The organism is Mesorhizobium sp. WSM3866, from assembly GCF_002294795.1.
Lineage (GTDB): Bacteria > Pseudomonadota > Alphaproteobacteria > Rhizobiales > Rhizobiaceae > Mesorhizobium.
Map to the genome: position 1 here is coordinate 1 of NZ_NSGC01000026.1, position 43,891 is coordinate 43,891.

The 43,891-nt window shown below is 60.2% G+C and carries 35 protein-coding genes and 10 pseudogenes; 15 read left to right on the forward strand and 30 right to left on the reverse strand.

The features are described from left to right. Nucleotides 1–106 precede the first annotated feature (106 nt). A pseudogene (locus CK222_RS30095) lies at nucleotides 107–595 on the reverse strand (aminotransferase class III-fold pyridoxal phosphate-dependent enzyme); the annotation flags it as partial. A gap of 268 nt (nucleotides 596–863) precedes the next feature. On the opposite strand from CK222_RS30095, the gene CK222_RS30100 reads away from it, so the two are divergent. From CK222_RS30100 to CK222_RS32620, 7 genes are all read left to right on the forward strand, one after another. Further along, nucleotides 864–1,193 (forward strand): iron-sulfur cluster assembly accessory protein, encoded by a 330-nt coding sequence (locus CK222_RS30100; protein WP_095802829.1) that lies wholly within the window; start codon nucleotides 864–866, stop codon nucleotides 1,191–1,193. Then, the gene (locus CK222_RS30105; RefSeq protein ID WP_245433375.1) at nucleotides 1,190–1,672 is read left to right on the forward strand and encodes an iron-sulfur cluster assembly scaffold protein; all 483 of its coding nucleotides are present in this window, start codon (nucleotides 1,190–1,192) and stop codon (nucleotides 1,670–1,672) included. The genes CK222_RS30100 and CK222_RS30105 overlap by 4 nt, the downstream gene beginning before the upstream one ends. A gap of 235 nt (nucleotides 1,673–1,907) precedes the next feature. Continuing rightward, entirely contained in the window at nucleotides 1,908–2,543 is a 636-nt protein-coding gene (gene queE / locus CK222_RS30115) for a 7-carboxy-7-deazaguanine synthase (protein WP_095802831.1), read from the forward strand. Beyond that, nucleotides 2,540–2,893, forward strand: a complete 354-nt coding sequence (gene queD, locus CK222_RS30120) for a 6-carboxytetrahydropterin synthase QueD (protein ID WP_095780046.1) — start codon at nucleotides 2,540–2,542, stop codon at nucleotides 2,891–2,893. The genes queE and queD overlap by 4 nt, the downstream gene beginning before the upstream one ends. Before the next feature lie 4 nt (nucleotides 2,894–2,897). Beyond that, nucleotides 2,898–3,635, forward strand: coding sequence for a 7-cyano-7-deazaguanine synthase QueC (gene queC, locus CK222_RS30125; RefSeq protein ID WP_095802832.1), 738 nt, complete (start codon nucleotides 2,898–2,900; stop codon nucleotides 3,633–3,635). 127 nt (nucleotides 3,636–3,762) lie between these two features. After that, nucleotides 3,763–4,101 carry a hypothetical protein gene (locus tag CK222_RS30130; protein WP_095802833.1) on the forward strand — a complete coding sequence of 113 codons (339 nt, stop codon included), beginning with the start codon at nucleotides 3,763–3,765 and terminating at the stop codon, nucleotides 4,099–4,101. 311 nt (nucleotides 4,102–4,412) lie between these two features. Beyond that, entirely contained in the window at nucleotides 4,413–4,574 is a 162-nt protein-coding gene (locus tag CK222_RS32620) for a hypothetical protein (RefSeq protein ID WP_176477788.1), read from the forward strand. 855 nt (nucleotides 4,575–5,429) lie between these two features. Here the strand turns inward: CK222_RS32620 and CK222_RS30145 are convergent. The 12 genes and pseudogenes from CK222_RS30145 to CK222_RS30200 form a co-directional block, all read right to left on the reverse strand. After that, nucleotides 5,430–6,443 carry a 1-aminocyclopropane-1-carboxylate deaminase gene (locus CK222_RS30145; protein ID WP_095802848.1) on the reverse strand — a complete coding sequence of 338 codons (1,014 nt, stop codon included), beginning with the start codon at nucleotides 6,441–6,443 and terminating at the stop codon, nucleotides 5,430–5,432. Nucleotides 6,444–6,826: 383 nt separating this feature from the next. Beyond that, nucleotides 6,827–7,441 (reverse strand): S8/S53 family peptidase, encoded by a 615-nt coding sequence (locus tag CK222_RS30150; RefSeq protein WP_095802849.1) that lies wholly within the window; start codon nucleotides 7,439–7,441, stop codon nucleotides 6,827–6,829. 567 nt (nucleotides 7,442–8,008) lie between these two features. After that, nucleotides 8,009–8,995: a S8/S53 family peptidase gene (locus CK222_RS30155; RefSeq protein ID WP_245433378.1), complete on the reverse strand. Its 987-nt coding sequence runs from the start codon at nucleotides 8,993–8,995 to the stop codon at nucleotides 8,009–8,011. 34 nt (nucleotides 8,996–9,029) lie between these two features. Continuing rightward, a complete protein-coding gene (locus tag CK222_RS30160; protein ID WP_245433388.1) occupies nucleotides 9,030–9,554 on the reverse strand; it encodes a hypothetical protein in 525 nt (174 codons plus the stop codon). Nucleotides 9,555–11,043: 1,489 nt separating this feature from the next. Further along, nucleotides 11,044–11,336, reverse strand: a pseudogene (locus CK222_RS32045) (ATP-binding protein); the annotation flags it as partial. Between the two features lie 63 nt (nucleotides 11,337–11,399). Continuing rightward, nucleotides 11,400–11,720, reverse strand: a complete 321-nt coding sequence (locus CK222_RS30170; RefSeq protein ID WP_095802838.1) for an exopolysaccharide production repressor protein — start codon at nucleotides 11,718–11,720, stop codon at nucleotides 11,400–11,402. 37 nt (nucleotides 11,721–11,757) lie between these two features. Beyond that, a pseudogene (gene fdxB, locus CK222_RS30175) lies at nucleotides 11,758–12,073 on the reverse strand (ferredoxin III, nif-specific). Continuing rightward, nucleotides 12,070–12,271, reverse strand: a pseudogene (locus tag CK222_RS30180) (CCE_0567 family metalloprotein). The pseudogenes fdxB and CK222_RS30180 overlap by 4 nt, the downstream one beginning before the upstream one ends. Nucleotides 12,272–13,073: 802 nt before the next feature. Beyond that, complete coding sequence (locus tag CK222_RS30185; RefSeq protein WP_126079023.1) at nucleotides 13,074–14,228, reverse strand: TlpA disulfide reductase family protein; 1,155 nt, start codon at nucleotides 14,226–14,228, stop codon at nucleotides 13,074–13,076. 22 nt (nucleotides 14,229–14,250) lie between these two features. After that, on the reverse strand, nucleotides 14,251–14,634 hold the full coding sequence (locus CK222_RS32625; RefSeq protein ID WP_126079024.1) for a hypothetical protein: 384 nt from the start codon (nucleotides 14,632–14,634) through the stop codon (nucleotides 14,251–14,253). A 331-nt stretch (nucleotides 14,635–14,965) separates the two neighbouring features. Beyond that, complete coding sequence (locus tag CK222_RS30195) at nucleotides 14,966–16,975, reverse strand: class I tRNA ligase family protein (protein WP_095802851.1); 2,010 nt, start codon at nucleotides 16,973–16,975, stop codon at nucleotides 14,966–14,968. Nucleotides 16,976–17,288: 313 nt separating this feature from the next. After that, nucleotides 17,289–18,593: a SidA/IucD/PvdA family monooxygenase gene (locus tag CK222_RS30200; protein WP_095802839.1), complete on the reverse strand. Its 1,305-nt coding sequence runs from the start codon at nucleotides 18,591–18,593 to the stop codon at nucleotides 17,289–17,291. A gap of 1,509 nt (nucleotides 18,594–20,102) precedes the next feature. Between CK222_RS30200 and pyrE the strand changes: the two genes are divergently transcribed. Beyond that, nucleotides 20,103–20,699 (forward strand): orotate phosphoribosyltransferase, encoded by a 597-nt coding sequence (gene pyrE / locus CK222_RS30210; protein WP_066993327.1) that lies wholly within the window; start codon nucleotides 20,103–20,105, stop codon nucleotides 20,697–20,699. A 551-nt stretch (nucleotides 20,700–21,250) separates the two neighbouring features. Here pyrE and CK222_RS33580 read toward each other — a convergent pair. The 11 genes and pseudogenes from CK222_RS33580 to nifH form a co-directional block, all read right to left on the reverse strand. Next, nucleotides 21,251–21,870: pseudogene (locus tag CK222_RS33580) on the reverse strand (FAD-binding oxidoreductase); the annotation flags it as partial. Between the two features lie 203 nt (nucleotides 21,871–22,073). Then, complete coding sequence (locus CK222_RS30225) at nucleotides 22,074–22,397, reverse strand: hypothetical protein (protein WP_348626615.1); 324 nt, start codon at nucleotides 22,395–22,397, stop codon at nucleotides 22,074–22,076. 260 nt (nucleotides 22,398–22,657) lie between these two features. Then, nucleotides 22,658–23,539, reverse strand: coding sequence for a universal stress protein (locus tag CK222_RS30230; RefSeq protein WP_095780036.1), 882 nt, complete (start codon nucleotides 23,537–23,539; stop codon nucleotides 22,658–22,660). A gap of 98 nt (nucleotides 23,540–23,637) precedes the next feature. Beyond that, a complete protein-coding gene (locus CK222_RS30235) occupies nucleotides 23,638–24,420 on the reverse strand; it encodes a response regulator transcription factor (RefSeq protein ID WP_095780035.1) in 783 nt (260 codons plus the stop codon). 24 nt (nucleotides 24,421–24,444) lie between these two features. Beyond that, the gene (locus CK222_RS30240; RefSeq protein WP_095780034.1) at nucleotides 24,445–24,924 is read right to left on the reverse strand and encodes a NifX-associated nitrogen fixation protein; all 480 of its coding nucleotides are present in this window, start codon (nucleotides 24,922–24,924) and stop codon (nucleotides 24,445–24,447) included. A 16-nt stretch (nucleotides 24,925–24,940) separates the two neighbouring features. After that, nucleotides 24,941–25,438 (reverse strand): nitrogen fixation protein NifX, encoded by a 498-nt coding sequence (gene nifX / locus CK222_RS30245; RefSeq protein ID WP_095802840.1) that lies wholly within the window; start codon nucleotides 25,436–25,438, stop codon nucleotides 24,941–24,943. Then, nucleotides 25,404–26,786 (reverse strand): nitrogenase iron-molybdenum cofactor biosynthesis protein NifN, encoded by a 1,383-nt coding sequence (gene nifN / locus CK222_RS30250; RefSeq protein WP_095802841.1) that lies wholly within the window; start codon nucleotides 26,784–26,786, stop codon nucleotides 25,404–25,406. The genes nifX and nifN overlap by 35 nt, the downstream gene beginning before the upstream one ends. Before the next feature lie 9 nt (nucleotides 26,787–26,795). Then, nucleotides 26,796–28,289: a nitrogenase iron-molybdenum cofactor biosynthesis protein NifE gene (gene nifE, locus CK222_RS30255; protein WP_095802842.1), complete on the reverse strand. Its 1,494-nt coding sequence runs from the start codon at nucleotides 28,287–28,289 to the stop codon at nucleotides 26,796–26,798. A gap of 59 nt (nucleotides 28,290–28,348) precedes the next feature. Further along, nucleotides 28,349–29,890, reverse strand: a complete 1,542-nt coding sequence (gene nifK / locus CK222_RS30260) for a nitrogenase molybdenum-iron protein subunit beta (protein ID WP_067322284.1) — start codon at nucleotides 29,888–29,890, stop codon at nucleotides 28,349–28,351. 127 nt (nucleotides 29,891–30,017) lie between these two features. Next, nucleotides 30,018–31,523, reverse strand: a complete 1,506-nt coding sequence (gene nifD, locus CK222_RS30265) for a nitrogenase molybdenum-iron protein alpha chain (protein WP_095780030.1) — start codon at nucleotides 31,521–31,523, stop codon at nucleotides 30,018–30,020. A 102-nt stretch (nucleotides 31,524–31,625) separates the two neighbouring features. Beyond that, a complete protein-coding gene (nifH, locus tag CK222_RS30270) occupies nucleotides 31,626–32,519 on the reverse strand; it encodes a nitrogenase iron protein (RefSeq protein ID WP_095780066.1) in 894 nt (297 codons plus the stop codon). A gap of 663 nt (nucleotides 32,520–33,182) precedes the next feature. On the opposite strand from nifH, the pseudogene CK222_RS30275 reads away from it, so the two are divergent. After that, nucleotides 33,183–33,335: pseudogene (locus tag CK222_RS30275) on the forward strand (aldehyde dehydrogenase family protein); the annotation flags it as partial. Nucleotides 33,336–33,932: 597 nt separating this feature from the next. Here CK222_RS30275 and CK222_RS30285 read toward each other — a convergent pair. The 4 genes and pseudogenes from CK222_RS30285 to CK222_RS30300 all read right to left on the reverse strand — a co-directional run. Then, a pseudogene (locus CK222_RS30285) lies at nucleotides 33,933–34,618 on the reverse strand (cytochrome); the annotation flags it as partial. A gap of 9 nt (nucleotides 34,619–34,627) precedes the next feature. Next, entirely contained in the window at nucleotides 34,628–35,653 is a 1,026-nt protein-coding gene (locus tag CK222_RS30290) for a HAMP domain-containing sensor histidine kinase (protein ID WP_095802843.1), read from the reverse strand. Nucleotides 35,654–35,656: 3 nt separating this feature from the next. After that, nucleotides 35,657–36,349, reverse strand: a complete 693-nt coding sequence (locus CK222_RS30295; RefSeq protein ID WP_095780028.1) for a response regulator transcription factor — start codon at nucleotides 36,347–36,349, stop codon at nucleotides 35,657–35,659. Nucleotides 36,350–36,416: 67 nt separating this feature from the next. Continuing rightward, the gene (locus CK222_RS30300; RefSeq protein ID WP_095780027.1) at nucleotides 36,417–36,929 is read right to left on the reverse strand and encodes a Spy/CpxP family protein refolding chaperone; all 513 of its coding nucleotides are present in this window, start codon (nucleotides 36,927–36,929) and stop codon (nucleotides 36,417–36,419) included. A 508-nt stretch (nucleotides 36,930–37,437) separates the two neighbouring features. On the opposite strand from CK222_RS30300, the pseudogene CK222_RS33240 reads away from it, so the two are divergent. The 3 genes and pseudogenes from CK222_RS33240 to CK222_RS33250 form a co-directional block, all read left to right on the forward strand. Continuing rightward, nucleotides 37,438–38,202, forward strand: a pseudogene (locus CK222_RS33240) (IS256 family transposase); the annotation flags it as partial. Nucleotides 38,203–38,733: 531 nt separating this feature from the next. Next, nucleotides 38,734–39,495: a tyrosine-type recombinase/integrase gene (locus CK222_RS33245; RefSeq protein WP_245420781.1), complete on the forward strand. Its 762-nt coding sequence runs from the start codon at nucleotides 38,734–38,736 to the stop codon at nucleotides 39,493–39,495. A gap of 385 nt (nucleotides 39,496–39,880) precedes the next feature. Then, complete coding sequence (locus CK222_RS33250; RefSeq protein WP_245433392.1) at nucleotides 39,881–40,297, forward strand: tyrosine-type recombinase/integrase; 417 nt, start codon at nucleotides 39,881–39,883, stop codon at nucleotides 40,295–40,297. On the opposite strand, the gene CK222_RS30325 is transcribed toward CK222_RS33250, so the two are convergent. Then, entirely contained in the window at nucleotides 40,284–40,583 is a 300-nt protein-coding gene (locus CK222_RS30325; RefSeq protein ID WP_176477790.1) for a hypothetical protein, read from the reverse strand. The two genes, CK222_RS33250 and CK222_RS30325, sit on opposite strands and share 14 nt — an antisense overlap. 178 nt (nucleotides 40,584–40,761) lie before the next feature. Between CK222_RS30325 and CK222_RS30330 the strand changes: the two are divergent. The 3 genes and pseudogenes from CK222_RS30330 to CK222_RS30340 form a co-directional block, all read left to right on the forward strand. Continuing rightward, nucleotides 40,762–40,970 (forward strand): annotated as a pseudogene (locus tag CK222_RS30330) (aldehyde dehydrogenase family protein); the annotation flags it as partial. Between the two features lie 37 nt (nucleotides 40,971–41,007). Next, the gene (locus tag CK222_RS30335) at nucleotides 41,008–41,712 is read left to right on the forward strand and encodes a tyrosine-type recombinase/integrase (protein WP_245433382.1); all 705 of its coding nucleotides are present in this window, start codon (nucleotides 41,008–41,010) and stop codon (nucleotides 41,710–41,712) included. A 110-nt stretch (nucleotides 41,713–41,822) separates the two neighbouring features. Next, a pseudogene (locus CK222_RS30340) lies at nucleotides 41,823–42,278 on the forward strand (transposase); the annotation flags it as partial. 542 nt (nucleotides 42,279–42,820) lie between these two features. Here the strand turns inward: CK222_RS30340 and CK222_RS30345 are convergent. Further along, the coding region (locus tag CK222_RS30345; RefSeq protein ID WP_245433385.1) for a thioesterase domain-containing protein at nucleotides 42,821–43,891 on the reverse strand (1,071 nt) is incomplete at its 5' end.

A 43,891-nucleotide genomic window follows, 5' to 3' on the forward strand; every position in this document is an offset into this window, starting at 1 on the left:
ACCGGGACAGTGAATCAGACAGGATCTATCGCGTGAAGGTCCTCAAACCGACTCTGTGTTCATCAAAGATGCTCTAGACGGCTGTAATGAACTGCCTATCGGACTACATTGTGCACATGGCCGCGGAAGTCTCGAAGGCGAGATTATTGCCTCTAAAGGTCCCGCTATGTTTCTCCCGGCTTTCATATGTCCACGTCGGGGCGAATCAGAACTATGGACAACGGATAGCCTGAAGCGTTTAGCGATTTTGAAAGACACACGATGTCGGGCTCGATTTTCGCGAACTCGAACGAGAAGAAATCGCCGGTACGTCCCGAACCTGCCTGAATGTCGTCGACGATGAAAACAACGCCGTGTTACGGCAAATGCGCTGAATTTCTGAGGGCCAAGGTGCGGATGCGGTGTTCATGCCGCCTTCTGCCTGGATGGGCTCCAGGATGATTGCGGCTGGCTTCTCTATCCCGCTGCCGGCGTCGCCCAGCACGTGATCAATGTAACTCGCGGAATCGAAAGTTTGGTTCGGGTAGTTCTCGTAAGGGACACGGATTACATCGTGGCGAGCAACGCCGCCAAGCTGTCTGGTTGACGCTGAACCCCGATGGCGCGGCTGGAGCGCGCTCGACTTTAGAGCTTCTCACCCTTACACTGGTCAACATTGATATGATCGAAACGCTAGCTCGGGTGAGCTGGCGATGTGTCGAATTCCGCTTCTTGTACTTAAGGTTTCACTTTGTCCGACATCCGACAATTGTTGGATGTCAGACAGGACGCCAAATCCGCCAAACCGTTGTTTTATGGATTTGTTCTCTCTGGCACGTTCTGTGCATCGTGGCTTGCGAACGCATCAGCGAGAAAATAGTCCCATGATCACACTCACTGAAAACGCTGTCGCCGCCATCAAGGCCGCGCTTTCCCGCGCCGACGAACCGGCAGAAGGCTTTCGCATCATGGTCGAGCCGGGCGGCTGCGGCGGCCTCAAATACCAGATGGGTCTGGAAAGCGTCTCGCGCGAGGGGGATGCCATCATGGAGGCGAACGGGGTCAAGGTGTTCATCGACTCAAGCTCCCAGCCGCATCTCGCCGGCATGACCGTTGACTTCGTGACGAACCTGGAGTCCTCGGGCTTTGTCTTTGACAATCCCAATGCTGGGGACAAATGCGCCTGCGGCAAGTCCTTCCGCAAGGCGCCATGACGACAAGGATCGGCGCCGTGCGGGATGATACCGACAACGTCCACCTCATCAGCGACAAGGTCTATTTCATCAACCCCAACAATGTCGGCGCTTTGGACATCCCCAAAGCGGCCGGCAAGGTCGGCGCCGTCGCCTACGGCGATGGGCTTAAATTGACGATGGCTTTCGACCGTATGACGCAAACGATCTCCGCCGCAACGTTCCAGACCTTCGGCCGCGGCTCGGACATAACCGCTTCCTCGCCGCTTGCCGAATTCATCGTCGGCAAGACCATCGATGAAGTCCTTCAGATCACCGATGAGGACATGGCGGATTTTCTCGGCGCCATACCGCCGCACACGACATACTCATCGCTCGACCGCCTCATTCTGGAGCGCGGCTTGCGGCTGATGAGCGAGTTCTTCCGTGCTGTGAGGCAGGCTTCCGACGAGACGCCAGGTTTCTCACGTGTGGTCCTCGTCAAGGCATCATCGCCATGAGCGACGTGATCGAACCCTTTCTCATGATGATAGGCTTCGAGGAGCCAGAGACCGCTCCCCACCGCTTCCACCCACTGAAACCTGATTGCGCGTGGAGTTCGGGCGTGTGGGTTTTCCGCATCGGGCCCCGTCGGTGGAACGAGCTGCAAAGCGTGCGGCGGGTCATCTCCCCCCTTTTGCCGCGTCTCAGAAGCCGGCAGAGATGTTCCATTGCTCACTCGAAGGCCGCCTAAGCATGTCATATGCGGTCAAGGAAATTTTCTACACTCTTCAAGGTGAAGGACGAAATGCCGGGCGGGCTGCCGTATTTTGTCGTTTCGCCGGCTGTAACCTTTGGTCGGGACGTGAAGTCGACCGGGAAAGAGCATTTTGCGGATTCTGCGACACTGATTTCGTTGGGGTAGATGGCCCCGGTGGCGGACATTTTGCCACCGCGCGGGAGCTTGCGTTGGCGGTCGAGCAAGCCTGGCGCGGGTCGGGACCTGGGCACCGTCTTGTCGTGCTCACCGGAGGAGAACCCCTCCTCCAGATCGATAAACAACTCCTGGAAGCGCTGCATTCCTTGGGGTTTGAGATTGCCGTTGAGACCAACGGAACCATTCCCACGCTCGCCGGCATCGACTGGCTGTGCGTCAGTCCGAAATGCAATGCACGCCTCATGGTCACGGTAGGGGACGAGCTAAAGCTTGTATACCCTCAGATTGGCGCGGAGCCCGAACATTTCGAAGTTCTCTCGTTTGAGCACCTTTTGCTTCAGCCAATGGATGGGCGAGGGCGCGATGCGAACACGGCCGCCGCAGTGGCCTATTGTCTTGCCAACCCACGTTGGCGCTTGAGCCTGCAAACCCACAAGCTTCTCAGGATCCCATGAAAATTACGCAAGTGTTCACCTTCGAGGCAGCGCACCGTCTTCCGCGTGTGCCAGAGACCCACCGCTGTCACCGCTTGCATGGCCATTCATACCGTGTGGAACTGCGTCTGGAAGGGCCTGTCGATCCAGACACGGGCTTTGTCATCGATTTCTTCGATGTTGAGGCTGTGTTCGGACCGCTTTTGCAACGTCTCGACCATCAGTATCTGAATGAGATTGAGGGTCTCGAAAATCCGACCGCGGAAAACATTGCAGTCTGGATCTGGAACCAAACCAAGCCGCTTATTGGCCAGATGTGCTCGGTAACGGTCTATGAGACGCCATTGTGCTGGGCTGAATACGAGGGTTGACCTGATGCAACGAGATTCGGGAACCGCACTCGTGCTTTTCTCCGGCGGGCAGGATTCGACAACCTGCCTGACCTGGGCGCTGGAGAACTTCGAGCGCGTCGAGACAATCGGTTTCGACTATGGACAGCAGCACCGGATCGAGCTCGATGTGCGGCCATACCTGCTCGGGCGCATTCGAAAAGACTTTCCGGCCTGGGGTGGACGACTAGGCGAGGACCACATGATTGACATGACCGTGCTCGGCCAAATCAGTGATACCGCGCTCACGCGCGACGTCGAGTTCGCAGTGAACGCGAACGGCCTAGCGAATACCTTCGTGCCTGGCCGCAACCTTCTGTTCCTCGGCTTTGCGGCCGCGATAGCTTACCGGATCGGCGCAAAACACCTCGTGATCGGCGTGTCCGAGATGGATCGTTTCGGCTACCCGGATTGTCGAGATGACGCAGTTAAAGCGATGCAACTTGCCCTGAACCTTGGAATGGAGACGCGTTTCGTCATTCACACACCCCTTATGCGGCTGGACAAGGCGCAGACCTGGGCGCTGGCGGATTCGCTGAGCGGCGAGCCGTTGGTGAAGCTCATCTGCGAAGAAAGTCACACCTGCTATAGCGGAGACCGCGAGCATCGACATAGCTGGGGTTTCGGTTGCGGGACCTGCTTCGAGTGTAATCTTCGCGCAGCAGGATGGGAGCAATTCCGATCCTCCAAAGAAGGACCCTTGGCCTCCCATGAATTGACGTGAGCGCCCGGATCCAGGCCGACGGTGGCAATCTGTTCCATAGATCGTTTCCTTCTCTTTGTGGTCCAGCGCCACCAGGTACGCGCCTTCGATGCCGTTTCGAAGGGGCTGTTCCATACCATCGACCTTGATGATCTTCGCCGATCGCGTGGCGCTGTTTGGCAGCACCATGGCGAGCAGACTGCGTTCGTTGTTCTTGATCCCGGTCGCATTGAGCGTGGAGCGTACTGCCGAGAAAAAGGAGAGGTTGTGCTGTTTCGACGAGAGGCGGTTGATGCTCCACCCTGCTGATATGTGGAGATCGTCGATACACGCCCATAACCAGCTTGGCCGCACCATCATTGAAGCGACGAATGACGACCGCAGCGGCAATCGAAGCCGGCGCCTGCGTAAGCCGGGCGGGGGCAGGCGCCCGCGGCCGAGCGATGTTGCGGATTTGTCGTTCGCGCCCTGCAAATGCGCCCAGTAGAGCACCTTGGCCGTGCTACACCGATTATAAGCCAGTTTTGCTTTGAGAAGGTATCCCTCTTGCTTGGCCGCAGCGAATATCCCCGACTAAAATTGACTGCAGCGCGTCGCGCTTAGCGCTCGCTGGGCGGAGCTGGTCCGGGTTGCGAAGCCCGGCGAGCGCGGATCGTCTTGGACTATGTGGTGATCAGCCGCGGTTCTTGAAGCGCCAGGATTCATGGCCGATTTCGATGATCTCGCAAAAATATGGGAGATGGATCGAGCAGTGCGGTCGTTATCGCGTTGAAGAAGCGGCCGCGCCGGCCGTCGCGGATGAGCGCGCGGGTGATGGCAATGGCCCGATGCGAGTTCCCGTTCGGGGCCAACAATCAGCACACCATCGAACAAACGCTATCAGGGGGAGATCTCAGCCGCCAGGCGAAGAAGGAGAAGAAAATGATGGAACGCAAGCTTGACGTGATCGCAGCCTCCTGAGGAGTGTCGGGAGCGTGTCGAGGCATGCTTCGAAGAGTTAGAGGACGAAGGTCGAGACCTTCGGCGAGCCGCGCTGTGCGGCTGGGAAGGCTCAGGCAGAGATTGTCTCCGACTCTAAGATCACCGGGTCTCGAAGAGGGATGAGCATGGCCGATATTTGTCTGTCGACACGGAGAGCTACTTAGAGGCGATCGGGGGGACAACTCGACGTCATCGTCGCCTCCCCTCGCGCGCCCCTGCCACAGAGCGGCTCGGTGAAGTCGTAGCCTAAACCCTGCTCCGCCGAGTGCCAAAAGAGCGCCAGATGGACGAATCCGCTCGAACGCCACGCGCGCCGGCTGAACGCGCCGTTTCGGTCAGGACAGATGAAGGGACGACGGTCTGTTCGCTCGCAATAGCTATAAGCAAGCCCTCGTTAAGCCGGATATCGACCTGCCTGTTGTCACGCTCGCGGGGGACGCCTCTTCCCCCGCCCATGCTGGCCCAGTTCACCTCCGCGCCAGGGTGTCCGGCGATGTGCTCGCCGAGCACGACCAACTCGAGCACGCTTGGTCACAGCTTCCGTATCTATCAAGTAGATGCCTCAGCGCCTGCGCGACAGTTTCGTGGTTTGCAATTTATCAAATTCATGGCGATCATTGCCGCATCCGCTAAATGACTTAAACGGCCATGTCTGCTGTCTCTTATGCGGCTCCAGCCCACATTGAGCACAAGCAAAAAGTGGTAAGCATGCCAGCGCCACGACCTCCACGTCGTGGCGGCCGTTATCAGCCCACAGGGTTTCCCAACGGCCATCGGACAAACTTGGCGCAGCGCTGTCACGGCAGAGACGGCACGTCGAGACCTGTCGGAGCGTCAGCCGTTGCGAAAGGTGTAGCCGTAACCGTTGATCGCCGGCGCGCCGCCGAGGTGGACATAGAGGACACGCGATCCCCCTGGAAAGAAATCTCTCTGGACGAGGTCAATCATCCCTTGCATGGATTTTCCCTCATAAACCGGATCGGTAATCATCCCCTCGAGCCGAGCGCACAGGCGGATTGCCTCCTTCGTTTCCTCGGACGGAATGCCATAACGGGGATACGCATAGTCTTCGAGCAACACCACGTCGTCCTCGACGAGGTCCGTTCCCAGCTCAACGAGCCTCGCTGTATGTTGGGCAATACGAAGCACCTGCGCCTTTGTCTTTGTAGGCGTGGCGGAGGCATCGATACCAATCACGTTGCGCCGTCGACCGTCCTCGGCGAACCCGACGATCATGCCGGCATGTGTTGAACCGGTGACAGTGCAAACGACGATGTAGTCGAAGGCAAACCCAAGCTGTTTCTCCTGGGCGCGCACCTCCTCGGCGAACCCGACATAGCCGAGTCCGCCATTCGGGTGAACAGATGCGCCCGCTGGTATCGCATAAGGTCTGCCGCCCCTCGCCTTGACCTCATAGAGCGCTTTTTCCCAACTATGGCGACTGCCGATGTCAAAGCCCTCGTCGACCAGGCGCACCTCTGCTCCCAAGATACGGCTTAAGAGAATGTTGCCGACGCGGTCGTAGGCGACATCCTCATGCGGAACCCAGCTCTCCTGAACCAGAAGACATTTCATGCCGATCTTGGCGGCAACGGCAGCGACCATGCGCGTGTGGTTGGACTGCACGCCACCGATGGTGACAAGGGTATCGGCATTCGATGCGATCGCGTCGGGGATAATGTATTCGAGCTTGCGGAGCTTGTTTCCGCCGAACGCCAGACCGGAGTTGCAGTCCTCGCGTTTGGCATAGATCTCCACGTTACCGCCCAGATGCTCGCCGAGCCGGTCGAGCTTCTCGATGGGTGTGGGTCCAAAGGTGAGCGGGTAACGCTCGAATTTTTCCAGCATATTCTCTCCGGCAATGATCATTCAGGTGAAATAGCCACGCAAACTCGTCTCATAAGCGCTGCTGGGATTGGTCGGCCGCGCTCTTCGACCCCCCCATCCGAGCCTTGGGGATTTCCAGCGCTTTCCTTGCGATTGAGACGAAGCGATCAACATGTCGCATGCTGCGGGTGAGCCGACCATCACCCGGGAAACCTACGACGGCACCCGGTCGGCACCTGAGCGCAGCCAGACCGCCAAATCAACAGACTTCGATAAAAGCAATGGCTTCCTTTTTGTGATTCGACCGGGAGTAACCGCCCAGTTGCCGAGCCGAATTTCTGCGAGGCGATTTTGTGGCGCTCAACGCCTCACAGAAGTTTCAGCTGCTCGATCGAAGTGCTCGTCTACCTGATCACGACGGGTGCCAATGCCCTCGAAAGGCTGGCCTCCCCGCGTCCGTAAGTCGCCGCATCATAGTTGACGAGCGTGTCGGTTCTGGCTGTATCCAGCAGCTGATTGGTGATCTGTGTCGGTGTTGCGGACGTGAATTTGCTGCCAAGGATGGCGGCATAGCCTGCAACCACAGATGCCGCGACAGACGTTCCGGTTAGGCCAGTCTTGTCGCTCTCGACACCCACCGTCAGGAAGTGGTTCTGCACCTCCGAATCTGAACCGGCGTAATTCGAATAGGAGGCGAGCCTTGTCTGGTTTTCGGGAGTGCCATTGCCCTCTAGCGCACCCACAAAGATTGCCGATTGCTTCCCAATCAGGTCGAGAGCAAGGAAATCAATATCCCCATCGGCAAGGGTATCTACCGCTACGGACCCGTTGCCGGCTGCCTTTGTGAAGACCGCAGCACCCGCCCGAGCCGCATCGACAATCGACTGCTCAAGCCGGTACCCGCTCACTGGTTCCTCAAGGCCATAGCTCAGATTAATGACATTGAGGCCCTGCTTCAGCGTGAGCGGAACTTGTTCCGAATAGTCAAGCTCGGTTATGTTTGCGCCAGGCGCGACCATGCCGGCTGCTTGAGCGACCCACTGCCCATGTCGCCGCCATTGGGAGCCATGGCCGAGATCCCCCACCTGTCCCATGTTACCGGTGAAGTCATCTATGATAGTTACCGCACGCCAGACCCATTATAGCCCGAGGCCCATGCTGCGCCGACCTCCGGGCTCATCCAGCAAAAGGTGCCGTCGGCATTTTGTGGGCAACGCGAGCTGCTGCCGTCCATGGCTGGCCTCGCAGCCCCGCCATCGCCGGCGAGCCTGGATTGGAGGTCATCGGCGAAACCGGGTGGTGCCGACATCCATAGGACAAGACTGGCAAGGTACGCCACCGGCAACAATCGCTTTATCTGCATTCAACTCTCCTGTTTGAAACTGTTCTTCATCAACAAGACGAAGCATTTCACCAATGGGTAGAACGACCTCGGAACCAAAGACCGATGTTCAGCAGGTTCAGATGAGCGTTCGCCAGGTATTTCAATGTGTCCGCCGGCCGGAGCAGCGACGCCACGGACGGCAATTCACCGCCTGGGCGCCGCGATCCACCCACGTTCGGACGCATGAGGGTAAGGTGGCAGTCTAGTGAATCGAAACGGGTGCCAGCGCCCTCGAAAGGCTGGTTTCGCCGCGGCCGTAAGTCGCCGGATTGTAGTCGACGAGCGTATCGGTCCTGGCTGTATCCAGCAGCTGATTAGTAATCTGTGTCGGAGTTGCGGACGTGAACTTGCTGCCAAGGATGGCGGCATAGCCTGCAACCACAGGTGCCGCATGAGACGTGCCGTATAGGCCAGTTTTGTCAGCTTCGACACCCAGGGTCAGGAACTGGTTCCGCACCTCGGGGTTTGAGCCGCGATAACTCGAGTATCTGGCCAGCCGCGTCTTGTTCCCAGGAGTGCCATTATGGTCGAGCGCACCCACGAATATTGCCGATGGCGCCCCGATCAGCCCGAGGGTTAGTCCATCGAAATGCCCTTCGTGGGGCCTACCTACCTCGTTGCTGCGGTTGCCGGCACTCTTTGTGACGATGGCAGTGCCTGCCCAGGCGGCATCGACAATCGCCTGCTCGCGCGGATGCTGGCTCAGTGGCTCTATGATGTGGTAGCTCGCATTGATGATATTGAGGCCGTCCTGCAGCCCGATCGAAGACCGCTCGAGATAGCCATACTTGAATATGTTTGCGCCAGGGGCGACCATGCCGGCAATTTCAGCGACCCAATCTCCATGTCGCTGCGTCTGCCGACCGCGACCGAGACCTGCATCAAATGGCTGTCCCGTGAAGTCGTCTATGACGGTCACCGATACGCCGGAACCGGTATAGCCCGATGCCCATGCTTCACCAAAGTCCGGGCTCATCCAGCAAAAGGTGCCATCGGCATTTTGTGGGCAGCCTGCGCTACTGCTTTCCGTGGTTGGCGTTCCGGCCCTCCCGTTGCCGCTGACCCTCGCATCGAGATCGCCAGCAAAACTGGGTGCCGTCAGCAGGCACATGAAAAAACTGGCAACGAGACCTACCGGGAACAATTGTGTTTTGTGCACAATAGACTTCCTGTCTGGATTGTTCTTCATCAACGAAACGTACCCCGCATGCCTTTCACTATCGCTAGAACTTACCTGTGAACCGGAGATCGAGTTTCAATCGGCTTGGATTTATGTTTGCCATATATTTCAACGTGTCCGCAGGTCGGAGTTGCGAGGCGGCCAGCCGGCAATTCACTGTCTGGAAGCCGCCGATGGCGCCATAGTCAGCGGTGCAAGGTCGTTCCGTCAGGTTCCCGCCCAAAATCGAAGTGACGGTGAGAGAAAGCGTCGTGGACGGCGTCGGTCGCTTTTGCAGAATAAAGCCGAGTTTCACACCTGGGTCGATTCGGACCTTTTCGGCACGTTGGCCGGTGCTCGCGCCCCACAGGAGACCGAAGTCATCCGACAGCTGCGTCAACATTTCAAATCGCATGTCGATCCATTTGCTATGGTACCACTTGTCGAAAGACACTTTGGTACCGCCCGACAGCTCGTATCCGCCTCGTCCCAGATGGTTGGCGGCCGCGGTTAGCTCCGAACCCTGGTAAATGCCGACAAGGCTGGTCTCCTGTCCGTTCGCAGTCATAGCGCTGACGAAGAATGCCATCACGAACAAGACGTAACCGGCCCCAAACCGTACGCACGCCTGCAACGCCCATTGTTGGGCCCGCCAGCAATTCATATGCGATCGGGACGCGTACTGCAGTCCCTCGCCGCATCTTCAACCCATCCGGATGCTCTAGCCCCAGACGCATGGCCGCCAGCGGGCAACGTATTCATTCGCAACAAATCTGTGATCTCCCGTCCTTCAATTTTGCCGAGCCATCTCTTCGCTCTTCCCTGGCAAGCAGCTCCCGTCCTCTCAACGGAATTAAGCGCAATTCATGCCAATCCGGGTGACGGTGGAACGGAAAAGATTGTAGGATTGTTTTCAGCGGCTTAGACAAAAACGTCCAAGATGCCGGCCAACCAAGGCTGTGTCGTCAAACCGACAAAGCCGTCCCAATTGTCGGATGTCGACGAACACGCTGAACATAACCCACCCCCATGGGCCAACACTCCCTTCTCGCTGCGGCCATGCATCTGAGAGCCCTCGAAAGGCCTTCATTTTCCATTCGACGCGATCCTCTTCAGCCCGGACATTGCGCCGCCCAATTTGGCATGCCCGGCAGAGACGGAGCTCTCTGCCGGGCCGGGTTCGCCTTGGGAGGTGGCGTAAGCTAGCGACTTTGTCGCGGTGGGACCACTCAATCTGAGCGTTTTGCGCAATAGCGAGCATTTACTGTGCCAAGCCAAAAGCGCCTAAAAAACACCCCCAGGGTCAGCTTCCTCACGTTGCGTACCCGACATTGTCGGCTACCGGACAATGCCGAACGTGATCTCGGCATCGACCTACGTCTGAACCAGAGCGCACCCGCAAAGTCGTTCGCTACCATTTCGACCTGGCGAATTGGTGGTGACAAGGTTTTAGCCCCGAACTGTTCGCCGGCTGACGGCAGGGCGGATGTCGCTTTTAAAGAGGAGCTGTCTGTATCTTCTTCAAGAGACAGCGTGCGGCCACGAGAGATGGCGCGGCGAATGCGGTCGGGCGTTGATCGCGATCGCCACGATCGGCATGGACGCGCCGTGGGCCAATCAGTATTCCGGCGATCTCGCGATGTGACGCCCAGCAAGTAAGCCGCGAGCGCACGAAGAACGAAGGTTACACGCGTTTTTCCGGCTTGGCCCAGACTTAGAGGATTGAGGCACTCGAGCGCATCTCAGGCGGTGCTTCGGAAACATCGCGGGTCAGGTCGCCTCGGCAAGGAGGTAAATAGGGTGAAATATATCCTCGCCTGAGATGGCGAGCGGGCGACAGCAGGGCCGTCGCATGACATGGCGAGGCCGAGAGCTCGAACGGCGGTGCGGCGATGTCGCCGAGGATGCGGACAGCTGTTCTGGGACGCGCCGTAGCAGAGACCTGCCAAGGCGCCGAACTTTGACCCTGGCGTCGACTTATAGCCCCCGCTTGCATAAGCGCGACGAGGAGCGCTCGCCGGGCGGAGCTGGTCGGGTTGCGCAGCCCGGCGAGCGCGGATTGTTTGGGCGGTGGCGCGTCAGGCGCGGTTCGTCCGGCGACCACGGTTCGTTTCCGGCTCTATGATCTCGCAGTGATGGGTGAGGCGGTCGAGCAGCGCCGTGTCATCTTTGCGTCGCTGGCAAAGAACTCGGTCATTCGCCGAATGCCAGGTCGGTGGTGACGATGATGGATGTGCGTTCGTAGAACAGACTGATGAAATGGAAGAGAAACTGCCCGCCGCTGCGGGCGAAGGGGAAAGTCGAATCGTCGAGGACGACGACGGTGGGCGAGGTAGTCAGCGATGCGTCCCTGCTTGCCGTTTCGGTGCTCCTGACCTCGATAATCAACTTGAAACAATGTGACGAATCGGAGCTCTGATCTTGTTACGGCGCCTCAAGGGAGGAGCAGCGATATGCCGAGCGTTTGATTGCGCTGTGGCACATCTTGAGTTTCATTCATGTGCTCATCGTCGCGCGACCGGTACCGAACCTCCTGGGACCTATCGAAAAGCTCAGCCCCTTGCCGGGCTTTGCCCGCGCAGCTGGATCGCCAAATCAGAAAGAGCACACTTGCGAAATAGCCCAACTGAAGAAGTAGCGAACAGCCCAGCGTCGTGATCACTGCTAGACGGAACGAATGCGAGGCGAAGTAAACCGTCACAGCGTTGCCGCACAGGACCAGCCCGGCGAGCCGACAAAAGGTGATGAAGCGCAATGCCGTTCTCCTGATTTCGTCTCGTCAATCATGCAGCTCATGCTGCGATCTGGTCGGCCGCGACATGGGTCTGGCAGCTCTTTGGGCAGACGCGGCTGCAGGCTCCGCAGCCAATGCAGCGGCCAGCATGGTCGACAATCATGACCATGCGATTGAGCTCACCATCGAAATCGTCGTCACTGCCGTCGCAGGCGCCGAGGATTTCACCCGCGTCATCGACGCTAAAGATGCATGACCTCTCGCGTGCAGACCTTGAAACAGCGGCCGCAGCCAATACAGATCTTGCCATCTATAGCCGTCAGGTATTGCGACACCCATAAGGAGCCGTCGCGGCTGATGAATGTGCTCCTCATCGCAAAGTCTTCATTTTGGCGAGCCCTCTCCTGCACCATCCAGCTCGCCGTAGACGGCGTGCTTTCTCTCGGCGACATCCTCTATCTCAATCCATTTGACCGGGAGATCCTCGGCAAGGTCGCCCAAATTCGTCCTGGCGATTGTCGCGCGCAGTTGAAGCTTTCGGACTTTTTCGTCATCTCATCCAGATTTGACATGATCCTTCCTCGAAAATCGGTTTCTTCACGCCGCGCCACGTCCCGGTAGGCAATAGCTGCAGTCGCATCGCCGACCAGTTTCGCCGCGGTAGCCACGAGTTTCCGGAGAGTCTCGAAGCCGAACCGATAGATGCTCGACAGACCGACGAACTGCCGACCGTGCAAAGCACGCGCCAAGAGCACCGGTCGTCTTCATTTCGGTTGTTGACTATGTCATCACGTCTGAGCGCTCCTCGATCCCAAGCTCCACTACGGTCTAAAACATGCCGAGCCGCCCAGCGCGTCCGGATCCGGATCGCCAATGATCGGATATTCCGCTGCAGTGCCTTGGTGATGATGAAATTGGCCAGCAGCCCGGTGTCCGATTTCTTGGCATGAGCCATGGAAGGCGAGCACGGATTAACCGCGGGAGGCGTACGGGCGGTACGGGCGTCGCCCCGTCCGTGTGACGGCAGGGCCATGCGCCGCGTACGACATTTGGTTTCCTCGATTTCCGTGCTCGATTTCTGCTTTCGGGTACGCCAACTCCGGGCCCGGTTGCGCACCCGACGTCCGACCTGGCCGGGCCGATCCCACGCCATCCCTTGGGCTGACCACGTCCCGGATCGCGACCTCTTCCACGATAGGCCCAAGTCGGCTCGAGCATCTCTTCCGCGCCGGCCCCCTTAGAGGTACTCAGGTTCGAGCCTTGACCTTGAGCAAACGATCCATCCCTGTGCTGCCTGGACATACTCGCCGCGGGCGCGCCGCAGAAACTGGCGGATTGACCAGGGTTCTTTTTCACTTGTCGTCTCTTCGCTCATCAGGCGACTGTGCTTTGATTTTCAGCGGCCGTGTTTTGCGGAACCACGCAAAGATCCCCGGAGCATGCGTTCTCACCCGTGTAGTTGGCCAGGGCTTGGAGCAATGCGGTAAGGCAGTATTGTTTGATATGGTCCGGCATCATCCCTGGATTCCCCAGAGATTTCAGCGCCACCTCGATCAACTCGATTGCGCGACCCTTGTTGCCGCTCTCGTAATAATACTGAGCGACCGGGACGTACCACCGGAATTTAAGAGGCCCCTCGCCGTGTGGGGGATTCAGTGTCAGTATCTGTTCCGCGAGCTCGTGGCCCATCGCGAAGCGTTCAGCACGGGGGATATGTGAGTTGTCAATCGCGGGATCGAAGAGTTGGTTCAGGGCCATGACCATCCAAGAGACGGCATCGAATTTTTTGTCGATGGCGTCCTCGACCAACTGGCGCATGACGGGCAAGCCGGTCTGCATGTCGCGCAGCTTGTGAAGCAGTAGATTCGCGTGCGTTTCCCGGAACCCGCTATAATCGGGCACTAAGGCGAGGCCTTCTTCGATGGCCGAGACCGCCGCCGTCCAATCCTCGGCCTGCATCGCCGGGTGAAGCTTGGCGTAAATCGGTCGGGTCAGTGCTAGCTCGCGTGCCTTGGATTGGTTAGTAGCGATCCGCCTTGCATCGGCGCGTTGAGCTTCATCGCTGTTGCGCCAACTGCCGTTGAGAACCTTTGGCAAAACGTCATCGAGTTCCGCCGGATGTCCTATGAAAGCGATGAGGCCGTCGCGGTCGACTAAGAACGAGGCGGGAATCCCCAGAGATGAACTGGGTTCCATCCATAGTCTATTCATTTCGCCTGTGTAATCGAACGCGATACGATAATTCAGATTCGGGAATCTCTCTGTCAGCCAAGCATCCAAGCTAGTCCGCGTCTCCTCGGCGGTCGGGCCCTTTTCCCCAGCTGCGACTCCGATGACCTCAAATCCGCTGTCTTGATACTTCTCCTGCAACTGCGTCAGATGGGGCATCACCGCCACACAGGGTGCGCACCAAGTCGCCCAAAATTCTAGGAGGTACACCTTGCCGGGGTGAAAGTTGGCGAGGGGCTCGCCACGCAGCCAGTCGTCCACTTTGATCGGAGGAGCCGGGGACTCCTTATGCAACACCATATTGTTCTCCAAAGCTCTATTCTCACACCTTTCGGGCGTTTCTGACGAGCCGGTTCTCCTCTGAGAAATGGAAGAAACCGGTTCGGTGACCAGCACTCGTCTTGTGCGTTCGCATGCGGCTAGTCCTCACCCATTGTTGCCGCATCTCAACCAGCAATGGTCGTGCCAGCCCGCTTAGTGAGCGTAAGTGTGTGGTTAGCTCGGAAAACCTTTGGGCGTAGAAGGCGGTCGATTGTTTTGAACCCGACATGGTTCCTGCCGCTGTCTGGTTTTCGACACGCATCACTGATGCTTCACGCTTGAGAACCGAAGACAGCTTGGCTGTCTCGCCTGGGGCAATGTTCGGCGTCGGCCCGTCTAACAGCATCATTTCGGGGCCGGTCGAAAGTGCACGGGCGATCTCCACGACCGGCTCCCGCCTGCAGCCACTGCGTCCTGGCCTGCTGGTGGCTGAGCCTTCCTTTCTTGGGCCGGGTCGGTGAGGCGGTGAGGCCCAGCGCGTCGACTGCGAGCCGCCGCCGTTACCGCTTATGTTTCGCGAGACGGCGGATCCCGCATTCACCAGCCGATATTTCGTGAAAGAGCTTTGGAAGCATTGCAGGTTTCTTGCGTAGACCACCCGCTGTTGCGGGCATTCGCGCCCGCTTCGCTCAACCGGAGGGTCGAGCTGGGCCAGTCTGGTCTCAATTGTCTGGTGGCGGCCCGTGGAGATGTCGGCTTATGCCGCGCAGATCTCGTCAAGATTCGGATGGGCTATAGGCCTTCGGTTCATTGAGCAAAGATTGTCGGCTCCCATAGAACCCCAGTACGGGTTCGATATCAAAGATTGTCCCTGGCGGAAGGCGCCGGACGGAGGCAGGCCATTTTTCGGTTGAGACGCCGATGCCTCTCGCAAGCATGCTGGCAAATCGGGGCATCAGCGGTGCGAGTGTCTGCGCCAGGATCGCAGCGGCTGTAGCCTGAAGCGCGAGCGAGGTCCGGGTGCGGGCGGGATAGAGACGTCGCGCCGCTGCATAGTCTTGCGCCTGACGGTAGATCAGGCAATCGCGCACGAAATCGCAGGCCTGCGCAGCCGCGCGCCGGACCGAGAAGCCATCATCCGAATAGGCGCGTTCCATCGCCGCGCGATGGGTCTCTATCCGAGTAAAGAAAGCGCGATCGGCGGGACCCCAGTCGCCTGCGTCGGGCACGCAGCCGCTAAAGTCCTGCTTGATTTCCCGGTGAAGCGTATCAAGCCATTTCAGCCAGGTCCCTTGGAACACCTCGTGCTCGGTGCGGCGTAACGCGTCCAGTGTGAAGTTCGTCCCCTCACTTTCAGGGCGTGTCAGGCCCAAATGAAGACGCACGGCGTCGACTGTTTTTGGGCCCAGAACCTCGTTGCCCCAGACCGCATGGCCACGGCTGGTAGAGAACTTCTGGCCGGCGAGCAGATAGAACTCGTTCACATGATACCGGATACGCGGCGTCCAGCGGGAGAACACCTCAGCGTAAAGCGCGGGATAAAGTAGCGCATGGTAGAAGGAATTGTCGAAGCCGAAGAAATGGACAATCTGCCAGTCATTGCTGGGCATCGCCGCATTCCAGTCGCGCCCCAGCAAGCGAGCTAGCGCCTGGATGTTGTAAAGGATTCCGAAAGCCATCTCTGGCCAAACCCACATCACCTGCCCCGGGAGCCCTTCGGCAGGCAGGCCCCAGTCCGAGGGGCGGGTGATGGGCACCCAAAAGTCGCCGCGTTGGCGTACACGCGCGAAGAGATCCAAAATCCGAGCGGGAGCGCCCGACGCTCTTAAATGCCGGTCGATCTCGTCGTAGCATCGATGCAGCGCAAGTTCGGCGCGACGCGCGGAGCCGACCATCGGCGCCTCGACCGAGTGCCGCGACCGGGCCCTACCCAAGTCGTGACATAGGTTCGGCGCGCCGCATTCCTCGCAGATGTTGCCACCAGCCGAGCTGCCGCAATCGGGGCAGAGGCCGCTTACATCCGGTTCGTAAAGGTAATCGCCTGTCACTGCATCAAATAGCGCTGGGCTCTGGCGCAGATCTAGCGCCGTGCTGCTCAGAAGAGTGCGGAAACATGTGGCTTGAAACTCTGCGTAATCGTCCCCCAACGTGGGCAGGAAGCTGTGGACCTCACAGTCGAGAAGCGCAAGCGTGGCTCTGAGCTCGTCGGCGTAGTGGCGCGCCACCTTTGCGGGCGTCGATTGATCGGCATCGGCACGCGTGGCGACGTAGCTCTGGTGATCGTCGCTCCCAGTCAGGTGGTAGGCTTCGGCCCCAGTCATGCGCAGGAAACGCGTGTACACGTCGGCGCCAAAATACGGGCCTGAAAGATGCCCCAGCTGCAGATCGCCACTGGGCGTCGGCGGCGTGGAGAAGACGAAGATTGGCCTGCGGGGAGTCGTGACCTGTGCAGCAGCTTCGAGGGCGGCCTTGCCGTCGCGCCAGTAGACATCGACGAAATCTAGGTCTTCATCCCCATCATTGCACAGCACATGCGCTTCAAAGGGGTGGAACAGAACGACGTCGCCGGCTTTGACCGGGATTTCCCCAAGGTCGGTCCTGACCTTGCCCGCCCCAGACAGGACTACGAAGGCCTCGATTTCGTCGTGCCGATGAGGCTCGGATGTGACCCCTGGTGCCACCTTGCCGAATGAAAACCCGGTGCCCGCGCTTCCCGTTCCAAGCGTGGCTATGTCGATACCGAACGCACGCGACAGCTCCGTTCGAGAAAACCTGTATTTGCGCATGACGAAGCTCAGCCGTTGAAGCAGTGGTATCTTCGGCTGCGAACGCAACAGCCTCTGCTGCAAGTTGCGAAGAGAGGCGGCAGCCCGGACCGGTTGGCGGCCCCCGCGAGAACAATCCGGCTTTAGCCGGGGCGGGCTAAGACTGCGCGCCAGTAGGAATTTGGACGCCGGTGGCTACCTCTATCCGACGTGCCGACGCGTCGTAACGGGGCTGCGATACTCCAGTAGCCACAAATCAGAACGCAATGCTCCGCGCATTTTTGGCGGTCGATCGTTCCTTGGATGCCACCGCCAAGGATCCGCAGTCGGCCGGTCATATCCCGCTGCCCATTTCTTCTGCAACGGTGTCGGACCAGCACTCGACTGAGGTAGGGCCGATGAAGCCGGGATGCTCGGGGTTGGCGCGCGGCGCGCGCCCCAGAAGGCTGTCGAGGATGCGACGCGCTCGCCAAGCCAGCAGGCTTAGATTCGGATCAGCCAGCCCACGCTGCCCTAGGCTCGCGTTCTGTACGAAGATGCGGCTGTCACACGGTCCGTCCCAGCACACCGAAAAATCTTCGCGAATAGCCAATTCATTGTCGATCTTTTCAAGCCGGTTCGCGATCGGTTCCAAGAAGCCTGGCACCGCGTTCTCGTACCCGGTGGCCAGGATGACGATGTCGGCCGTGACGTCTTCGGACTCCTCCATGCCGTGCTGCAGGGTAAGTCTGTGGCCCGCGCCGGCGTTGATGCAGTGCGAGACAGTGCAGCCCGGCCGCAGAGTGATTTCGCATCGGTTTGGCTCTAGAAACGCGTGGCGGTAAAGCGCCTGATAGATCGCGCGCAACGTGCTTTCCGCAACGCCGTCCGAAGCAAGCACGAAGCGCCGCAGGAACAGCTTGCGCTGCGACTCGCGCATTGACGCGAAACGATCCGAAAAGAAGGGCATGAACAACTCGTTTGTGAACGGGCTGTTGTCGATGGGAAGGAAGTTTTCCCGCTGTGAGACCCAGGTTATCGAGACAGGCCGCCGTCCTTTTGGCAGGCCAACAAGGTGCAACAGCACCTCGGCTCCGGACTGTCCGCCGCCGACCACGCAGACATGGCTATTGTGCACCTCAGGATGGATGTGCAGCAATTCAGATGAGTGGAACAGGTTGCGTCCAATCCAGCCCTGAAACTGACGCGGAATATGCGCCTGCTTGCCAATGCCGACCACGACGTTTCTGGCACCGAGAACCGCCCTATCGGTGCGCACCCGAAACTCGCCGTCAAAGCGGATTTCGCGCACGGTCTCGCCGCCGCGGACAAGCGGGTTCTTGTGGAAGGCCCAGTTCAGGTATTGCTCGAACTCAGCTCTGAGCACGGCTTCGAAGTGTGCATTCAGGAAGTGGTACAGACGCCCGTTCTCATGGAGGTAGTTCACGAAAGTGTAGGCTGATCGCGGGTTCACCAGCGTGACCAAATCCTTGAAGTGGCTGACCTGGAGCTCCGAGGAATCGAATGCGCTGCCTGGGTGCCAGCGGAAGTCGACTTGCCGATCCAGGAACAGTGCCCCTTGCCCCATTTGCTCGTGCATCTGGCACGCCAGGCTCAAATTCGACGGCCCAGCTCCCACTCCAATGCAAGAGAGCTCCACTTGTCTTGCTCCTTTAGGTGCTTCCCAACTAGGCGATGTTCGCGAGGAATATCGGCTCTGGCCATCGGCTTCAGTCTCCACGCGGACGATCTCGACTTCGGTGCCGCTGGATTTGCTGGATTTTGTCCCCGCTTTCGTATGGTCGGGTATGAAGCCCACATGGATCCCGGCCAAGTGATGCGATCGACACTTATGTCCACGACTTGTGGGCGTGGACGGGATCGACGTATCTCCGCCCGCTTCGATGATCGCGTTTCGGTCAGCGACATGCTTTCGAGGCTTGTTCCGTGTTTCAATCGGCAAAGCCGCCCGCCTCCACAATGGTACGCCTTCCTTCGACCGACTTGGGGATCGGCGAGGGCGCGGTCTCGAATGCGGCGACATTGAGCCTGCTCATAGGAGGGCATCCGCTGATGTTTTTCGGAAGATCCCCCGCATCAAACGTGCCAGAAGGAAACTTTCATGGAAGCAACGGTTAGCGGGTTTGTGATCCTGTCGGGTATCCGACAATGAGGCGGGAAACCTTGCGCCGGTGGCCGATTTGCCGCGTCGCCGTCCTCTTGCCATGAGCCGCTAGTTAATCGGGCAGCTCCGCATCGGAATTTTCTCTCAGGACGGCCAGCAACCCAGGTTCACGGACTGTGGCGCGGTAAAAGGCTCTTGCCCTTCTCGCGGCCGAAATCTGAAAAGGCGCCTTTGGAAGCCGGGGTCCCAGGAGGTCTCTCCCGTCTTGCGGAAGATTGAGAAGAGATCCGGATTTTGAGACGCAGAACCCAGCTAAAGGCGGTCACACTATGTCGAGGCCGTGTGCCACATCCTGCAGCACCACGAGCCTGACGGTGCTCGTGTGACCAGCGAGACGCATTCGATCCGCAGCTTTGTGGAGGCTGCCCCAGGCGGGTCCGCAAGGAGATATTTTGGGAAGGCGAAGTGTTGACGGGTTGGGCCGCGAACGCAGGAATAACCAGGCGCTGATCCAAAAAGACAACGTTGTTTCGGGCCAATCGAGGTTGGACCTGCTGATCGGTCGTCAGACGAAGCGAGCCAACTTGCGCCGCGGTGCGATGAACGAAATTCTCGCCGGCTCGAACTTTACCGCCTTACGAGGAGGTTGCACAAAAAGCGCGGCCTTGCCCAATCGTACCACAAGGGGGCCGACACGGCGGCCGAAATGTGCAACCTGGTTAAGAAGCTGGCGCAACGGAGCCGAGCGAGGCGGACTCGAGGGGACGAGGATGAAAGCGCGCAAATCCTTAAAGAGACGGCGCGCGTCGAGAAAACTCGTGTCTGGCTGAGATCGGGGCAAGGGTAGCCAAGGCTCCCCAACCGTGGCGAGGCCCGTGATCACGCTTTAGGCACCCAATAATGATAATGGAAAAATCTGCGCGAAACGGTCGCACCGGTATTGACATTAATTGACACTCCCCGCGAACACTTGCATAAGCCACATAGCGGTAGTGACTAGGTGCATGCCGCACCCAAATTTTCCCTAGGGGCGAGGTCTGATCTATGGCGGCACTGGCGAAATTCAGACCAGTTGATTCCGGCCAACACGACAAGGACGAACTCCGCGAGATTGTCCGTGAGCGCTCTTTTCGATTCGGACGCTACACGCTCTCGTCGGGCATAGAGAGCGACATCTATTTCAATATGAAGCCTACCATGATGGTGGCGCGAGGCGCGCAACTTGCCGCTCTTGAGTTCCTAAAAATAGCTAAGCAAGTGAAAGCAGAGTACGTCGGCGGACTTGAAATGGGAGCGGTCCCCGTAATCGGATCGATGGCGGCTGTCAGCTCGGTGATGAACAATCCCATAAACACGATCTTCGTTCGCAAGGCTCCAAAGGCCCATGGCACAAGGGATGTGATTGAAGGTCTTGGGCCTAAAGAAGATCTTCAGGGAAAAGTGGTCCTAATCGTTGACGACGTTGCCACAAGCGGCAAGTCGATATTGAAGGCGATTGAAGAGGTTCGCCGCGTCGGCGGCATTGTGGGTGACGCTGCTTGCCTCGTGGACCGTGACGAGGGAGCTACGGCCCTGCTAGCCCAACATGGCGTCACGCTGCACTCCGTACTGCACGCGAGCGAATTTGTGGAACGCCACTGACAATCTCGTACAACGTCTTTCCGGCGACCTAGCCTTGGAGGACATTCCGCCGCTTTGCAGCGAGTGCAGGCGCCTCGCGAACAAGAGTGATTGCCCTTGCCCATCCTCCCTCCTTTTGGTGCAACATATGCTCGCTGCCGTTCACCAGCGGGTTGACGCTATTGACTACCTCTCAGAGCAACGCGCCCTAAGACTGAAGGCTTTTACCGGCTATCTGGCGGCGGTCGTTCGAATAGCTTCAAAGAGAGGCGACGCGGCACCCTGGATTGATCTAGCAACCCGGTTTAGCGCTCTTTTCGGTCCCGACGAGGTTGCCCATTAATCTCGCGCTGATCGTTTTTTCGTGGAACGAGCAGCCCTCGTCGGCAATCGCGAGCGGCATGCCGGCGCATATGCGAGCGTAAAAGCGCCGAGCAGCCGGTGCTGAATCTCGAACGTGACGACGCCGATTGGCGCGATGTGCGTCGGCTCGGGGCCCTCGTGCCCAAGCATGGTGCGTTCCCATTCCCAGCATCATGCTGCAGGGCAGAGGAGGTGCTGTCCCGCCAGTGTTAGATCACATTCAATTCCCTGAACGCCCGCCCCTCCGCGACGCGCTCATATCCGAACGCCGTGCAATCGATCGTGCGATAGCTGCCATGCACGATGAGCTCCGACGGCGCCTTGCCGACCGCCGGCGCCTGCTGCAGGCCGTGGCCGGAAAAGCCGTTGGCGAAGAGGAAGTTGTCGACCTGCGCATCCGGCCCGACCACCGCGTTCTGGTCGAGCGTGTTGCAGTCGTGAGGGCACGCGCGCGTCGGCTTAATGGCTTCGAAGGCGGGAATGGGGGTCGCCAGCGCCGGCCAGATCATCTCTTCGAACAGCGGCCAGTCGGGCTCGAAACCGTTGGGGTCGGCGGGGCCGTCGCCCTCTTCCGATTCGGCCCCGCCGGTGATGTAGCCCGAGCCTTCCGGTCTGACTAGATGCCGGTCGGATCGACCAGTATTGGCATGTCGTCATATTTTTCGCGCGCCTCGAAGAGAAAGACATTGCGCTTGCGCGATTCCACTGGCAGCGCCAGTCCGGCCATTGCTGAAACTTTGCCGGCATTCGGCCCGGCGGCGTTGACGACGATGCCCGCGTCGAGCCGCTCGCCATTGTCGAGCTTTGCCCTGGTAACACTGTCGCCCTGCGGCACCGGCATGCCTGCCTCGGCATCGTGCTGGCCCTCCTGAGGCGCATGATGGCATGAACCGCCTGGTTGAGCGCGCTACGCGCTTCGAGATCATCCTGCCGGTTAATTTGAATGGAGCACGCCTTTTCCGAAAACCGTGGTGAAGAATGGCTCGAAAATGCGGGTCCGGTTGCTGGGCGAAATACCGCCGCCCTCGTCGCTCACCAGGACAATGGCCTTGCCGTCCCCGTCGCCCCTGTGATTAAAACCAGCGTGGCGCCGTGCCTCGCCGAATTGTCGATGAGATTGGCGAGCACATCCGCATTCTCGGCCGATATGCGCAGGCCGGTCGCTCCGCCGGCCTCGACGCGAAGTGCCGGCCTGTCCTGGGCCTGCAGCAGCGCCAGCCCGGCACCAATCGACGTGCTTTCGCCACTGGCGCGAGATTTTCGGCGCGCCAGGTCGAGCAGGCGGCGCACCAGCAGATTAAGCCGCCCCACGTCAGTGACGATATTTGTTCGAAAACCGCCGCCGCTTGGCCTCATTCATTGCGCTGCCTAGGTGCCAGCGGAATCGAAGTGCCGACCCAGGATCAGTGCCCCTTGCTCAATCTCTTCGAGTATCTTCCACGCAAGGCTCAAATTGGATGGGCCAGCACCGAGACCAACGCAAAAGAACTCCACTTATCTTGCTCCTCTGGGAGTGTTTTCCACTCAGCGGGATTTTCGCAGCGACCCGCATTGGGCATTGCGAATGTCACAGGCACAGTGGAGCTTCGAACAGCATCGGTGCCGCTTCGGAACCGTCATCGGGCCAAAAACAGCGGCAATGTCGGCTTATCAAAGATCCATCTGGTCACACCGCCAAAGAGCCGCTCACGCAGCCGACGGCTGCCATAGGCGCCCATGACTATCATGTCGGCAGAAATGTCGATTGCGTGCTGCGCAAGCACCGTGGCCGCCGATTTGCCGGCACTTGGCAGTAGGTCAACCGACACCCGAGCACCGTGCCGAGTGAGATAGGCAGCGATGTCGGCTCCAGGCTCCGCGCCATTGCCGTTGTAGTCGACCTTCGGATCGACCAGGGCGACACGAACCTCCTCAGCAACGCATAGGAGACCCAGCGCTTCTCGAACCGCACGGAAGGCCTCCACTCGCGAATCCCAACCAACCAGGACTCGCCGTGGCCACAGCGTCGCCTCAGCACCCTTAGGCACTACGAGCACCGGCGTTCCCGTTTCGAACAAGCAGCCGTTGACCACAGGAGGTCCGAGATTCTCGTCGTTGAGGAGCCCTGGTCCGATGATCGTCAGGTCGGCGCAGAGCGCCCGCTGTCGTGCCGCTTCACCGAGGCTGGCCGGATCGCAATAGTCGGTGTCAACGTCATAGTTGAGCGACATAGATTCCAGCAGTTTCTGGATATCGCTGGAGCGCTTTTCCAGCCTGACCGCGTCCTGTGCAAATCGATCGATTTGCCGCAACTGATTGTTCAATTTGGCACTTGCCAGTCCACGTCCTACCGGCCACTCGAGGACACCATCTCCGATCCGCCACATAAGGAGCGTCGGATGGGGTATAATCAGTACGGAAAGATAAGCGCCGATTTCCGCACACAAGCGGGCAGCAGTTCTGACGTCCTGATCGGAATGGTCAGCGCCGGTCAAACAGAGTACGGTTCTAAAGGCCATTTTCCTAGTTCTTCCTGAGTATTCGTTGACGGCGTTTCAGGCCGCAAGACCGGCTCACCGCGCGAGGAAAAGGGAGTGGCACCACACCAGCGACTTGATCAGCCGTCCAGCTTCTCGAGCGAGTAGCCGGACGACCTCACTGTACGGATGACGATATCGGTCGAGGCCGTCTCCAGCGCCCTTCTGAGCCGACTGATGTGGACATCGACTGTGCGTTCACCGACATGAATATTGGCCGGCCAAGCCGCGGCGATCATCTCGTCCCGGCTGAAGACCTTGCCGGGAGTTTCCAGCAAATGCCGCAGCAAGTTGAACTCGATTGGTCCGAGATGAATGTCATGGCCATTGCCGCAAACCCGGCGGGCATCGAGATTCATCGTAACGTTGCCAAAAGAGAGCCAGCTGCCGTTTTCAACCCCGTTTGAACCCGGCTTCGGCAGCGCCAGCCTCGTCCGCAGACAATCGAGCAGCTTGGCCGGGTCGATCGGCCGCACAAAGCTCTCAACGCCTGCCTTCAACAGATCGAGGTGCTGGTTCTCGGCGCCAGGCGCGATCAGGGCAATGATGAGCAGACCGCCGGTCCGGGGCTCCCGCTTGAGCCGGGCGCAGATTGCGGACCCGGTAAGGCTCGTTGGACCGCAGTCCAGCACCACGGCCTGGAATTCCCGATCGTCGGCCAATGCAAGCGCCTCCTTCGCGCCGCCTGCCAGCTCACTGGCGAAGCCGTCCACCTCTAGTATGTGGCTGAGGAACAGATAGAACTCCGCATCTTGCGAACAGATCAGGACGAGTGGCTTCATTGGTGCTACCCCGAGAACCAAATTGGCCTCGACCACGTTGGCCGCGTGGGCTGGCCCAAGCGGCTCCTCAACGTCTGACATGGTTTCTCTTGCTCGAAATCCGGTTCATGCGCGTGCCACCTCGGGATAGGCGTCGATGGCTGCAATGGCATCGTCGACCAGTTTTGTACCGGCCGCGGCGAGTTTGCAGAACGTCTCGAAGCCGAACCGATGGACGTCGCGCAGGGTCTTCGACAGAACAACCAGCCGCCCGGCGGTGAACAGCACGCGCCCGAAGCCCTCATGACTCATTTCGATCATCGGCGATGCCATCAGGCTGGAGCGCTCCTCGATCGCAAGGGCGACGGCAGTGTAAAACTTGTCGAGTCTCCACAGCACGTCCGGATCGGGATCGCCGATGATTGGAATCGCACGGCGCTGTTCCTTGCTGACGATGAAGTCGGCCAGCAGCTCGGCGTCCGCTTTGCCGTCCCAGGACCCGTGGGAATCCTGCGCACGGATCAGTCGCACGAGGCATTTGACGAACGGGCTGGCAAGGGCCGCCTGGTCATCGTTGACAGCAGGGGTGATGGCGACTTCAAACATTTTGCTCTTCCTCGTTTCAGTCCTCGTCCTCGAAGGAGGGGTTCTTTTCGGCGACACCAGCGTCAGCCAGCACCTTGCGCAGCCAGGGCGGAGGACATGTCCTCAGCATCATCTGCGTGCGCAACAGCACCGCTTGGATCGTTTGTGGCTGCGGTACCTTGATCGGATGGATTTTGGCAGAAACAACCTTAGCTGCCGAAGGCCCGCCGATGGCCAGACAAAACAGCAGCTGGCAGCCCTCCAGCGCCTCCACCTTTGGCGTGATGCGGTCATCGCCTTCGGTCCGATGCTCCCCACTCTCATCGGAAACGTCATCGAAGGCCACGGCTTCCACGAGATGCCACTCCTCGCGCGTGACGTCGTAGACAGCAAAGCGCTTGGCCGACCCGAAATGGGCATCGAGATTCTTCATGTCTTGCGTGGCGATGGCAACGCGTAATGCGCCTGCTCGTCGTCGAGGCATCCGTGGGTGAATCTCGTCAGTGACGAGCGATAGGCGACGAACGTAGCTCATCTGGCATTTCTCGTTTCCGGAATGGATCAAGCGCCTCAGGCGTCGGCGCGTGCTGATTGGCCTGGAAGATGTTGGCAACCTCGAAGATCAGGTCGCGCGTCCCCCGATAGAGGATTTTGAGCTTGTGCTGGCTGCCGAGCCGGTCGAAGATCGGGAAGCCGACGCGCATGAGCGGAACGCCAAGGCGTTGCGAAGCCTGGCGACCGTGGGAGTGAGTAACGAGGAGATCCGCGCCCGCGGCAAGAGTTTCCAAATCTCTGAGATCGCCGATCTGAACCCACTCCGCCGGTACTTTTTCCAGAATCTTCGACATATCGGTCGTGGTGACCGCCGCCGCGATTTTGGAGCCCATGCCGGCGAAGAACGTTGCGAGTTGATAGAGTTGGTCTGGTTCAGCAGCGATCGCAATTTTCTTGCCTCCGAAATGAAAATGTCCGTCGAGCAACGCATCCTGCAATTGCGCCCGGCGACGGCGCACCCGGGCCGGCACCACCGCGCCCGAAACCCACGACAGCAACGAGACGAACCGGTCGACAGCCTTCAATCCGGTCAGCGACTGCAACACCACGTAAGGCACGCCGGTCAACCCGTGCAGCATTTTCGCCGGGTGACGCATGTGTTCGCCGATGGCGATGCATTGCGCGGCGGTGCCCAGCTCCCGGATATCCTCGACGCTGGTGCCGCCATAGGTGGTCGTTACCCAGCGGTCAGGAACCGTACCGTCGAGCGAGCGGGAGACGTCCGGCAAAATAACCGGCTTGAGCCCAAAACTTTCAACCATGTCACGCAAATGCTCGATGTCGGCGACAGTGAGGTTGCATCCGGGCAGGATCGCAATCTTCTTTGGCTGTCTGGTCCGTACGCCCGGCCGTGTAATCCCTTCGATCATCGCCGCGACAGCTTTGGCCCAGCCTGCTTCGATCGCACCGTCAAAATCCGGCGTGTTGGCCAGCACAACTTCAGTACCGGCGAGCTCTTCCACATGCTTCAGCTTGATGTTGGCAATATCGCTCGCGCAATCTTCGCCACGGGTCTCTACCAGCGCGGTCGTGCACACTCCTATCAGCTTTGGCTTAGTGCGTGTTTTGAGGTTGAGGATCGCCTCTTCCAGATGGTCCGCTCCGCCGAGTATGGCGGCCACCTCGTCCATCGCCGTTGTCTGCAAGGGGATCGCTTCCTTGAAATGACGCACAAAGAGCACCAGCGCGAAGCTGGTGCAGCCTTGGCTGCCGTGGAACAGGGGCATCGCACCGTCGACTCCGAGAAAAGCGAGGGCCGCACCCATCGGCTGTGACGACTTCAGCGGGTTGACCGCCGCTGATTTGGTATTGCGAAGGATGCGGACCATCGGGTGTCCTCAACGCTCGCCGAAGCGCTGAGCCGTCGCGCCGGTTAATTCATTGAAAGGGTTCACCCTCGCGGTCCCGTCCTTCGTGCTCGCCAGATCGTCCTTCACGGCAGGCTGGCAATCCCACGGCGCCGGCTCACGCACCTGGCCCCAGATCGGGTTATGAATGGCGAGGTCGATCTGCCGTACAAGTTCCACCATGCCGTCATAGCCGGCATATGGATGTTGGCGTTCTTGGTTGATATCGAGCCAGGGTGTCTTCGCCTTCAGCGCGATGAATTGCGTGCGCCCGCCCGACAGCATGATGTCGGCCGCCTTGTCTTTTGAGAGCATTACGTAAAGATCGCGCGCTGCCATCTGCTCGAACATGCGGTTTTCGTCCTTGAGGATCCGTTTGATCCGCTCCTTGTCTTCGACGGTGGATTTCTTGACCGAGGTGCCGACGATCTCCATGCCGATCTCCATCAGCGCGTGGACGACCGACCAGGACTTCACACCGCCTGTGTTGAGCAGCACGCGCTTGCCTTGAAGCCGCCGGCGGTAGGCCTCGAGCTTCTTCCACGCAATCTCCTCCTGCTCAGCAATCAGCCTCTCTGTGCGATCGAGGATCTCCGCATCGGCGCCCTTCCTCACTAGCAGCTCAGCAAGGTTGCGAAGTGCTTCCGAAGTATCGGTTATCCCGTAGAAGGACCCCTCGAAGAACGGGATGTCCCAGCGCTCCTCCATTTTGCGGGCCAGATTGATGAGCGCGCTCGAGCACACCATCATAGCCGCCCGGGCGCGGTGCGCGGATGCAACGTCGATGTAACGCGCATCGCCCGGAATGCAGGCGCGCACCCGGATGCCGAGCCGATCAAGCAGCGGCTTCACTAGCCAAAATTCGCCGGAGAGGTTGAATTCGCCAAGGATGTTGATGTCGCAGGGCCCCGCGTCGTCTGGTTCCACCGTGCCGATGACATGATCGAGCAGCGCTTCGGCGGCGAGTTTGTTCCCGAGGTTCTTGGAGCCGGCCAAGCCCGGCGCGTTGATCGGCACCACGGCCAGACCGAATTTTTCGGCCGCGCGTTTGCACACGGCCTCGATGTCGTCGCCGATCAGCGCCGTCACGCAGGTCGAATAGACGAAGACTGCCGGTGGAGCGTATGTTTCCTTGATCTCGCGGATCGCCTTGAACAGCTTCCGCTCGCCATGCCCCATCACGACGTCGAGTTCGGTGAGGTCGGTCGTGAAGCTTGTCCGCCACAGGGTTGGCCCGGACGAAGCTGCTCCTCTGTTGTCCCAGGAATTCCCCTCGCAGGCAAGCGGCGCATGGACCAGGTGCGCAACGTCGGTGATCGGCTGCAGGACGATCTTGGCGCCGTCAAAGGCGCAGCCGCCGGCTGCCGCCCCAGGGGTCAGCGGCTTCGAGCAGCCCTCCTTGCGCGCCTTGGCATCCTTGCCGCGGTTTTTATCGCATGCGGGCTCGTCGAAAACGTCCTGGATCTTGGCACTGAGCGAGGTCATTGCGTCAATCTCCGAACTCATTGGGCGGGGCGGCCACGGCGGAAAGCCGGCACCGGCTCTTAGCGGGTGAGGTCATAGGAATAATCCGTCACGCCAGTCTCGCTCGTCTCGCGATCGAGCTTGTCGAATATCTTGTCGAGGATCGTCGTCAGCACGCGTAAACCGCCCTGGTAGCCCATGAGCGCAAAGCGATGGTGATGGTGCCGATCGAAGATTGGAAACGTCAGCCGGATCAGCGGCGTGCCGGTATCGCGCTCCAGATACTTGCCGTAGGAATTGCCGATCAGCAGGTCCACCGGCTCTGTATAGAGCAGCGAGCGCATTGCCCAGAGATCCTTGCCCGCCCAGACCTGCGCATCCTGGCCGAAGGGCGAGGATGCAAGCAATTCCTTCATCTCGGCCTCCCAGGCCGATGTGCCGTTGGTCGCGAGGCAATGTGTCGGCTCGCCGCCGGTCTCCATGACGAAGCGGGCCATGGCGTAGACGAAGTCCGGATCCCCATAGATTGCGTACTTCTTACCGTGCAGCCATGACTGGCTGTCGGCCATCGCGTCAACCAGTCGGCCGCGCTCCATCCGGATGGTCTCGGGAATCTGCTTGCCGGAAATCGCCGAGACCTTCATCAGTAACTCGTCGGTCGCCTGGACACCTAGTGGATAGCGGAAGGACGCCGTCGCCTGCCCGACCTCGCCGCAATATTCCAGCGTCTTTCGGGTGTTGTAATGCTGCAGCGACAGCGTCGCCTCCGCGTTGAGTGCCCCTTTCACGTCTGCGATCTTTGTGCCGCCGTCGTACATGCGGTATTCGCCGTCCGACGGTGTGTCGAACTGGTCGGAAGCGTCCTGAATGAAGGTATAGGTGATACCCATCAGGTCGAGGAGGCGCTTGAGTTCCCGGTTGTTTCCGACGCAGAATCCGTCGAAGCCTGGAATGATGTTGATGGTGCCATCTATTTGGGAGCGCTCACTGCCCTTCCAGAAATGCTCCAGCACACCCTTGACCATGCCGTCATAGCCATCGACATGGCTGCCGACGAAAGCAGGCGTATGAGCGAAAGGCACGTCGAAGTCGCCCGGGACCGAGCCTTCGTTTTTGGCGTTCTCGATGAAGCTGCGCAGGTCGTCGCCAATGACTTCAGCCATGCAGGTGGTCGAGACGGCGATCATCTTGGGGTCGTAGAGCTTGTAGGTATTGGCGAGCCCGTCAACCATGTTCTTTAGGCCGCCAAATACCGCCGCGTCCTCGGTCATCGAGGAGGAAACCGCTGACGACGGCTCCTTGAAATGTCGCGACAGATGCGAGCGGTAGTAGGCAACGCAGCCCTGGCTACCGTGGACGAAAGACATGGTCCGCTCGAACCCCGCGGCCGCGAATACCGCGCCGAGCGGCTGGCATGCCTTGGCGGGGTTTATGACAAGCGCCTCGCGAGCGAGGTTCTTTTCGCGGTATTCCCAAGTCTTGGTCAATTCGCGTTGATCCGCGACGATCTGATCAGGGTGCGGACATTCGAAATTCAGTTTCTTCTCGGCAAGCATATGTTTGTATTCCGGCTCGCGGAACAGGGGGGCGTGGTCGAGAACTTTTTCGGCCGATTGCGGCATGGTGGTCACCTTTCCATCTGGCCGCGCCAAGCGGCAGCACAGGGACATCAAGACGTTAAGGGCCTGCCTCGGATCGAGCGCGCCCCAAGCATTTATCGGCCTCCCTGCCTGGCAGGGAGGCCAGTCCTCATTCGGCGGCGAGCGCCGTCGGCGGCGCGTCCTTCATCTTCTTCCACGGCGCGCGGTAGAGGTCCCAGACCGGGTTGTTGATGGCGAGATCCATGTCGCGGGCGAAAATGGCGAAGCCGTCATAGCCGTGATACGGGCCGGAATAGTCCCAAGAGTGCATCTGGCGGAACGGGATGCCCATCTTCTGGACCGGGTACTTCTCCTTGATACCGGAGCCAACGAGATCAGGGCGGATGCCTTCGATGAACTTCTCCAGCTCGTAACCGGTGACGTCGTCATAGACGAGCGTGCCATTTTTCACGTAATGGCCGGTGCGCTGATAGTCGTCGTTGTGGGCGAATTCGTAGCCGGTACCAACGATCACCATGCCGAGGTCCTCGTAAGCAGTGATGACGTGGCGTGGGCGCAAGCCGCCGACATAAAGCATCACCGTCCTGCCTTCGAGGCGCGGTCGGTACTTGGCGATGACGGCATCGACCAAGGGCCGGTACTTGGCGATGACCTTTTCGGTCTTCTTCTCGATTTCCGGGCCGAAATGCTTGGCGATGTTGCGCAGGGAAGTTTCGATCTGGGAGGGGCCGAAGAAGTTATATTCCATCCAGGCGATCCCGTACTTTTCCTCCATGTGCCGGCAGATGTAGTTCATCGACCGGTAGCAGTGGATCAAATTGAGCTTGGCCTTGGGCGCGCGCTCTATCTCGGCGAGCGTGGCGTCGCCCGACCAGTTGCCGACCACCCGAAGGCCAATCTCCTCGAGCAGGATTCGCGACGCCCAGGCATCGCCGCCAATGTTGTAGTCGCCGACGACGTTGACGTCGTATGGGCCGGACTCGAACTCGACATCTTCCTTGCCGAAGACCCAATCGCGGATCGCATCATTTGCAATGTGGTGGCCGAGCGATTGTGAAACGCCGCGGAAACCTTCGCAGCGCACCGGTACAATCGTCTTCTCGTGCTCTTTGGCCTTCTTGCGCGACACTGCCTCGATATCGTCCCCGATCAGGCCGATCGGGCATTCGGACTGCACCGAGATGCCGCCATTGAGCGGAAACAGGTCCTCGATCTCGTCGATGATCTTTTCCAGCTTCTTGTCGCCGCCGAAAACGATGTCCTTCTCCTGGAAGTCGGAGGTGAACTGCATTGTCACGAACGTGTCGATGCCGGTCGTGCCGACATAATAGTTGCGGCGTTGCGACCAGGAATATTGCCCACAGCCGACTGGCCCGTGCGAGACGTGGACCATATCCTTGACCGGACCCCACACCACGCCCTTGGAGCCGGCATAGGCGCAGCCGCGAATTGTCATCACGCCCGGAATGGATTTGATGTTCGATTTGACGTCGCATTCGGAAAGGCCCTTGTCCTCCGCTGTGGCTTCGTCCTTGCTCATTGCGACACCGAGGTGCTTCTTGCGACGCTTCGCCGCCTTGTCTGGATATTGCGACAGCACGTCTTCGATAAGCTTCGCATGCAAGGCGCCGTCATTCTCATAGTCGAGGCCCATGGGACCTGCCCCTTTCAAGGTTCGGGTAACGCCTCGCCAACGAGGCCTTGTTTCGCAGAAAGGGGCGCCAGGTCATGGTCGGCGCCCCTGTTGGTAGCGGGGTTACTGAGCGACGGACAGTTTCGCTTCCTTGGCCTGAAGCTCGGCAAGCATTTGCTCGTCGCTCTTCATGATGCCGAAGTCGAGCAGCATGTCCTCGAGCTCCTCCATGGTGATTGGGGTCGGGATGGTGCCCTGGCCCGAATTGAGATGGATCTTCTCGGCCAACGCGCGGTACTCCCCTGCCTGTTTGGAGTCCGGCGCATACTGGATTACCGTCATCTTCCTCAGTTCGGCGTGCTGGACGATGTTGTCGCGCGGCACGAAATGGATGAGCTTGGAATTGAGCCTGGCGGCCAGCGCTTCGGAGAGGTCGAGCTCGCGGTCGGTCTGGCGCTCGTTGCAGATCAGCCCGCCGAGCCGCACGCCGCCCGAATGGGCGTATTTTAGGATACCCTTGGCGATGTTGTTGGCGGCATAGAGCGCCATCATCTCGCCCGACATGACGATGTAGATTTCCTGAGCCTTGTTTTCCCGGATCGGCATTGCGAAGCCGCCGCACACCACGTCGCCCAGCACGTCGTAGGAGACATAGTCGACATTGTCATAGGCGCCGTTCTCCTCAAGGAAGTTGATCGAGGTGATGACGCCGCGGCCGGCGCAGCCGACACCCGGCTCAGGCCCGCCGGACTCCACGCACTTGATGTCTTTGTAGCCGATCTTGAGCACGTCCTCGAGTTCGAGGTCCTCCACAGAACCTTCCTCGGCGGCGAGATGCAGAACCGTGTCCTGCGCCTTTGCGTTCAGGATCAGGCGGGTAGAGTCGGCTTTGGGGTCGCAGCCGACGATGAGGATCTTCTGTCCGAGGTCGACCAGGGCAGCGAGCGTATTTTGAGAGGTGGTGGACTTGCCGATGCCTCCCTTTCCGTAGAATGCGATCTGACGCAGACCTGACATGTTGCTTCCTTCCTTCTTTCCATCCATAGCGGCTACCCGCGACTTGAAGTCCGGTCGGCAGAATCCGGCGCCTCGCACAGATCGTCTCAAAACTCGTGCCAATTTGTCCGGCTGGATCGAAAAAGAAATTTTATGATTGCTTTTCAGCTATTTAACATTTGGCGAAAATATTAAATTGGCTAAATAAACTTATGTCGCAGGCCCGACAAAGGCGACAGGAGCTGTCGATGGCGTTACTCGCGACCGCTATTGAACCGTAAGGGAGGAAGGCAACCACCCCATCTGCCAAGCCACCGGCAGGCGTTTTCTCAGGCGACGCGCCAGTTGCAAAGTCCAGCGCCGTCGCGTCGGCCAGCCCCAACCGAGTTTTGGCAGGATCTTTGTCGAATAGGCCGGCATGCGTTCACCTGTCATACCGAATCGGCTCGGCTACGACATAAAGACACGCTAACGCCTGCTGCCGATCCGATCGGACATCTGAAGGTGGCAGTCGCGTGGCGATAAAAGCCTTATCGCCTTCCCAGGGAGTTTGCTGGAGCACCTTCTGTAGGTCGTGCCCCCCGCGTGGTGTAGCTCGGCGGTTACGAAGCCGCTCGCGAGCGCGCCCTCAACAGCGCTGGAGCGAGCGAGCGGCGAAGCCGCGGCGCATGGCCGAGAAGGCGCGGCATGGTCTGGGTCAATGAAGGCCTCATCACCACGCCTGAGGCGCCGTTCGGCGGCGTCAAGGAATCGGGCCTCGGCAAGGAAGGCGGACATCAAGGCATCGAGGACTATCTCGACACCAAATATGTCTGCATCGGCGGACTTGGTCTCTAGCGTCGCCGGCTTTGCTGTCATTGAGGCGGAAGCTTCGGGCGTTGTCGCAGGCCGTCATCGGCGACATAATCCACACCGGTGCGCGGCGATGAGCTGATCCGCTCCCGCAACGTCGTTACAGCTGGAGCTGGAAAACGGCCACCCAGCTTTCAGCCGCGCTAGACATCATCGTCCGCCCGATGCGCCGTTCGCCAAGGCACTGCTGCGGAAACGCCCATCTCGGTGCGCGATTGTGTAGCCCTGTCGTTTACGTCGACATCGCCTATCGCGGAGCGTACCCGCGACGGCAGCTTGCGCCATCCTTCGTTCAAAATTGTCGCTGGCATTCAGTGAGGTGGGCCGGGGAGTTCGAGGAGCGCGTACGCTATCTCGTCCTCGGTCCCAGCCAGATTCCGCAGCGCGCTCAGCCAATTCCTGCAAGGCCGGTTCCAAGGCGAGCTGATATTGAAGGCTGCGCTCCGGATGCGGCCGGGCAGCTTGGGTCCACGATTGCAATCCTTGATCGCTTCTTTGCAGGCCATGGGCTCTCGCCGCTCTCCCTTACCCAGACGGGGCGCGCCAGCTCACGTGTTGTTGTTGGTGTGCGCCCCCGGCAACCAGGCCGATCACCTCTTCCTCGATCGCCTTGCCCTGGTCGACCGCCGAGAGCAGATCCGTCAGCAGGTTGTCGCCCGGATCCTGGCGCTTGTCCCACATCTTGCAGCGAATGTAGGCGCGCAGTTCTTCCCAGGCCAGGCGAGACGCGCTGCGCGGACCGCTTTCATGCTGGTGCGTCATCACCTCGTCGGACAGCCCGGCGAAAAAGGCGTGATCCTCATAGAGCACGCCAATCAGTGCACTGATGACCATGGCCGGAAGCGGAAAGGAGAAGTGGCGCCTCAGGTCGGCGGGCTGGGGCTGGACAGCTAACTTGTCGAACAACTCCGCGGCGATCGCCTCGACCTGCTGCGCGAGCAGCTTCACCCTGCGGTTGCTGAAGGCCGGCGCCACGATCGTACGTAACCGATCGTGCTCGCCCCCCTCGTGCGAGACCAGCCACCCCGGCGAACCGAGAATCACCGAATCCGGGGTGAATGCCGCCGGCGGCATTCCCGCGGGCCGGAACGCCGCGTTGGACAGCGCCGCCTTGGCCTCGTCGGAGCCTGTCACCCACCAGCCTTCGTGCCCGGACGGGAAGCGCACGCGGTGGATCGGACCGTTGGTGCGTAACGCCAACATCTCGGGCGAGGGCTCGATGTGATCGACGCGCCACATCGCAGCGTCGGCAAGGGTTGTTCGGGCATGGTGGCACTTCACTCTCTAAGCGACGGAAGGGCGGAAGCTGACCGGCCACTTTCACAAGGATATGCGCCCGCCATATCAAGATACGCCGGAAAGGTGACGACAAAGCAGGCGCCGGCGCCGGAGGGCGATTCGTGGTGCACGGTTGCGCCGTGACGCAATGCGATCTTACGCACCAGCGACAGGCCGAGGCCCCAGCCGCCGGCCGTCTCGCTGCTGCCCTGTGGCCGGAAGAAGGGCTCGAAGACACGCTCACCGGTTCCTTCCGGCAGGCCCGGCCCGTGATCGCACACCTTGAGCACCACCGAACCGCCTTCGATCCCCACACGCGCGCTAACCGGCGGGCGGCCATGTCTGTGCGCGTTCTGCATGAGATTGCGAACTAGCCGCATGAGCAGCTTCGGGTCTCCCACGACGACGCCAGGTTCGCCTGAGACGTCGACGCCGAAGCGTGCGCCTTTTTCGGCCGTTAGCGCCAGTAGATCCACCGGCTCTACCTGCTCCAGCTTCTCGATGTGGTCGAGCCGGCTGGCAAGCAAGATTTCCTCCACCAGCGCATCGAGTTCGGCGAGGTTGCGCACGATCTCATCGCGCATCGGGCCGCTTTGTTCGTTGGCGATGAGGTCGATCGCCACGCGCAGCCGCGCAAGCGGCGAGCGCAACTCGTGGCTGGCATTGGCAAGCAGCGAGCTATGCGCGGCAAGCAGCCGCTCGATCTGCTCGGCGGCGCGGTTGAAGCTCGCCGCCACCGCCGCCACCTCGTCACTACCGCGCACGGCGACGCGCGTGTCGAGAGCGCCTGCGCCCCAGCGATCCGCGCCCTTGCGCAATGCCTCAAGGCGGCGTGTGAGATGACGCACGACTGGAAAGGCGACAAGCCCTATCACCGCGGCGATCAGCGCGAAAAAGCCTGCCGGGCCGAACGCGGCACTTTCGAGTTCCTGGCCCACCTCTACGAAGATCGCGCTGGCGATCGTCACTGCAGCGAGGCTGATGAGCACGGTGAGATAGATCTTGACGAAAAGGCTGTTGCGCATGGCTTATCTGTCATCGTCCTGGCAACGGGCAAAGACATAGCCTACGCCGCGTACCGTAATGATGCGGCGAGGATCTTTCGGATCGGTCTCGATCGCGGCGCGGATGCGCGAGACATGCACGTCAATCGACCGGTCAAACGCTTCTCCCTTGACAATGTCCATGAGCTGCTCGCGCGACAGCGTGCGCCCGGGACTTTCGGCGAACGCCACCAAGAGATCGAACTGATAGCTGGTCATCGGGCAGTCGCGCCCCTCGACGCGGGCCGAACGCGAGGCAGGGTCGATTTCCAGCCGTCCGAAGCGCATGATGCGCGGCGAGGTGTTCGCGCCGGCGTTACGGCGGCGCAGGATGGCCTTCAACCGCGCCAGCAACTCCCGCGAATTGGACGGCTTCGACAGATAATCGTCGGCGCCTATTTCCAGCCCCACGATGCGGTCGGTTTCGCCGCCTCGCGCCGTCAGCATCAGAACCGGCACGTCGGACTTCGCGCGGATGCGCTTGAGCGCCTCGAAGCCGTCCATGTCAGGCAGCATGACATCGAGAACCACGGCATCGGGCGACAGCCGCGCGATCTCGGCAAGGCCTGCGCCCGCCGTATCCGCCGTTACCACACGAAGACCGTTGCCCGTCAGATATTCCGCGACCATGGCGGACAGGCGCTTATCGTCGTCGATGATGAGAACCTGGTCCGCCATGCTCGTTTGTCTGCTCCGATTCGAACCTGTGCCGGTACAGAGCTTACCAGCGTCGGTGGCTGCGATCCTAGAAGAGTTCGAACAGCTCCGCCCGCTGCTCGGCCGTCAGCACCGCGGCTGCGTCGAGCAGCGCCGTCGTCAGCTTGCGCGAGGCCTCGTCGACCGCCGCGACGCGCTCAGCGCGCAGCTCCTCCGCCGCCTCGCGGTCGAGGGTTGCGGCGCCGAGCAGCTTGGCGAAATCGTCTTGCGCGTGGTGGAAGCCGCGTATGATCGGGCGGACATCGTGATCGAGCTTGTCCATGATCGCCTCCAACTTGTCTTCCTGCTCGGGTGTGATGTCGATATCATCGAGCATGCACTCTAAGTGATGCCTCAACCCAATTTCGTAGCTGAAGTTGGCCTGCATGTGCATGTCGGGTCCGCCGTGGCCCCCGTCCATGCCGAAGCGCTGCATGCGCCCGCAATCCTGGCTGAGCGCGCCAGTGACGCCGACGGCGGCAAGCGCTACTATCGCAATGCCGCCTATGGCGATGCGCTTGCCCCAGCCCTTCTTCTGCGTGGTGTCGTGATCGTACGTCATGATGGTCCTTTCGCTACTGCGGCATCTCTGCCGCGACTGGGCCAATCTGAGAGCCCAATGTTTCGGCTGTTGCGGGCGAATGTAAAGTTGTGTGAAGCCGGCAAGGCGATATTGCGGCGGGAAGCGCGGAGTGCCGCGGAAGGTTCTCCACCCTACCTGAAACCCTGGGTCTTGAGCTCGATCTGATCGATGAGCCGTGAGGATCAATCTCTACGGTCTGGGAACAGGAAGGATGCGCGACGAGCAGACGTTCCAATGATGCGTCTTTGAGCGGCTACGTTTGGGGCCGTTGATCGGGATAGGGGGACGCCTCGCCGCGCCGACCCTCCCACACCACGGATACACGGATCACGTCCCAGGGCGGGTCGACCGGATTAAGCTCAGACAGATAGTGTCCTGAAGGTTCTGCAAAAAGTTCTGGAGAGAGACCAGCGCTTGCCCTGAGGCGAGGCGGCCATGGCACGCTGGTGACGTTGCGATCACCGATTCCCGTGGAAGGGTAAGTGCCATGACCAATCGAGAAATTAGACTGAGCAGAGGCGAGTTGAAAGCGTTGCTGTTGTCAGATGAGGACGGCTTTCGCAAGGTATTGCAGACTGTCGTGCAGGAGGCTTTGGAAGCCGAGATGACGGAGGCGATCGGGGTAGGCGAGCGGACGACGAAGCGGGTTGGTTAACGGTCCGGCTATTACGAACGCAAGCTTGTGACGCGGGTTGGCGTGCTGGAGCTCCGGGTTCCGCAGGATCGGGCCGGCCGGTTCTCGACGGAGTTGTTTGAGCGTTATTAGCGCTCGGAGAAGGCATTGGTGTCGGCGCTGGTCGAGATGTACGTGCAAGGCGTGTCGACCCGGAAGGTGAAGGCGATCACCGAGGAGCTGTGCGGCCATTCCTTCTCGGCCTCGACGGTAAGCCAGGCGACGGCGCGGCTGGATGAAGCCCTGAAGGCGTCCTTTGAGCAGCGGCCTGCCGAACCTTACCCGTACCTCATTCTGGATGCGCGCTATGAGCGGGCGCGCGAAGCCGGCGTGATCGCCAGCCAGGCGGTGCTGGTGGCGATCGAGGTCGACTGGGAGGGCCGGCGCCAGGTGCTCGGTGTCGATCTGGCCAACCGGGAAAGCCATTCGAGCTGGCGCGCGTTCGTGGCAGGGCTCAAGCAGCGCGGGCTCGCCGGCGTCGAGTTCGTCGTCTCCGACGACCATCCGGGGCTCAGGGCGGCGATCCGCGAAGTCCTGCCCAAGGCAGTCTGGCAGCGCTGTTACGTACATTATGGCCGATGTCCGGATTATGCCGACCTTGGGGGTGGATGTCGGCTTCGGAGGCGGCGATCGCTGCTATGGGGTCGGCATAATCACCGGCGGTCTGACGGATCGTGCAAACTCTTCTTCTTGTTTCCAAAGAAGGGGATGCTTTCATGTCAATCGATCCGGTTCGCGTTCGCGTCCAGGGCCCGCTTGCCCCGTTTGCGGCTGGGTTTGCCGGCGAACTCGCCCGACAAGGTTATACGCTGCTTTCCGCTCGCGAGCAGATGCGGCTGGGCGCGATTGAGCCGCTGGCTCGCATTGGAAGGCATGGACGTGGAGGGACTGGGTGCGAGCGAGGTCGATCGGTTCGTCCGTACCCGTCGTGCCGCTGGCCCGCAACTCCGCTCGATCAAAGCATTGCAGCCCCTGTTGGCCTATTTGCAGTCTCGCGGCGTGGTGCTGCCGTCGCCCCGTGCACCCGACGATCCGGCAGATCAGCTGCTGGACGATACCAACGCTATCTGGCGATTGAGCGCGGTTTGGGGATAGCGACCGCCGATGTCTATGCCCGGATGGTGCGCCCCTTTCTGCGTCATCGATTGTCGTCCGACGGGCGTGCCCTGGACCTTGCGGGTTTGGCCGCGACCGAGCCGTCACCTTTGTCGTGGCACGTTCCCCTCAGCTGAGCCGCGGCGCGGCAAGCCTGACTGTAACGGCGCTGCGGTCGCTGCTCACGTTCCTTCATGTCGAGGGTCTCATCGCGCGATCTCTTGCCGCTTGCGTGCCCTCGGTCGCCGGTCGGCGATTGGCTGGGTTGCCAAGGGACTGGATTGCGACCAGGTTCAGCGCCTGCTGACGTCCTGCGGCCGCGATACGTCGAACGGCTGCCGCGACTTCGCGGTCCTGACTATGTTGGTTCGTCTCGGCTTGCGGGCGGGGGAAGTCGCCAAGCTCAAGCTTGACGACCTGGATTGGCGGACCGGTGAGATTCTCGTACGGGGCAAAGGAAGCTGCATCGAACACCTTCCCTTGCCGGCCGATGTCGGCGAAGCGGTAGCGGCCTATCTGCGCCACGGCCGTCCCCGGACCGCCCAGGGCCGGACAGTATTTGTGCGAGTCAGGGCGCCCCACGATGCCCTCACAAGCGCTGGCGTGTCGCAAATCGTGGCCGCCGCCGATTGCCGCACCGGGCTCGGCCGGATCCACGCCCACGCCTGCGCCATACGGCGGCGTCGGCGATGTTGCGCGCCGGCGCGTCGAACCGGAGGTCGGGCAGGTCCTGCGTCATCGCCGCGCCCTGACAACGGCGATCTATGCCAAGGTTGATCGCGAAGCCTGCGAACGATCGCCCGCCCTTGGCCGGGAGAGGTGGCATGAGCGCCTTCGCCAGGCCCTGGCCGATTACCTGGCCATGCGTCGCGCCCTCGGCTACACGCTTGTTCGGTCCGAGAAGCTTCTTGCCCAGTTCCTCACCTATCTCGAGGCGCAAGGCGAAGACCACCTGACCACCAAGACGGCCCTCGCTTGGGCGATGCTGCCGGCAGGCGCGGATCGAAGCTGGATGTGGGCGCGACTTTCCGTCGTTCGCGGCTTTGCGACCCATCTGCGCGGGATCGAGCCGGCAACCGAGGTGCCGCCGTGTGATCTGCTGCCGGGGCGATCTTGCCGAGCGACGCCCTACCTCTATTCGCAGGAGGACGTCATCGCCTTGATGACGGCAACCGCGGCCTTGCGCACGCCGCATCGGGAAGCAACCTACCGGACCCTGATCGGCTTGCTGGCCGTGACCGGAATGCGGGTTGGAGAAGCGATCGGCCTGGACCGCGACGACTTCGATGCGGTCGGCGGCGGCCTCACCATTCGGCGCGGAAAGTCCGGAAAATCCCGCTTGGCGTTACATCCGAGCACTGTTGCGGCCCTCGGCAATTATCTGCGCCGGCGCGATCGACCCCGCCGGCCGCCGAACACGCCGGCCCTGTTCGTCTCACCGGCCGGCACGAGGCTGCTCTATGTGAACGTTCAAAACACGTTCCAGAAGCTCGTCTGTCGCGTCGGCATCGCCCCCCGCTCGGCAGGTTGCCGACCACGGCTCCACGACCTGCGGCACGCGTTTGCTAAAGACGCTTGAGCGGGAGCGGCTGACCCATCAGACGGTTCGCTATCATCTCCTTGCGGAATGCGAGATCGAAGGCATCGTCGTTGCGCAGCAGGTCCTGGTAGTCTCCGTAGGGACCGCTGAGGAAATAGATCAGCCAGACCGAGCCAAACCCAGCGCTCTGCGCGGGCAGGCCAAGGCGATCGATAATGCCGTCCAGCTCCGCTCGCATGAAAGCGCCAAGTGCGAAAAGACGTTCATAGAAGCGCGATATTGTTATCTCCGCATGCGTGTCCGAGTTGTCTATCTCGGCGATCACGTCGGCCTCCACCTAACCTTGCCGAGTGGGGAAGTGCTCGTGGCCAAGGATTCAAACCGTCAGGACGCGGGATACCCGGCTGGCGAGAGCGCAGATCGGCTAGAATCCGGCCGACGGTGTAGAGCTGCCGCGCGACAAGGCAAGCTGCGGCAAAGCTCGAGCCGATTCTGATCACCACAAAGGCGTCATCAACATCCTGACCGGCGGGCCGGCGAGATCGGCGACGAGATCTGCGCCAACCCGCTGGTCAAGAAGATCACCTTCACCGGCTCGACCGAGGTCGGCAAGATCCTGATCCAGAAGTCGTCCGTCACCGTCAAGAAGGTGTCGATGGAACTCGGCGGCAACGCGCCGTTCCTGGTCTTCGACGACGCCGATATCGAGCGCGCGGACCCGGAATGCGCGGCTTGCCGCAATCCGGTCGTTGTTCCGGTTCGCCGCCCTTCGTTACCCCGAGTACGCCGCGACAATCGAACGGGTGCTCGCGATTCCGCCTAAGCGTTTTGAGCGACAGCTTGTGACGTTCCTGACGGAGGAGGAACTCGATGTATTGCTGTCCGCCCCCGCGCGGTCGACCTACGCCTTGCTTCGGCTCGCCGCCCAAACCGGCCTGCGGGCGTCCGAACTGATCGGCCTTCACTGCGCCGATATCCATCTCGGTTCCGGCGCTCATGTCAGCTGTATCGGAAAGGGGCGAAAGCAGCGGATCACACCCCTTACCTCCAACATGGCCGCCGTGCTGCGCGTCGGGCTGGCCGAACGTGCCGGGCAGCCGGCCGATCCCCTCTTCCCTACACAGACCGGCAGGATGATCAGCCGCGACGCTCTCGAGCACCGGCTCGCGAGGTATGTCGAAATCGCTGCCAGAAACTGTCCGTCGCTGCAGCGGAAAAGGGTCAAACTGCACACCTTGCGTCATACCGCGGCAATGCGACTGCTGCGTGCCGGCGTCGACACCTCGGTGATCGCGCTGTGGCTTGGCCACGAACAGATCGAGACCACCCACATCTACTTGCACGCCGATCTGCAACTTAAAGAACGCACCCTGGCGAAAACCACGCCGGCCAACACGGCGCCAGGACGCTACAGACCGCCCGACAAGCTTCTCGCTTTCCTCGAGGCGCTCTGATTATGCCGACCCCATCGCAGCGATCACCGCCTCCGAAGCCGACATCCACCCCCAAGGTCGGCATAATCCGGACATCGGCATAATGGACCTTATGCCGACGTCGGCATAACGTGCATTTTATGCGCAACGTGCTGGCGCATGCCGGCAAGAGCGGGCGCCGGGTCGTCTCGGCCTTCATCGCCACCGCGTTTGCCCAGGAGACGGCCGAGGCCGCAAGCGTGCAATGGCGCGCCGTTGCCGATCAGATCCGGCCGAAGGTACCGAAGCTCGCCGCCATCATGGATGAAGCCGAACACGATGTCCTCGCCTACATGACCTTTCCGAACGAGCACCGCGTCAAGCTTCACTCGATCAACCCGATCGAGCGGCTCAACGGCGAGATCAAGCGGAGGACGGAGGTCGTCGGCATCTTTCCCAATGACGATGCCATTGTCCGCCTCGTCGGCGCCCTGCTGCTTGAACAGAATGATGAATGGGCCGTGCAGCGGGCGCGCTACATGACCCTTGAGACCATCAGTCAGAAGAGCGATGATCCGCTCATCAGCCTGCCGGCAGTGGCGCGCTGATCATTCCGGCCCACGCCGGAGAGCACGGAGATCAAGGCCGTCAGCTACACCACGTCCGTGGACACGATCCTTCTGTATCGGGATATTAGTCAAACCTAGCACCAGAATATAAGATGGTTTTGCGGTGTCGTTGTCGCCGAGCGTTCGCTACAACTTCGCAACAGCTACATGCAAACGGATCCGTTGCGCGATGCCCAATTCATACTTACCAAGACCTTGATGCAGACGTTCCGTTCCGCTGGCGTCTCTCCTGCTCTCAATTGCCCATGTTCGGTGACCGGCCTTTGCTCGGTTTCTGCCACGGCCAGTCGAAGGCTAGGCCAGGCGCTTGGTGCCGTAAGATAGAAAGCGAGTCTTTCTAACCAAATTGGATTGTCATTGGGCAAAGGCCTTGCCCAGCGCCGAAATAGCAGCGGGCGTTCACGAAGCATGGCTGAGGGCTGCCACGCGGCCTGACTTGAAGGCGCCCATCCGACGCTGCTTTCTTTGAGGCGGTTCGGGGGAGAGTTTTGGGCCAGGACCGATGTGTTGTGGGGTCGCGACTACTCCGGCGCTGACTGCAAACTGTCCGCCACCTCAGTCTGGCGGTGGAGTCCGTTCGGTGATTTGCCGAAGGCCTTTGAAATGGCTTGAGCCAAAACTTTGCAGTTTCGCGGGTTCGCCACCATGCTCTCGTGACCGCCTGGAACCGGCACGGTATGAATGGCCGACGCATCCAAAACCCGGTCCCATCCCCGCATTGGCGACGTTGCGTATTGGTCTGTGGAGTTCTTGGCGTGTTCCCTCCGGGGAAGGTTAGTTTCAGTGGCATAAAACTGGTGTATTGTTACCGGCAAGGATGGAGGTTCATACCCCTGCAGCGCTACATGAAACCGAGCAATTTTTTTATAAATCACCGCATCGTTTTGCAGATCACGATTTAACGGGATCGCTCCGATTTGCTGCGCTTTCTCGAGCAGCTGGGCGATCGAGCTTTGTTCAGCGAAACGTTCGAGCTCTGCAAAGCGCTCGTCGTCCAAGCATTCGAGGCTTTCCAGAACCAGTTCGTTGGCGATTTGGTTGGATGACATGGTCGAGCCATTTGCAGGTAGCGCAACATCGATGAAGGCCATGAACGAGACAGCTTCGCCTAACCTCCACAGGTGCCACGCAATTGCGTAGGCCAATATTCCGCCTGAAGAATACGCTGCGAGGCGATACGGCCCCGTCGGCTGGATTTCTTTCATCACCCCGATCGCCTGCGAGGCCATTTCTTCAAGAGTCGGGGCACACAATTCATTGAAATCCGGCCATGGTACCGCATAGACGGGACAGTCTATGTCCATTTCGCTTGCCAGCTTGACGGCGTAGGAACAATCGCCCCTCCCCGTCGGAAGAAAAAAGAGCGGCGGTTGCGATCCCGTCGCACGAATGGGGATCACTCCTGAATTGCTCGGCTGTGGTCCCAAATTGAGCTTCAACGCCAGATCCTTCAGAATGGGTGTCCGGAACAGATCGCTGGCGCTGAATTGCAGCCCAAGATTTGAGGCCCCACTGAGCAGCCGCACCGCCAGCAGCGAATGGCCGCCGAGCTCGAAGAAGTGGTCGTGGCGGCCGACCCGATCGAGCCCCAG

What these genes read in the sequence shown, in the direction of transcription:
- queC (WP_095802832.1), top strand. Translation starts at nt 2,898, where the DNA reads ATGCAACGAGATTCGGGAACCGCACTCGTGCTTTTCTCCGGCGGGCAG.
- CK222_RS33250 (WP_245433392.1), top strand. Translation starts at nt 39,881, where the DNA reads ATGACGGCAACCGCGGCCTTGCGCACGCCGCATCGGGAAGCAACCTAC.
- CK222_RS30290 (WP_095802843.1), bottom strand. Translation starts at nt 35,653, where the DNA reads ATGCGCAACAGCCTTTTCGTCAAGATCTATCTCACCGTGCTCATCAGC.
- CK222_RS32620 (WP_176477788.1), top strand. Translation starts at nt 4,413, where the DNA reads ATGAGCGCGCGGGTGATGGCAATGGCCCGATGCGAGTTCCCGTTCGGG.
- CK222_RS30225 (WP_348626615.1), bottom strand. Translation starts at nt 22,397, where the DNA reads ATGAGGCCAAGCGGCGGCGGTTTTCGAACAAATATCGTCACTGACGTG.
- CK222_RS30100 (WP_095802829.1), top strand. Translation starts at nt 864, where the DNA reads ATGATCACACTCACTGAAAACGCTGTCGCCGCCATCAAGGCCGCGCTT.
- queD (WP_095780046.1), top strand. Translation starts at nt 2,540, where the DNA reads ATGAAAATTACGCAAGTGTTCACCTTCGAGGCAGCGCACCGTCTTCCG.
- CK222_RS30150 (WP_095802849.1), bottom strand. Translation starts at nt 7,441, where the DNA reads ATGGTCGCGCCTGGCGCAAACATAACCGAGCTTGACTATTCGGAACAA.
- CK222_RS30155 (WP_245433378.1), bottom strand. Translation starts at nt 8,995, where the DNA reads ATGAAGAACAATCCAGACAGGAAGTCTATTGTGCACAAAACACAATTG.
- CK222_RS30240 (WP_095780034.1), bottom strand. Translation starts at nt 24,924, where the DNA reads ATGTTTGAAGTCGCCATCACCCCTGCTGTCAACGATGACCAGGCGGCC.
- CK222_RS30185 (WP_126079023.1), bottom strand. Translation starts at nt 14,228, where the DNA reads ATGGTGTTGCATAAGGAGTCCCCGGCTCCTCCGATCAAAGTGGACGAC.
- CK222_RS30160 (WP_245433388.1), bottom strand. Translation starts at nt 9,554, where the DNA reads ATGGCATTCTTCGTCAGCGCTATGACTGCGAACGGACAGGAGACCAGC.
- nifN (WP_095802841.1), bottom strand. Translation starts at nt 26,786, where the DNA reads ATGGTCCGCATCCTTCGCAATACCAAATCAGCGGCGGTCAACCCGCTG.
- nifE (WP_095802842.1), bottom strand. Translation starts at nt 28,289, where the DNA reads ATGACCTCGCTCAGTGCCAAGATCCAGGACGTTTTCGACGAGCCCGCA.
- CK222_RS30300 (WP_095780027.1), bottom strand. Translation starts at nt 36,929, where the DNA reads ATGACGTACGATCACGACACCACGCAGAAGAAGGGCTGGGGCAAGCGC.
- CK222_RS30145 (WP_095802848.1), bottom strand. Translation starts at nt 6,443, where the DNA reads ATGCTGGAAAAATTCGAGCGTTACCCGCTCACCTTTGGACCCACACCC.
- pyrE (WP_066993327.1), top strand. Translation starts at nt 20,103, where the DNA reads ATGGCGGCACTGGCGAAATTCAGACCAGTTGATTCCGGCCAACACGAC.
- CK222_RS33245 (WP_245420781.1), top strand. Translation starts at nt 38,734, where the DNA reads ATGCCCGGATGGTGCGCCCCTTTCTGCGTCATCGATTGTCGTCCGACG.
- queE (WP_095802831.1), top strand. Translation starts at nt 1,908, where the DNA reads ATGTCATATGCGGTCAAGGAAATTTTCTACACTCTTCAAGGTGAAGGA.
- CK222_RS30230 (WP_095780036.1), bottom strand. Translation starts at nt 23,539, where the DNA reads ATGGCCTTTAGAACCGTACTCTGTTTGACCGGCGCTGACCATTCCGAT.
- CK222_RS30130 (WP_095802833.1), top strand. Translation starts at nt 3,763, where the DNA reads ATGATCTTCGCCGATCGCGTGGCGCTGTTTGGCAGCACCATGGCGAGC.
- CK222_RS30195 (WP_095802851.1), bottom strand. Translation starts at nt 16,975, where the DNA reads ATGCGCAAATACAGGTTTTCTCGAACGGAGCTGTCGCGTGCGTTCGGT.
- CK222_RS30235 (WP_095780035.1), bottom strand. Translation starts at nt 24,420, where the DNA reads ATGTCAGACGTTGAGGAGCCGCTTGGGCCAGCCCACGCGGCCAACGTG.
- CK222_RS30295 (WP_095780028.1), bottom strand. Translation starts at nt 36,349, where the DNA reads ATGGCGGACCAGGTTCTCATCATCGACGACGATAAGCGCCTGTCCGCC.
- CK222_RS30105 (WP_245433375.1), top strand. Translation starts at nt 1,190, where the DNA reads ATGACGACAAGGATCGGCGCCGTGCGGGATGATACCGACAACGTCCAC.
- nifK (WP_067322284.1), bottom strand. Translation starts at nt 29,890, where the DNA reads ATGCCGCAATCGGCCGAAAAAGTTCTCGACCACGCCCCCCTGTTCCGC.
- nifX (WP_095802840.1), bottom strand. Translation starts at nt 25,438, where the DNA reads ATGAGCTACGTTCGTCGCCTATCGCTCGTCACTGACGAGATTCACCCA.
- nifD (WP_095780030.1), bottom strand. Translation starts at nt 31,523, where the DNA reads ATGGGCCTCGACTATGAGAATGACGGCGCCTTGCATGCGAAGCTTATC.
- nifH (WP_095780066.1), bottom strand. Translation starts at nt 32,519, where the DNA reads ATGTCAGGTCTGCGTCAGATCGCATTCTACGGAAAGGGAGGCATCGGC.